The sequence below is a fragment of the Aliivibrio logei genome (assembly GCF_001691055.1).
Classification (GTDB): domain Bacteria; phylum Pseudomonadota; class Gammaproteobacteria; order Enterobacterales; family Vibrionaceae; genus Aliivibrio; species Aliivibrio salmonicida.
Map to the genome: position 1 here is coordinate 115344 of NZ_MAJU01000004.1, position 57671 is coordinate 173014.

Sequence of the window (57671 nt, forward strand, 5' to 3'; positions counted from 1 at the left end):
AACCAGTATGCCAATCATTGGCATGAATAACATCGGGTTTAATCTTTAATTTAGGCAGCATGTCTAAACAAGCGGCACTAAAAAAAGCAAAACGCTCACCATTATCAGCATAAGCTTGATTGTTTTCAGCATACATTTCTGCACGATCAAAATAATCAGCACATTCGATGCCTAATACCGTGATCCCTTCAACACTCAATGATCTCACTTGGTATGGTGTATGAGGCCAATGCTCTAATGTCGTGCTCAACAATACTTCAGCATCATCACGCTCTGGGATTGCACTATAAGCAGGCATAGCAATATGTATTTCATGACCTAAGTCTTTTAATGATTTAGGCAGAGCCTTGGCAACATCTGCCAAGCCCCCACTTTTGATCAATCCTTCGACTTCAGATGCAGCAAATAAAATCGAAAGCGTTTTAGTAGCCAATTCTTTCTCCTTTAGGGATAACAACGATACCCTGATCTGAAACATGATATTTCTTCTTATCTTCCTGAAGATTAACACCAATTTCTGTTCCAGGTGCAATATCTGCGCCTTTATCGATAATTACACGGCGTAATACACACCCTTCACCGATTTTCACATCACCTAAAAGAATACTTTCACTAATATCACACGCCGATGCAATATTACTTCGAAAACCGAGTACTGATTTTTCAATACGTGAGCCACGAACATAACTACCACCACAAACTAAGCTGTCGATGATTTGTACTCGGCCATTGGCAGAATCAGTAAATGTTGCAGGTGGCAATGGTGGGTAATATGTGTGCAGAGGCCATTTACGGTTATAAAGAGAGAACGGAGCATCTTTTTTCAGAAGATCCATGTGCGCTTCCCAATAAGAATCGATAGAACCTACATCACGCCAGTACACCTCTTCTTTCTCGCCCGTAATTTTATTTGTACTAAAATCATAAACGTACACATTCCCTACAGGGAACATTTTTGGAATGATATCTTTACCAAAGTCATGCGATGAAGCCGTATTTTCAGCATCTATCTCAAGCTCTCTACATAAGTTTTCAGCTTCAAAAATGTAATTACCCATTGAGACAAGAGCAATACCTGGTTGACCAGGAATACACTTAGGATTTGCAGGTTTTTCTTCAAAACCAATCATTTTCCCATGCTCGTCAACTTCAATAACACCAAATTCAGACGCATCTTTTGCTGGCATACGAAGTGCTGATACCGTTAATGCCGCTTCTTTCTCTTTATGGAAATCGAGCATTTGTCGAATATCCATTTTGTAAATGTGATCTGAACCAAAAATACAAACATGTTCAGGATCCGTTGATTCAATAAAACTGATATTTTGATAAATCGCATCCGCAGTACCTTCATACCAACGTTTACCTGTACGCATTTGAGCTGGCACAGGGTCAATAAAGCGATCGGTAATTCCATTTACATTCCAGCCTTTTTTCATATGTTGAAATAAAGACTGTGATTTAAACTGGGTTAATACATAAATACGCATTAAATCAGCATTTACGAAGTTATTTAACGCAAAATCGATTAAACGGTAACTGCCACCAAAAGGTACTGCAGGTTTAGTACGAGATTCAGTTAAAGGACGTAAACGCGATCCTTCACCACCAGCCAAAATCATTCCTAGTACACCAGCCATTTCTTCTCCCAAAGAATTATTATTTATAGTCACTATCAATAAATAGCGCTTAATATGTTTATTTTGAGATTAACTTAACACATTGTCGTTACAAAACTGTGAACCATGTAACTTCTATATATTTACAAAATAGATTCACTCGTTAATGTGCTTTAGGTCAATCTTTAATTGCTTCAAGTAACATTTATTTTACACAATAAGAACCAAATGTACATACAATATGCTGTTCACTAAACATTTGTTTGCATATTAATTTAGTGAATGTAATTATCAAGGTAATTTTATGGTTTAGAGGTTCTTATGTCATTGTCTCTTTTTACTCAATTACAACGCATTTGGGATTATCATTTACTTAACCAACCGATAAAAAAAAGTGATGCCATTTTTGTTCTTTGTAGTTATGACTTACGTGTAGCTGAACATGCCGCTCAACTTTACTTAGATGGATTTGCTCCTTTAGTCATTTTTTCTGGTGCTCAAGGCCGTGCAACTGAAGGCTTATTTACGTTGAGTGAAGCAGAAACATTTGCTAATGTCGCTAAAGATATGGGAGTCCCCTCTTCCGCTATATTACTCGAAACAAAAGCCACTAATACTGGTGAAAATATATTCTTCACTCAAGACTTACTCAAAGAAAAAAATATTACTCTTAATTCATTATTACTTGTACAAAAACCTTATATGGAAAGACGCTTATTAGCCACCTTTCTAAAAAATTGGAACGATATAGAATTTTGTATAAGTTCGCCTAATATTAGATTTGTAGATTACCCAACAGATGAGGTTACTTTTGATCATGTCGCGAGTATTATTTTAGGTGAATTACATCGACTAAAAATTTACCCTACACTTGGGTATCAAGAACAACAAACGATTCCTGATGATGTATGGAAAGCATTTGAAAACTTAACCAAACTAGGGTTTGATGAATATTTACTCACTGAATAATTATTCAAACTATCAATAAAGTATGTTCTTCATAAAAAAGCCCTAAAGATCAAAATCTTTAGGGCTTTTTTATTGTTCAATCCATTATTTTAAACGATAGAAAACCGTAGATAATGGCGGTAGGTTTACGACTAAAGACTGCGCTAGCCCTTGAGATTCCACCGATTCTGTCTGTACATTACTAACGACGTCATAACTGCTGCCACCGTAATAATCAGCATCCGTATTTAAAACCAGTTCATACTCACCTGAAACTGGCATTCCTAAACGGAAGTCATTTCTTGGTGCAGGAGTAAAGTTACTGATCACTAATATACGCTCACCGTTATCGCCTAAACGCTCATGGGCTAACACACTTTGCTCAGCGTCATTTTGTAAACGCCATTCAAACCCACAAGGTTCACAGTCATTAATATAAAGTGCTTCTTCATTACGATATAACTGATTCAAATCTTTAACCAGATGCTGCATACCAGAATGACGATCGAATTGTGTTAAGAACCATTGTAATTGATCATCATGATCCCATTCTGCACTTTGAGCAATCTCTGCTCCCATAAAGTTCAGTTTCTTACCAGGTTGTCCATACATGTAACCCATGTACGCACGCATATTCGCTGTTTTCTGCCATTCATCGCCTGGCATTTTATCCAGAATAGACCCTTTTCCATACACCACTTCATCATGAGACAACGATAATATGAAATTCTCACTGAACGCATAGACTAATGGAAAAGTAATCGTATCATGATGATAACGACGATGAATTGGATCTTCTTGAATGTAATTTAAGCTGTCATGCATCCAACCCATATTCCATTTAAACCCAAAACCTAGACCGCCATCAAACGTTGGTGCTGACACCCCAGGATACGCCGTAGATTCTTCTGCTATCGTCATTGCGTTAGGGAAATGAGAATACACTTCTTCATTCATCCATTTAAGCAGAGCAATGGCACCATGGTTATGATTACCCCCATCCCAGTTAGGGATCCATTCGCCATCTTCACGTGAATAATCAAGATAGAGCATTGATGCAACGGCATCGACACGTAAACCATCGATATGAAAATGCTCAAACCAGTACAAGGCATTAGAGACTAAAAACTCACGAACATGCAATTGGTCATAATTATAAATATAACTCTGCCAATCATTATGCCAACCACGACGCGGATCCGGATCGTTAAACAATGAGGTTCCATCAAAATTAGCTAAACCATGAGAATCCGATGGAAAGTGAGCTGGAACCCAATCCAATACCACACCGACACTGGCTTTATGACATTCATCAACAAAGAATTTAAAATCATCTGGTGAACCAAAGCGGCTTGTTGGTGAGAATAAACCAATCGGTTGATAACCCCATGAACCATAGAATGGATGCTCAGAAACTGGCATTAACTCTATGTGTGTATAGCCCATTTCAACGATGTAGGGGATTAATTCTTCAGCAAGTTCACGATACGTTAGAAATTCACCTTTCTCATTTCGTTTCCACGACCCAATATGCAATTCATAAAAAGATAACGCCTCTTTTTGCTTTGCTGTTACGGAACGGTTCTGCCATTTCGTATCATGCCACTCGTAGCTTGATTGATCATAAACCACAGAAGAAAATGAAGGATATTGTTCGTTATGCGCACCAAAAGGATCCATTTTATGAGGAAGAATTTCCCCATGCGGTCCTTTTAGTTCAAATTTATATTTCGTTCCGACAGCATGCTCAGGAATAAATAACGCCCAAAGTCCATTATCAATACGCTGCATAGGATGACGACGACCATCCCATTGGTTAAAGTCACCAATGACACTTGCAGAAGATGAATTTGGTGCAAAGACAATATATCGCACACCTTTAATTAATTTACCATCACGCTCAACAGTGAAAACATGCGCACCTAAATGGTGATACATTTCTTTTGGTGTATGGACATTACTTTCCGTTGGGGCAATAGAATGATACTGGTATGGATCATCTATAATCTGTTCCGTTCCACTCCAATCAACAACAAGTTGATAATGCTTGTCCGTCAAATCAATCGGACTAGAAAGAAAGAAACCACCCGAATTGCGAGAATGAGGTTCAGGGCTTAAAGGGTACTCAAGATCAGCAGAAATTCTTACTTTTACGTTCGTTGCATCAGGCAACCAAACACGTAGAGCGATATCTTGAGATTGGTACTGTGGACCTAAAAAAGAAAATGGATCACAAAATGCAGCTCGATTGAGCTGCATGTAGACATCCTTTTCTTTACGTTCAACAAGTAAGTTCAACGTAAACACTCCTATTATTTTTTACTAGCTTGGGCACGAATGTCAGTTAACTGTTTAGTTAATTCATTCACTTCGGGACGATTGAAAATATCATCTAAAGTAACAGACAATTTACGACGCCAGTTTGGATATTCATCAACCGTACCCGGTATGTTAACTGGTTTATCCATTTCAAGCCAATCTTCAAGTTGTAAACTGAGAAGTACGCTCGATCCTGCAGCTAAGTGAAGTTGCAATGCATCACTTAAATATCTATCCATTGGCACAAACGTAGCATCACGCCCTACACCTTCTGGAAGAAAACCATGAAAATCAACACTATTTAAGATCTCTTGTTTTGATTTTGCTCGGCTAAGAAAGAGTTCTTTTAACTGTTCTGCATCAGGATATAAGCCAATTTCTTCGCCCATTTTTAAATCATCACAGTGCCAAAAACCACGTAATGTCGGCATATCATGAGTACATAATGCAGACATAGATTGCTCTTGATAATGCGTTGGTGAGTAATACCCGCCATCTTCTGCCGTTTCAAAGAAGAACACTTTATAAGAATGAATGCCGGCATCTGCAAGTAAATCGACAATCTCATCAGGCACTGTCCCTAGATCTTCACCAATAACTGAGCACGAATTACGATGACTTTCTAAAGCAAGAATAGATAACATGTCTTCTACTGGGTAGTACATGTATGCGCCTTTCGTTGCATCTTCCCCTTTTGGGATCCACCACAAACGAAGTAAGCCTAAAACATGATCAATTCGCAATGCACCACAAGCACGCATATTCGCACGAAGTAATTCAATATAAGCATCATAAGCAGTTGCTTTTAAAACTTGAGGGTTTAATGGAGGTAATCCCCAATTTTGACCAAGTGGACCCAATACATCTGGTGGAGCACCAATGCTGGCATCAAGACATAAACTGCCATGATCTGCCCACGTTTCAGAGCCACTATCAGCAACACCAACCGCCAGATCTCGGTACAGACCAATGTCCATTCCTTTATCTTCAGCGAATTGTTGAACATCATTAATTTGGGTAAAAGCTAACCACTGTAAGTACATGTACAAATCAACTTGATCGCTATTATCTGCAATAAATTGCTGCACTTGTTTATTATCAAACTGTTGAAGTTCTTGAGGAAAAACAGGCCATCCCCATACATTTTGGTCTTCTGAGTATAAGGTATTATGTAACGCATCAAATGCCGCTTGCTGTAATAAGCTATCGCCCCCCTCTTCAACAAACGTTAAAAAAGCCTTCGCACGAGCACTATTCTTATCAAGATGACGCGTTTTAAACTCTGCGAATAAAAAAGGTAATACACCCATTTTAAGTGAAGAGACTTCAGTATAATTTACCCAATGAGATTGACGCACCTCATTCAAACGTTGTTGAAATTCAGCACTGCCGACAACTTCTTGAGCTTGATTCGATAATGCAAACTCAGGCACTGAGCACACGTCAATATAAAGAATATTTAACCAACGACGAGACGATGGACTATAAGGACTCGCCCCTTCTGGATTCGCAGGGAACAAAGAATGAATTGGATTTAAACCGACAAAATCTCCACCTCTATTTGCTATCTCACCGACAAGTTGCTTAAGATCGCCAAAATCACCGATTCCCCAATTATGAGCGGTTCTTAGCGTATAAAGTTGAACACTCGGTCCCCATAGCTTTTTACCGTCATTAATTGCGTCTTGTTTGTAACACGCCTGAGGCGTCACAATTAGAGTCATTACATACGGCGCTTTACGACGCTTGCGTATGATTTCTAATGAATGATACCCCCATTTCAATGTAGGTAACGAAAATAATAACGCCCCTCCATCGACACGGTCATCTGAAATAACTTGAGACTGTAAGTAGCCTTCAAGTACCTCACCCTCTTCCGTCGTTAATTTCCAACTAAACTCACTAATACGTGCACTTTTTCCAAGATGAAGTTCAACGTGAAGCGGTTCGTTATCACGAACAACCTTAACCGCCTCAAGCACTTCTTTCTTATGTTTTTTTTCAGCCGAACTTAATAACGTTTTATCGTTTTTAGTATCATAACCTAAAGCGGCTAATAAACGAGTTAGAGTGTCATCACTGACTTTTTCTTCATCACCCCATGCACTGATATAGCTATTTGCTAACCCGACCATTTCTGCGACTTGATAGAGCGCATTGTTATTATTTGTCATCACTTAATCTCCGAGGGCAGCCTTATACTGCCCTCTGTATTTATAGTCTAAATAGGATTAACGGTTTATCGCTTCCAATTTCCAGATATTATTGACGTAATCACGAATACTACGGTCAGAACTAAACTTACCGACTAAAGCCGTGTTCAAAATAGCCATTTTTGCCCACTGTTTTTGGTCTCGGTATGCCGCATCAATATCATTCTGAGCACGAACATAATCTGCGAAATCAGCCAAGACTAAGTATTGATCGCCATCGTAAAGCAAGTTGTCACGGATGGCCGACAATTGACCAATTTGACCTGGGGTAAATTCATCTCCATCCAATAAATCTAGTGACGCTTGTAATAATGGATCGGCCTCATAGTATTTATATGGGTTGTAGCCTGACGCAACAAGCGCTTCAACTTCGTCAACTTCTAAGCCAAAGATAAAGATGTTTTCATCACCCACTTCCTCACGGATCTCAACATTTGCCCCATCCATCGTACCAACGGTAATCGCCCCGTTAAGTGCCATTTTCATGTTACCAGTACCCGATGCCTCTTTACCCGCCGTCGAAATTTGCTCAGAAACGTCTGCCGCTGGAATAATAATTTCAGCCATGCTCACACGGTAATCAGGAATAAAGACGACTTTAATGAAATCAGACACTCGAGGGTCATTATTCACTTTGTCTGCCACTTTATTGATAGCAAAAATAATTTCTTTTGCTAAGTGATAACCCGGAGCCGCTTTTGCAGCAAAGAAGAACACACGAGGGTGCATATCAAAACCAGGTTCATTCAATATACGATGGTACAAAGAAAGTATGTTTAACAAATCCAAATGCTGACGCTTGTACTCATGCAAACGCTTAATTTGAACATCAAAAATGGCGTCTGTATTTAGCTCAATGTCCATATTCTCTTGAACCCAATCAGCAAGGCGTTGTTTATTTTTCTTTTTAACTGCCATGAATTCTTTTTGGAATGCCACGTCATCCGCAAATTTTGCGATATTAGACAATTGGTCTAATTTTGCTGGCCATTCATTGCCAATTTTTTCAGAGATAAGCGCAGATAAATCAGGATTACAGAATTTCAACCAACGACGAGGGGTCACACCATTGGTAACATTTGTTAATTTACCAGGGAAATATTCATTAAACTCTGGGAATAAATCACGTTTAACTAACGCCGAGTGTAATGCGGCCACCCCATTAACTGCATAAGCGGTAACTACACATAAATTCGCCATTCGCACCATACGGTGAGTGCCTTCTTGAATAATAGAAAGCTTACGCAGCTTAGATACATCTCCAGGCCATTTTTGTTTTACACCTTCAAGGAATAAATAGTTAATCTTAAAAATGATTTCCATATGACGAGGAAGTAGGCGTGAAATTAAAGACTCACTCCATGTTTCTAATGCTTCAGGTAATAATGTATGGTTTGTATAAGCAAACGTTTTAGAACAAATTGCCCATGCAGAATCCCAACTTAATCCACGATCATCCATCAGTATTCTCATTAATTCAGGAATACCAATTGTTGGGTGTGTATCATTTAATTGAATCGTTTCGTATTTAGGCAGATCTTCAATTTTATGACCCGCAGCATCATGTCTACGTAAAATATCCGCAATTGAACAAGCACAATGAAAGTACTGTTGCATTAAACGCAGTGTTTTCCCTTTCTCATGATTATCATTAGGGTACAAGACTTTCGTTACATTACCCGCATCAATCAAAGCATGTTGAGCTTCAAAATAATCACCATTATTAAAGCTCGCAAGGCTGAACGGAGCTTTAGCTCGACATTCCCACAAACGCAATGGATAAACGGTATCACTTTGATAACCGACAATCGGTAAATCCCAAGGCATCCCTTCCACAGACATACTAGGAGTCCAGCGACGTTTCTCTGCGCCATTTTCTTCATATACTTCAACTTTGCCGTAAAAACCAACTTGCTGTGCATAATCAGGACGAGCCACTTCCCATGGGTAACCTTCAATACCACGCCATGCATCTGGCGCTTCTTGTTGGCGACAATCATCAAATGATTGACGGAATAAACCGTATTCGTAATGCAGACCATAACCAATCGCAGGAAATTCTTGTGCTGCAAGTGAATCCATAAAACACGCAGCAAGGCGACCAAGACCACCATTACCTAATGCGGGATCACGCTCTTCTTCTAGCAAGTCAGTTAAATTATGACCAAGTTCACCCATTGCATCCGTAATATCTTCATATAAACCCATGCTAATAAGGTTATTACCTGTTAAACGACCAATTAAGAACTCAAGAGATAAGTAGTTCACACTTCGTGCATTCTTAATTCTTTCATCGTTTTCAGTATTAACTAAATCAAATGTTGTTAATTCAGCAAGGGCCTTACCCATCGCTAAATACCATACTTTAGACGTCGCTGTTTTTTCATCAGCGGCAAAAGTGGACACTAAGTGTTGTTTTACAGACGCTTGAAACGCGGCTTTATCAAATTTTTTGATGCTATTCGTTTTCATAATAAGAACTCTCACGAAGGTTTATAATCACTGTGTATATCGTGCACTGTTCAAATTAACGTCGCATCCTCCTACCTAGGGGGAGGAGATAAAAAAGCGTTAAGGCGTAGGTATAATTACCAAATCTAAGTGTGACCATAATCATGATTTGTAGGGCTATCTATTATTCTGGCGTGATAATAAACACATTTCTTCAGCATTAAACACAAAATGATAACAAGATCACATTTTTAGACATTCGGTAAATAAAACGATTTCTCTGTATTTTTTAATTTGAATTTATAAATTGATCCAGAAAGAAAAGGAGTAATAGATCACAATTATAGGGCGTAGCTGATTCATTCATTCTCATTATTGAGGATAATAAACTCAGTATTTTTAAGAAGAATGAAAATTATGTTAATACCATCAAAATTACATTTTCCAAGACGTCTACATAATGCCATCTTACGATCTCGTGTTCTTGACTCTCTAGTCGATGCTGCCCACTACAAACTTGTTTTGTTTCGCTCCCCTGCTGGTTACGGTAAAACAACGATGGCTGCGCAATGGCTATCAGAAAAAGACGACACTGGTTGGTATAGTCTTGATGAAGGAGACAACGATGAATTCAAATTCGCAAAATATTTTGTCCAAGCCATTGCTAATGCGACAAGCCTTGAGCTTTCTCACTCTAAAGCGTTAACCGAAAAACGTCAGTTTGCCTCTTTATCTAGTTTATTTTCTCAAGTTTTTAGCGAACTGCTCCCTTTTCAAAAAGACGCTTACATTGTATTAGACGATTATCACCTCATTACTAATGAGGCTATTCATTTAGGATTGAAATTTTTCTTAAAGCACTTACCTGATAACCTCACATTGGTGATCACCAGTCGTTCTCAACCTCCCTTAAATACGGCGAATCTACGAGTGAGAGATTTCCTTATTGAGATCGATAATCAAAGCTTGGCATTCGACCAATCAGAAACGTCCCTCTTTTTTAGCCAACGTTTAAATGATGACATTGACCAAGATGCGATTACCCACGTACGCGAGCATGTCGAAGGTTGGCCTTCTGCTCTTCAATTAATTGCATTGCACAGTATTCAAAACAAACAATCATTAATGAATTCAGCAGAAGCAATGACCAACTTAAATCAAGCGCATTTGTGGGACTACCTTGCCGAAGAAGTGTTTGACCACTTAGACAGTGAAACACAACATTTTTTAATGCGCAGTGCCGTCTTTGAACATTTTGATGCCGCATTGGTGAGTGATTTAACCCAACGAAGTGACTCTCAACTTATCATCGAAAATCTAAACCGTTTTGGTTTATTCATTAATAGCGATGGAGAGCACGGCGAATGGTACAAATATCATAATTTATTTGCAGAGTTTCTTTCTCACCAACGCCAGAACCACTTAGCTCATGAAGAAAGCGAATTACAATTTAAAGCCGCTCATGCCTGGTTAGCTCACAAGAATATTTATCAAGCCTTACGTCATGCAAAGAAAGCAAAAAATGACACTCTGATTGCTGAAATACTGACAGAACATGGTTGGCATTTGTTTAATAATGGAGAGCTTGTACTATTAGAGTCAACGATTGATCAATTAGACAAAGACACCCTATTCGCCTCTCCTCGTTTAGCCATTATTCGTGCATGGTTGGCTCAAAGCCAACACAACTATTTACATGTTGACGATTTACTGTCTGAAGCTCAACAAGAGATGTCAGCACGTAATATTATATTAGATCGCCATGTTCAAGGTGAGTTAGATGCATTGAGAGCGCAAGTCGCTATCAACAAAAACGAACCAGAGAATGCATTGCTTCTCGCAGAGAAAGCTCTCGAACAATTAGAAATGAATAAATACCGTAGTCGTATTGTCGCTACCTCCGTAATTGGTGAATATCATCATGTTTCGGGAAATCTGGCGCAAGCACTCGCGTTAATGCAACAAACTGAAAAAATGGCGATGACCTATGGCATTTATCATCAAGCACTCTGGGCTATTTTGCAACAAAGTGAAATTCTAATGGCACAAGGCTTCATGCAAGCCGCGTTTGATCTGCAAGATAACGGATTCAAGCTGATTGAAGAACAAGATTTATATCAATTACCACTTCATGAATTCTTATTGCGTTCTCGTGCTCAAATCTATTGGTTCTGGTTCCGTTTTGATGAAGCAGAACAATGCACTTGGAAAGGCTTAGACGTACTTTCACCCTTTGATGAAACTAAACATCTGCGCGGCTATTCAATGCTTGCTCGTTTAGCAGTTGCCCGTGGAGAGTTTGATAAAGCAGAGCGTTACCTAGAAAAATGCCAACAATTACTTGGACAAGCCGATTATCATATCGATTGGAAAGCCAATGCTTCTTCTGCGCAACTTTTCTATTGGCAAGCGAAAGGCAATACTGAATCAATCAATTATTGGCTAGCTCATGCTGATCGCCCAGAAACTCGTTGCAATCACTTTACACAGCTTCAATGGCGCAACATAGCAAGGGCATACTTTCACCTTGGTGATATAGATACGGCAATTAATACCTTAAAAGACTCTCAGATCATTGCTCAAAAACATAAATTAATCACGGATATCAACCGTAATGCGATAATGGAAGCCGTTCTTCTTTTTGAAGATAAACAAGTCGATGCCGCGATTGAAGCAATGCATCTTGCGATCAAGCAATCGAACCAAACGGGTATAATCGGTAGCTTCTTAATGGCAGGACAAGCAGTGCTCAAACCTCTTGCTAAATTACAACAAAAAGGAAATTTAACCGAACTAGAAAAACATCGAGTAGACCAATTACAGAAAGCGCTATCAAACAATAAGCGATCTCGCTCTGCTCACTTTGATGAAGCTTTTATTGAAAAAGTGCTCAATACACCAGAAGTGCCCGAATTAATCCGAGCCAGCCCATTAACTCACAGAGAATGGCAGGTATTAGGGTTAATTTATTCCGGGTTTAGTAATGAACAAATCGCCGCTGAATTTGATGTTGCACCAACGACAATCAAAACTCATATTCGTAATTTATATCAAAAACTTAACCTTCCAAACCGTAAAGCAGCCATTGCAATGGCTGATGAGTTAGTAAGCATGATGAAATAATCACTCCTAGAGTCATTCTTACGACATTTTTTATACTTAACTTATGTATAATCATCCAACATAGATGCATTATGCATAGGTTTTCTTCTTTATATACAGAGCTAAAATGAACTACTTAACGACATTTTTTAAAGGTATGGCAATGGGCGCAGCAGATGTTGTTCCTGGGGTATCTGGCGGTACGATTGCTTTTATCACAGGTATTTACGATACGCTTTTAGAAAGTATCCGACGTATAAACCCTTCAATATTTGGTTTATGGAAACGCGACGGATTTAAAGCCGCATTTAATCACATTAACGGCTTCTTTCTTATTTCACTGTTTGGTGGCATTTTAACCAGCATTCTTTCGTTAGCAAAATTAATCACCTGGATGCTTCACACACATCCGATTCCATTGTGGTCTTTCTTCTTTGGCTTAATTATCATTTCGATTGTTCATATTTCAAAACAAATTGAAGAATGGTCAATTAGCCGAATTATCATGCTAGTGGCTGGGGCTGTGTTTGCTTATACCATCACAGTCCTTAATCCTGTTGCATTAACACCATCAACATTCACATTTATCTTGGCTGGCTCTATTGCTATTTGTGCCATGATTTTACCGGGGATCTCTGGTAGTTTTATTTTATTACTACTTGGTATGTACAGCCCAATTCTTGATGCCGTTAAATCTCTTGATCTGGTCACCATGGCGTTGTTTTCTACAGGCTGTCTAATTGGTTTATTGAGTTTCTCTCATGTTTTATCTTTTCTTTTAAAACGTTTCCGCGATTTAACTTTAATTTTCTTAACAGGATTAATGGCGGGTACATTAGGCAAGATTTGGCCTTGGAAAGAAGTTATTGAATGGCGTATTAATTCAAAAGGAGAGCAAGTGCCTCTCATTGAACATAACCTATCTCCATTTAACTACGAGCATGTGACTCAACAACCCGCATTAATTGGCTTCGCGGTTGTCGGTGTTCTTTTAGGCATTGGCTTAGTGCTCGGTCTTGAAGCTTACGCAAAGAAAACAGGTAAATAATATTTGTTTATTCTGTCAGTAACCGATGATAGCGGCACATAAATCATCCAGTTATAGATGCAAAAAAGGAGCGAATAATCGCTCCTTTTTTATTGTTCTCTATTTCGAAGTATCTACATCAACAAAAACTAAAACTTCGCGCTGCCATCCATCTTTGTTTGGCTAAAATTGACAGTATCAGGTTTCTTATCTTTTTCTATCTCAGCCGTTGTTGTACTTGGTTTTGACACGATACCTTTCTCGTTAGCATCCAATTTAGGCTCATCACCGACCATAAATTCATTTTCATCAGGAAAGTAACTTTGTCTTTGATACAGTTTATCTAAAGACTTAATAACCGCGTGCTTTCTCAGCTTTCCTCGTTTCATTTTATCATGAAGAGGTTTTGCCATTCCTTGTAAACCAATCACAGCATCCACACCGACTAAGTGTCCAACATGATCTCGTCGACTTGCTGCCGCTTCAATGCCATTTGCAGCCGCTAACCAAAACCAAATATACGCAACAGAATTGCCTTTTTCAGTCGTGTCTGCGCCCATTTCACCCGCAAAATATTGCGCTTTAGGATCACCACTTTCTGCTGCAAGTTCTAACCAATATGTCGCTTTTTTAGGATCGACGGCAACGCCTTTGCCTTCGGCATATTGTTTACCAATACGTATTTGAGCTTCGGTATTATCTAACATCGCTGCTCGTAAATTCCATTCCGCCGCCAATTTCGCATTAGGCTGAGGGTTTGCTTCTGCTACATACCAATCTGCAATAAATAGTTGAGCAGGAATATGTTCCATTTCTGCCGCTTCATCAATTAATGCAATGCCTTTTTCAATATTAGCATCAACGCCATTACCTTGTATAAAGGCGATACCTAACGCTAATTTTTCTTCGGCCCCACCTTCTTCTGCAGCCAGGACTTGCCCCCAAAATTTAGATTTACTTTTTAACTCAGAATCTTCACGACGACTATCACATAAGCGGATGACAGAACGGATGGCAATAGCGTTGTCGTGATTTGCAGCCATTTCATACCAATGCAATGCTTCTTCAAAATTATTCATTTCCGCTTCTTTGGCTAAAAAAAGCTGTGTCGAAATGTGCCCTGTTTGTGCTTTATATACTCGTTCTTGCCTTTCTGCTGCTCGAGCTTCCGAAAGCGCCCTACGGTAAGAGATCGCCTCTCTCTCTTTTCTTTCGTCGACCTTTCTTTGCTTACTGTTCGCAAAAAAGAAATTAATACACACCATTACTAATAAAACAACCAGTCCAGTGACTGCTACTTGTATCCAATCCATGCTACACCATTACTCTATATTTTTGATATCACTCCTATTATCGGCTTTTATAAGCAAAACATTAACAATAATTTAGTGATATAGATTCAATATTCACACTGACAAGTCATTATTTTATTAAATATTTTTCATTCATTGATATTTTGTTTGAATTATTTAGAAAGTAGGACTACTATCCGAGTCTTGGGGAGTAGTCACAAGGTTTAATACTTAATCTTGTTCAGATATCGTCATCCCGAAGTTTCGACTTCCGGTATCTGTAAGTGGGCAATGAATGCCAATCACTTTGACAAGACCAATACCATAACGTTAATTATTATTGTTAATGGTAGAAGGTCTGTGCTCTCAATTTTAGTGCCATAGTCCTTTTACCTATTTTAAGGAATTACTATGTCACCGTTAACTTGGGAACTATTTGGTTTCGTTGTTCTCGCTCTATTTGCTCTAGACCTATTTCAAACAAGAAAAAACACACCTAGCTTAAAACAAGCATTAGTATGGTCATTTTTTTGGTTTGTTCTTGCCTTTATTTTCTGCGCAATTATTTACGTATACTGGCCGTTAATGGCGCCAGAAAGTACTTACTCGCCTTCAGATGCAAGCATGGCCTTCATTACTGGTTATCTATTAGAAAAAATGCTGAGTGTCGATAATTTATTCGTCTTCGCGTTGATCTTTAGTCAGTTTATTGTGCCTGAACAAAGCCGTCCAAGGATCTTATTATGGGGTATCATCGGTGCGCTTGTTTTACGTGGCATCATGATCTTTGTTGGCGCAGAGTTATTGACTCAATACCATTGGATCCTCTACATCTTCGCCGTATTCTTGATTATCACAGGTATTAAATTGTGGTTTACGGATACTGAAGCAGAAAGTGATTTTTCATCATCAAAATTTGTCGTTTTCTTGAAAAAACACATCCCATTTGATGATAAGTATTACGGCCATCAATTGATTGCCAAAGTAAATGGGAAAATGATAGCAACCCCACTGTTACTTGTGGTTATTGTTATTATGTTTACCGATATCATGTTTGCATTAGATTCCATTCCTGCCATCTTTGCGATTACTCAAGAACCGTTCTTAGTGTTCTCAGCAAACGTATTCGCTTTACTTGGTTTGCGCTCTTTATACTTTGTATTGCAAGGCATGCTAAGCAAGTTCTGTTATTTACAACCTGCATTAGCATTCATCCTTGGTTTCATCGGGATTAAAATGTTCCTTGTTGATACGGCTTATGAAGTCCCGACTGCTTTCTCGTTATTAACGATTGTCGGTATTATCACTTTAGCGATTGTAGGCTCTATCTACAAAAATAAATCACAAGACGCATAACTAACCTTAAGCGGCCATCAACTCTGATGGCCGCTTCTTAAATCCTATTATCTCATTCCAATTAACATAAAATTATTTACATAAAAATGTCGTATTTTTTACATCAACTGAACTCATTCCATTAAATGGAGTCTATTCTTACTATTACATTATTCTCATCTTTATAAGGTTTTCATGAAAAAATTACTGTTATCTTTCAGCTTATTGCTTCTTTCATTTTCTAGTTTTGCTCACGAAGAATGCTCAAATAAAGAAATTGTTGGTCAAATTGAAACGATTCACATTAAAGAGCTCGACTCAAATTATAAAGCTCGGATAGATACAGGCGCTGCCACCACCTCTATTCATGCAACAGACATCAAAATCCTGAATAAAGAAGGTGAAAGTAAAAACATGCGTGATCACCTCGGTGATACCATTGAATTCACAACCTACAATGAAAAAAATGAAGCATCAAAGCACACCGGTCGTATCATCCGTGTCAGTAAGATTCGTAATGCTCAAGGGGTTGAACGTCGTTATGCCGTTCGTATGCATTTAGAATTCAATGGAAAAGAAAAGAAAGTCGCGGTTAATTTACGTGACCGAAGCAAGCTGGATTATAAATTATTGATAGGTCGTAACTGGCTTGAAGGTGATTATTTAGTCGATGTTGAAAGAAATGTCGAATAACGTTTATTTTTTAATCACTTAAACTGAATTATAGAAAAAACGCTTTACAAGAAAATCATCTCCCCCTATCATACGCGGCATTGGAGGGATGGCTGAGTGGTCGAAAGCACCGGTCTTGAAAACCGGCAACCGTTAATAGCGGTTCTAGGGTTCAAATCCCTATCCCTCCACCACATTCTAAAGCCCTAGCAGAAATGCTAGGGCTTTTTTGTTTTCGAACCACGTGATATAGAATTGATAATGATTACGTCACCTTTTTACGTAATTTAAAGGAATAATCAATAAACCAACAATAAGTAATGGTTCGATTAACAAGATAAAGGCCAAGTTGAATGTACTCAACTTGGCCTTTTTTATATTGTCTTTTTTGTATTATCACTTCCTCTTAACTGGGGGCTCATTCTTCATATTGAGTTACAATGCAAGCTTCCACCTTTGACTTAGCCTGTTTTTATCAAATACCTATATTTAATTTTATCTACATTTGTGATCTAAGGGTGCTTTTGTTTACCCTACCTATTTGCCCCTCTCTTCTGTCTCGTCCTACAGACTGTTATTACTCTCACGTTTTTAACCTATCAAAGATAATAAATACCCTAGATATCGTTGCGTTAGATAACATTTATCTATGTGATATGCATTTTATCTATGGCTTCCTAAGATAAATAGTATTTCACCCTGTCTCACCCGCGGCCTATGATAAATCCAATGACGTTAGCCTTATAAACAGGTCAACATGTATCGCAGGAAGCACTCTAGAGAGACCGCTTAATACTAAATATAAGCTGTTGATACCATTAAATTATACCAACGTGATTTTATCGGTTTAAAACTCTATCCCTTTTCAGGAGCAATAAAATGATTAAGAAAATATCGCTTGCCGTTTCAGCCGCCCTACTATTAAGCAATACCGCAATGGCAGCAGAAAACATTGTTATCGGTGTAGAAAAAAGCTACGTACCTTACTTCACCGAACTGGCAGAGCAATTTAACCAAGGTAAAGACTTTAAAGTTGAAGTTGCAGCAACAAGTATGTTTGATTTACTGGCTGCCCTACCGACTCAAAAAGGCAATATTGCTGATATTTTCATGATCCCAAATGACCGTATTGGTGAACTAGCTGACCAACACTTAATTGCCCCAACTAATTTTACCGTTAACGGTTATACCGATGCAGCAACTAACGCATCAACCTATAACGGCCAAACCTACATGCTTCCAATGTCTACCGATACAACCTTATTTCTATATAACAAAGACATGATAAAAGAAGCTCCACAAACACTGAAAGAAATCCCACCATCAGAGTGGGCTGCGAAATTTACTGATTTCTACTTCACTGGCGGTCTATTTATGTCTAATGGCGGTTATATCTTCAAAGACAATAACCCTGAAGATATTGGTTTAAATACACCTGACGCAATCAAAGCGGGTTTGGCAGCTCAAGGGTTATATAACAGCGGCGTGAGTCATTGGACACTAATGCAAGATGACACCGTTGCTTATGACATCATGATGAAATACTTCATGGAAGGTAAGCTAAAAGCAATTATCAACGGCCCATGGGCAATTGCTGATATTGAGAAAGCAGGTATTAACGTTGGTGCAGCACCAATTCCAAGTTGGGATGGCAGTCATCCATATAAAGCCCTAACAGGCACAAAAGGGATGACCGTAAATGGTTACAGTGATAATCAAGAAGGTGCACGTGAGTTTATCAAATTCCTAGCAACGCCTGAAAATGCAAACAAATGGTATGCAGACACACGTGAAGTGTCACCTAGCCTATCTGTCAATTACAAAGAAGGGTCTCTACATAAAGCCATCTTCGATGCGACTAACATCGGCCAACCGATGCCAAGCATTCCTGAGTTCATGAAGGTTTGGGGGCCAATGAAAACGGGTCTTGCTCAAATCGCACAAGGACAAGATGTGAAAGCGGTATTAGACGCAGCCGTTGATACGATCGAAATTGATATCGAAGACATGTAATCCGCATCCATTCGATTTCAATCTATCTGCACGATGCTAAATAACGGCATCGTGCAATACAAAGACATGACATATCTACACAACACTAATAAATAAGTAGGTTATTTACATGAGTCAACAGTTTGTATTCTGGCTCTCTATGCTGATTCCTGGTAGTGGGCACCTTGCACTACGTCGAATGCGAGAGGCTTTATTTGGGTTCTCTATATTGGCTTTAGAGATATTGGTTTTTATTCAATTCACCCTTCCTAACTTCCGTCTTTTAGCTGTCGAACAACCGAATGGAAAAATCACTATTGGCGCAGAGCGCTTTGTCGATGATTCTTTTCTTATCATGGTTGGTTCAACCGTTGGCGCAATGATGATCTTAGTCTTTTTCGCATTGCATTACGCTTTTGCTCGCGATGCAAAAGACGTGAAACGCCAAATAGATGAATCTGGTTTTGCAATTACCTTTACTGAGAAAGTACGCGGATTATCACACGAAATCGTACCGAATCTAATTACTGCTCCTAAATTCATCTTGCTGTTTGTGTTTGCTCTGCTGCCTGCGATCGTTTCCATTATCGTAGCCTTTACTAACTTCAAACGCCCTGTTTTACCACCTGCATTTTTAATTGAATGGAAAGGCTTCACTAACTTTGAACGTTTGTTCACGAACGAACGTACTGCTGCTGCATTCCAAGAAACCTTGTCATGGACACTCACTTGGACATTCTGCGCCTCAGCACTCACGATTGTATTAGGTACAGTCCTTGCCGTTGTCGCTAATAATAAACACATCAGAGGGAAAAAATTCTTCCGTACTGTGTATATTTTACCTTGGGCAGTTCCTGCTTTTTTAACCATTCTTGTTTTCCAACTTTTCTTCTCAAAGATTGGTGGAATGAACACTATGGTTATCCCGTTTTTCACAGGTAACGAATACGATGTAAGCACAGCAATTGGCTTCTTCCTAAACGCAGATTACGCCAAAATCACCATCATACTAATACAAGCATGGCTTGGTTTCCCTTACGTATTCATTCTGGTCACGGGCGTACTACAAACGATCCCTGATGATTTGTATGAAGCCAGTGCGATTGATGGCGGTAACGCGTGGACCAACTTCTTCGACATCACTCTACCCTTGATATTGATCAGTGTTGCTCCAGTGTTTATTACTCAATTTACCTTCAATTTTAATAACGTCACCATCGTTTACATGTTAGGTGAAGCAACAGTTCAAACGGTGGGCTCAATCTACAAACCACTCGATACGATTTCATCTCTTGGTTTCCGCTTAATGATGGATGCTAAATACAACGAAGCGGCGGTATATACCTTAATCACCAGTACTATTGTTGGTGCCGTCGTCTTGTATTCGTGGCTTAAAGCCGGTGCCTTTAAAAATGAGGAAGTGATGTAATGGACAAAACAATCCCTTTAACTCGCCAAATCAAAGCGAAACGTTTTAATCGTCATGTCATCACTAAGAACATGGGTATGGCTTTTTGTTATGCGTTTTTGATCTCGATGGCAGTGATCATTCTTTACCCAATATTAGTGACATTAATGAGTGCGTTTAATGTGAGTAATTCACTGTATTCAACCTCATTTTTCCCTGAAAACTTTAGTTTAACCGAGAACTTTGTTCAGCTTTTCAATAATACGCCTTATTTAAGTTGGTACCGAAATACCTTCTTAGTGTCAATAATCACCATGATCCTCTCTACGTTTATCGTAACTATTTCGGGGTTTGTTTACTCTCGTTATCGTTACCAATCTCGTAAGAGTGCATTAATGTCATTACTGATCATTCAAATTATCCCATCAGGCAGTGGCTTAATTGCTCTGTATGCGATTGCGAACTCTATCGGTATTTACAGCTCTGCCAACGCCACACTTTATACGTATATCTTTATGATCCTCATCTACACCACAGGTGGTATCACAATGAATACGATTTTAATGAAGGGCTACTACGATTCGATTCCTCGCGCATTAGATGAATCAGCAAAAATTGATGGCGCAACTCAAATGCAGATCTTCAAAGAGATACTGCTGCCGCTAGTCAAACCAATGATCATGGTTATCGCTATCTTCTGTTTCTTAGGTCCAATTGGCGACATCATCATGCCTAAGTTCCTGATTGCAAGTATGGATTCAGAAGCGAAAACACTGGCGGTTGGACTTATGGGTCTTATCAATAATATTAAAGAATCAAGCTACAACGTATTCGCAGCAGGCGCGGTCTTAGCAGCAATTCCGCCTGTTATCGTTTTCTATAAATTTCAAGATTATATCGTGGGCGGCTTAACGTCTGGTGGAGTAAAAGGCTAATGAGCAAAATTTCATTAAGAAACATCAACAAAAAATACCCGAATGCTGATACGTGCTCAGTACGTGATTTCAATCTAGACATTGAAGAAGGTGAATTCATTGTTCTTGTTGGTCCATCGGGTTGTGGGAAATCCACCACACTACGCATGATTGCAGGCTTAGAAGACATTACCGATGGCGAATTCATCATCGATGGCGAAGTCGTAAACGATGTTAGCTCAAAAGATCGTGATATTGCGATGGTATTCCAAAGCTATGCACTGTATCCACACATGTCAGTGCGTGACAACATTGGCTACGGCCTAAAGTTACGTAACTACCCTAGTGATGATATTAAAAGCTCGGTTGACAACATCTCTGAAGATCTATTTTTAACCGAGTACCTTGAGCGTAAACCAAAAGAGCTTTCAGGCGGTCAGCGTCAGCGTGTGGCTTTAGGCCGAGCAATGGTTCGTACCCCTAAATTGTATTTGATGGACGAACCACTAAGTAACTTGGATGCGAAATTACGTACCACAACCCGTACTGAAATATCTCGTATGCACAAAGACAAAGGTGCCATCACCATTTACGTTACCCATGACCAAGTTGAAGCAATGACCATGGCGGATCGCATCGTATTGATGTCGATGGGTGAAGTACAACAAATTGGATCACCAAAAGAGTTATTTACTAATCCTAAAAACTGTTTTGTGGCGACCTTTATGGGCATGCCATCAATGAACTTGATTGAAGGCATGTACGAAGGCGGCCAATTCATGTGCCACGCCTTTACTATTACCTTAAATGAAAGCGATCAAGAGATTTTAAATAACGCGGGTTATAACGGAAAATCCGTCACCTTAGGCGCACGTTCAAGTGCGATTCGTTCTGGTAAGAAATACCGCGATGCATTCCCTGATTGTTGCTTTGAAACCACCGCAATGAACAGTGAATACCTAGGCGATGCGATTAATGTGTTCTTCAATGCCGCACCAATGAATCTCTTTGTTGGCACATTAGGCACCGGTGAACCCGATGTTGAGATTGACGAAAAAATCACGCTTGTTATCGACAACACCAAACTGCATTTCTTTGATAGCGAGACTGAAGAATCAATCAAATACTTAATAAAATCAGCTGAATTTAATAAATAATCAGCCTAAGTATAAACCGACGAATAGACTCACTGCCCTCTACATTATTAAAGGGCAGTGAGGCTAATAACTAAGTTAGACAGATGATGTAAAAGGAGTCACATTTTGATTTTTCGCGGCCAACTTCAACGCATTCACGATTATATGTTTCATATTGCTGTCGCTGTCGTTATTTTCATTACTGGATTTATTATCGCTTATAGCAGTCTTCCTAAGCCAACGTTTGATTATGCAACGTTTACTGAACAACAACGTAATTTTACGCAATGCGTGAATAATGACGAGTTATTTCTTGTGGCTGAGCACTTTGAACAACGCTATTTAACGCTTCCATTAGAAACCATTAACAATGAATACAACACACTGCGTGATCAGATCCCAAGCAACTGTGGATCATTTCATGTAGAAAGCAGCTATGAACAATTGCAAGAGATGGCGCTGCCAGTATTAGCTTACGCACAGCACTTTTATGGCATTAAAGACGTCAAAGCCGTAAATGCCGTATACACCACCCCATCACAATACAATGCCTTACTTAAACAGCCTCAGCCTTACCTCTTTTTTATCTCAGATAATAAGCAAGAACGCATTGTCGCAATCAAAGTAATACCAACAGAAAATGACGTAAAAATTACGCCACTTTGGGGATATGAAGAGAGCCAAGATCTCGCGTATACCCAAGGCGAAGTGCAAAAACTATTGCTCGTTTATAACGAAATAAAAAGCTAACAATAAACTCCCCTGTCAATTTAAACCACCAACACAAGTGAGTAAAGGCGGGGGAATATTTAACATTAAATTGTAAGGTTCACATGAAAATATCTCTTTCTAAAGCCAATTTTCGCGATATGGATCGCCTTGAAGAATCAAACTACTTATTAACGAATGGATTAGGGGGTTATTCTTCTCTTACTCTTGCTGGTTCTTGTAGCCGTACCGATCACGCGTTGTTTATGGCAAGCCTTGTGGCACCAAATAATCGTTTTAGTTTTGTTCGTCATCTGGATGACCGCATTACCCTACCAAACGGGGAGTGTCACCCACTCTCTTCACAAGCAAATGTAAATCCTTATGACACCGTTGATTCAACGCTGTTGTTTGATAACTTCAGTCAAACTCACCTTCCTGAATTTACTTATCGTATTCGTGGTATTGAAATCACTAAAATGATTGTGATGGTTCAGGGTGTAAATCGTCTTGCCGTAAAATACCAAATATTCAATCCATTGGAACAAGCATTTACGTTGAATGTAACACCAAAATATCACTTCTGTGCAAAAGGACAGAATCTATCAAGACAACAAGAATTTACACATCAAGATGGCCACATCAGCAGTAATGACCAGAAACTAACCTATCGTCACAATGGTGCAGATTCAGCATTAGAGGCACCTCGCTATGAATCAGGTCTCTATTTTTCATATGATGCTCGAGATGGTCGCCCTGCGACAGATGCACAGATGGCGCTTCACACCATTGCTTTTGTTGGTACTGAAACCAATGAACAATTTTATGTCATCTTTGAAGCCGAAGAAGAGCGTGCAACATCGTTCCCACCACAATCTGTTGACGCCATGATTAACGCTGAAATTGAACGTCAACAAACCTACATTCAACACGCTAAAATAAAAAGTACTTTTGGACAGCAACTAGTGCGAGCCAGTGAGCAATTTGTGGTTGATCGTGACTCTACCGAATCAAAATCCATCATTGCCGGTTACCCATTCTTTGCTGATTGGGGACGCGATACCATGATTGCCTTATGGGGGTGTAATTTATCGACCAACCAATTTGAAGACGCAAGACAGATATTCCGCACCTTTATTCGTTATGAGCGTCGTGGCGTATTACCAAACCTCTTTCCAGAAGCTGGGGTTGAGCCAATGTATAACACCATTGATGCCTCTCTGTTGTTCATTGTGAGTCTTTATGAGTATTACCAAGCCAGTGGTGATGTAGAGTTCATTCGTGATGAAGCATATCAGTGCATGAGCAACATCTATCAGCACTATCGCAACGGTACTGACTTTGAGATTAAGATGCTAGATAACGGCTTGATCAGCGGCGGCAGCGGTTTTGATCAGCTTACTTGGATGGACATTCGTTACGGAGATATCGTACCGACACCAAGACATGGTTGCGCTGTAGAAATCAATGCGCTTTGGTTTAATGCGTTGTCTATTTTGGATTTCTTTAACCAAAAACTGAACACACCAATGCCAGAATTACCAGCACTGGTAGATCAAGTAAAAACTACCTTTAACGACGAGTTTTACAATGATGCGGGTTACTTAAATGATTGGATTAAAGACGGAGAAGTAAACCAACAAATTCGCCCAAATCAAGCTTATGCCGTTGGCCTTCCTTTCCCAATATTAAGTCAAGAAAGAGCACGTTCGGTCATTCTTACCATCTATAAAGAGCTATATTCACCATTGGGTTTACGCTCGCTTGCAATGAGTGATCCTGAATTTAAAGCCGTGTGTACAGGTTCTCATTTCGATCGTGATATGGCATACCACCAAGGTACCGTTTGGGGCTTTATGATTGGTCAATTCTTAATGGGGATCTTACGTCAATTCCCACAAGATAAAGACTTAGTTCGTATTGTGGAGCAGTTTATTGAGCATAACCAAGATGGCCTATATGAAGGTTGTATTGGTCAATTGGCTGAAATCTATGATGGTTATGCACCAAGTCAATCTCGTGGTTGTTTTGCTCAAGCGTGGAGCGTCAGTGAAGTATTGCGTGTCGTGAAGTATTACGAAGAAACACACCAAAAATAGAATTTCATATTTAAATAATTATACCAACCTGAGTAGCTATTACGTCAGATAGTTATTCTGGTTGGTACTTTCATTAAACGGTATTAATCATGATTACAAAAGCAGCGATTTATCATAGATCTCACTCAAGTTATTCTTATACTTATGATAAGGATACCCTCCACTTACGCATTCGCACCGCAAAAGGCGAAGTCAATAACGCCACACTAAGAATTGGAGACCCATACGATTGGACATCCGGTGGCGGTGGCGGCAACCTAAATGCAGAAGATGCAATGGGTTGGAGTGGCGGCGAAAACTTTGTCATGCAAAAAGAGTGTGAGACAGAACTGTTTGATTACTGGTTCTGCGAAGCACAGCCTCGATTTTTACGTGCTCGTTATGCTTTTATACTGGAAGGTAAAGAGAGCGAAACACTGCTCGTTACTGAAAAACAAATTTTCATTATTACTGATGATGCCGATCCAGTATTAAGCCAATTACTCAATTTTTACTGCTTCCCATACATGAACCCTATCGACGTATTTAGCCCACCACATTGGGTAAAAGAAACGGTTTGGTATCAAATTTTCCCTGAACGCTTTGCCAATGGTGATCCATCAATTTCACCTAAAAATGCACTGCCTTGGGGATCTGAAGATCCAAAAACAAACAGCTTCTTTGGTGGCGATTTACAAGGCGTCATTGATCACCTTGATTACTTGCAAGATCTCGGTATTACCGGCTTATATTTCACTCCAATTACGCAAGGCAAGACTAACCACAAATACGACACCGTTGATTATCTAAACGTTGACCCCGCTTTTGGTGACAACGACACTGTAAAAACGTTAATTTCGGAAGCCCATAAACGTGGGATGAAGGTAATGTTAGATGCCGTATTCAATCACATTGGTGCCGATTCTATTCAATGGCAAGATGTCATCAAAAACGGCAAGAACTCCAAATACATTGATTGGTTCTATGTTGAACAATTCCCTCTTGTGGACGAGTCTAAAAAAGATCAACACAGCAAGGAGTATCTCAACTATCGCGCCTTTGCCTTTGCGGAGAACATGCCAAAGTTGAATACCGAAAACCCAGAAGTCATGGAATATTTACTTGAAGTCGGTCGATACTGGGTACGTGATTTTGATATTGATGCGTGGCGCTTAGACGTTGCAAACGAAGTAGACCAACGTTTTTGGCGACGATTCAGAGATGAGTTAAAAGCTATCAAACCTGAGATCTATATTTTAGGTGAAGCATGGCATGACTCAATGAATTGGCTTGCTGGTGACCAATTTGATGCCGTAATGAATTACCCATTATCCGATGCCATGATAGGATTTTTTGCTAACGGAAATCTAAGTGCTAATCAGTTCAAATATGCCGTCAATGATGTCAATACCAGCTACCCTATTGCGGTTAATGAAGTGGCATTTTCATTATTAGATAGCCATGATACGGCTCGTATTCTTCATCGCTGTTCTGGTAATAAAGACAAAGTAAAACTGGCGTACTTATTCCAATTTACTCACAGCGGTACACCGTGTATTTATTATGGTAGTGAAATTGGCTTAGATGGCGGGGCTGATCCATTAAATCGTAAATGCATGATTTGGGATGAAACTCAGCATGATATGAACATGAAACATCACATCATGCAGATCATTAAATTACGCAAAAAACATCCCGTATTAAGCACTAATGGTATTAAATGGTTAATGGCGGACGATACTCAACAATCTCTGGTTTATCAAAAAGAAAATGGCACTGACTGCATTACCATTTTTATGAATAACAGTGAAAAATCAGTAGACATCATATTACCAAGCCTACTTTCCGAACAAAATGTTATTGATATTTATAACGAAATACCTTGCACATTGATGAAAGCAATAACATTGCCTCCATTTGGCTTCGCCATGTATCAAAACGAGTAGCAATCAGTAGAAATCCAATTATAAGCAACATAAAATAGCTCTTTCTTATCAAAGCAAAGAGCTATTATGTTTAAGTTAATGATTCAATTCATTCAAGTAGCTAAAACACAAAATGTCACTCAGGCAGCCAATAACCTCTGTTTAAGCCAGCCGACGTTAAGTCATAACATGCAAAAGCTAGAAGAGAAACTTGGCAGTAAGCTGTTTGATCGTAACTCAAAAGGGATCACTCTCACATCAAGTGGCGAGTTACTTTATGAGCAAGCAAAAATGATGCAAAATCTGTATGAAAACACGCTCAATAAACTAGAAAAAAATAAACTGAGACACCAGACTGAACTCAAAATTGGGTGCGGTGACGCGTGGTGGCATTTATTTATTCGTGATTACGTACAAGAATTTAAAGACACTTATCCTCACAGTAATATCTCAATTGATGTAGGTAATCACCTTCAATTAATGAATCTTCTTTTAAGTGATGAAATCAGTATTTTCGTTGGTCATGAGATATTAGGCTTAGCGCAATATGAAGACATCTTATTCCACCCTCTTTTTCAATGCAGTGAAGAAGTTTACGTAAGAAAGGGACATCCTTTACTTGAAATCACGTGCAGTAATGAAGACATTGCTCGCTTCCCATCCGTTGATTTAGGGGCAACAAAAAAACGCTTTTTGCATTTAGTTCAAAAACAAAATGAAGCGTTAAACTCCTTTCAAAAGCGTCATTATTTACAAGAAAAGGTTATCTACAATACCAACTCACTGTTAACCGCCATTGATTTACTGCAAAACAGTGATGCTATTTTGCCTTATCCAATTACAATGAGAGATTATTTTGATGGGTTTGATCTCGTTCCTTTACAGATGAAAGAGTGTTTTAGTAAAGCAACGATTGGCGCATATCTACACAAAGATAAATTACAAAATAAACAAAGCGTCGCACTATTAGAACAACTCAAAGAATTAATTAAAAAAAACCCAAAAATCAATGGGCCATTTTGATTTTTCTCGTCATTTTTTGAATCTAAAAAAGGAGAACATACGGTCTCCTTTTTTATATTTAGCTATTATAACCACATAGAATCTCGGTAAATATTACTTAAATAAACTCACTAGGTATTCCATATTTTCAGACAGTACTTCAGTATTTGAATAAATTCCGACTACGCCTTGTTTATTCTCTTTCATTGGTAAGGTGACAATGTTTTGCTGTGTCATTTTTTCTTTGATCTTATCGGTATAAGGCATAATGGCATCGCTCATTTTAAGCATATCAATACTGGCTTTTAGTGAGTCCAATTCATAAACCACTTTGGCTTGCTGCGCTTTGATTGCAAAGGTTTCAGCCCCTTTATCATTAAGTACTTTCCCGTCTCGACTATGATCTGGCGTTACTTTTATCTGTGGGTAATCATGCACGTTTAGTTCTCCTCTACTTAATAAAGGGTGCCCTTCTCGAACATATAAGGCTTCGCATTCAGTAAATAATGGAATAAACCGCACTCGGTTACGAGAATCAATATTTTCTATTTCATGACCGATAAATAGATCTATATCACCATTAAGCAAATGACTTAACATTGATAAGCCATTACCAAATTCAATATAAAGCGAATTATTGGGATGTGTCTCTATAAACTGTTTAATTACATCCGCAGCAAAACATTCCCACCACGCTTCACCAATACCGATTTTAATTTTACCTTGGCTGCGGGCTTTCATGTCTGAAAGTTGATGCATCATTTGGCCATGTTTTTCATAAATATCTTGTACATAGCGGTAGTAAACCCAGCCAGCACTGGTAAGTTCAACCCCTTTAGATTTACGATGAAACAATAACGTATCCAATAACGCTTCTAATTTTTGAATGGCCGTCGTTAACGTTGGTTGGCTAATGCACAATTTATCTGCCGCGGCTTTAATGCTTCCTTGGCGAGCCACTTCATAAAAGTAGCGATACTGCTTTTCCATCATTACTATCCATATCATAAGTTCAACTCTACCATACTCGTGATATAAATTTTTTCTATATCAGAGTTCAAATTATCAATTATTCATGCCGACTTAATTTCGCTATATTAACGTTACTTTCTTTAATGAATATTGGATATCAAGATGGAAAAACGTTGGTGGCATAACAGTGTGGTTTATCAAATTTACCCACGCAGCTTTTATGATTCAAATAATGATGGCATTGGTGATTTACAAGGCATTATCAGTAAACTCGATTACTTAACCACGCTTGGTATCGACGTTATTTGGCTCTCTCCTGTTTATCAGTCTCCAATGGATGATAACGGCTATGATATCTCTGATTATCAAGCCATTGCCGCTGAATTTGGTACAATGAATGACATGCGTGAGTTAATGCAAAAAGCAGAGCAACGTGGCATTAAAATCGTAATGGATTTAGTCGTTAACCATACCTCCGATGAGCACCCTTGGTTTGTTGAAGCAAAAAACAACAAAGACAGTGAATACCGTGATTTCTATATCTGGCGTGATGCTGGTGAAAACGGTGAAGCCCCAAGTGAGTTAGGCTCTATCTTTGGTGGGACTGCATGGGAATGGGATGAAGAGAATCAACAATACTATTTCCACTTATTTTCAAAACGTCAGCCAGATTTAAACTGGGAGAACCCAGCCGTTCATCAAAAAGTGTTTGATATGATGAACTGGTGGATAGACCAAGGTATTGGTGGTTTCCGTCTGGATGTGATTGATTTGATCGGTAAAGAAATCGACAAAAAGATCACGGGGAACGGGGAACGTCTTCACCCGCTTCTTCAACAAATGAACCAAGCCACTTTTGGTAATAAAGATCTCTTAACCGTGGGTGAAACATGGGATGCCACGCCAGAAACCGCGCAGCTTTATAGCAATCCTGCTCGTAACGAACTATCAATGGTGTTTCAGTTTGAACACATTACTCTGTTATGGGAAGACGGCGATAAGTGGAAACCAAAACCGTTAGATCTTAATGCCTTTAAGCAAGTGATGATTAAATGGCAGCTTGAGTTAAGCAATAATGGCTGGAACTCACTGTTTTGGAATAATCACGATTTGCCTCGTGTTGTTTCTAAGTATGGTTGTGATGGTCAATATCGTGTTGAATCCGCGAAGATGCTAGCAACAACCCTACATTTATTGAAAGGAACACCGTATATCTTCCAAGGTGAAGAGATTGGCATGACTAACGTGGCATTTGATACGTTAGAAGAATACAAAGATATTGAAACACTGAACTTCTATAAAATGAAAACTGAATCAGGCGTCAGTCATGAGACCATGATGAAAGGCATTCATGCCAATAGCCGTGATAATGCACGTACACCAATGCATTGGGATAATTCTGCGCACGCAGGTTTCACTCACGGATCGCCTTGGATCTCATTGAACCCGAATTTCCCTGAGATAAACGTTGCTGCGGCTTTGGAAGATAAAGATTCTATTTTCTATCATTACCAAAAACTGATCGCACTGAGAAAACAGAATCCTGTAATTGTGTATGGTGATTTCATTCCACTGTTTGAAGATCACCCTGCGGTATTTGCTTATGAACGTAAAGATGCAGATCAACATTTGGTTGTGCTAAATAACTTTACTGCCAAGCCTCAGACGTTAACTCTGCCTGAGCATTTAACGGGCAAAGAAGCAGAGTGTTTAATTGCAAATCTAGAACCAGTAATTCATTTTGGAGAGCAACTAGCACTCGCACCATATCAAAGTATTGTTGTAAGGATGTAAGCTAGATATCCACTTAATCGATACCCCCTCCCACTATAGCGCTCTATTACTTTACGAGTAAAATAGGGCGTTATTTTCTAAACTATCCACTCCAAATTAAATTTATTTATCGCTCTTCAAACCTCTCTCTTTAAATACATTTAAAGTACTGCCACTTACTGGTTTTTTCTTTCTAAAACATGTTAAATATATGTACCACACTAGATCTTAACGTATTATTTATTAATAACGTTGATGATTATTAATCTCCTTAAACACTCAATCGAATGACCGTCCCTAATATTTAGAAAAAGTGAACGAATACCCTCTTACTGATTATCGCCATGTAATAGTGCAGGTGTTTTTTATTATGCATAAAATGTAGAGTACGTATTATTTATCACTCTAATATATATTGTAGCAAACAAGAAAAAGAGTACGCTACTAACGCTTACTCATTCACTCTATTCCAAAAAACAGTCTAGAACATGAGTTCATATCGGAAGATTAAACGATTAATAACCTAAACAATGGCATCCTTAAAACCAGTTAGAATCAGAGATTAAAATATATTAGCAACAACGAAGAAAAAGCTAAAATATTATAAAGTATAATATGTAAAAAATACTCACCATCGATAGGTTCTTGATTTTTCATCACCATAAACTAGACAAAACAACACGTTAATTAAAAGTAATTATAAATAAAACACAGCGCTACATCATCAAAGAAAATGAGGGTACCGTCTAGAATCCAACGCCAAAAAGACGTAAACCAATCATGGTTTCTCTGTGTAAATAAACAATACAAACTGAACTATTTATCGTCAGTGAAGTCTACTATTAGCTAGATCACATTTTTGATTATTTCCAATTTTTTTATTTTCGCTATTTCAGCATTATTTTCAATTTTTAAATATCTCCTCACGTGACTCTTCTCTCATAAATAAATCCAATATCTACACCAAGTGTGATTTTTATCAACAGAAGACCTCCTGCCTCGTTTTCTCATCCCTAAGCCTACGCCCTCTCTTTTATAAAAGGAGGAGGAGTTAAACATTCTCATTTATTTTTAATCTGTATCTCGTTCAATAACGACGACGATGTTTACTTGCTTCCCTACACAGCTTTAGTTAAGTAAACATTTTCAAATCAAAATATCCTTTAAAAAGGAAATAGGATTTTAAGATGAAAATGAATAAATACACTTTGCTTGCTGCCGCTGTTTCTACAGCGTTATTTTCAGGCGCTGCTCTAGCAGAAACAGACATTGCTTTAGATGTGATTACGGGAGACGAAGCCGCTCCTCAAGTTGAAAAAGTAAATGGAACTGATGTATTAACAGATGGTTGGGAAATACACGGTTACGGGTCTATGAACTTCCGTATGGTCGATGGCGAAACAATAGATACTGAATTTGGTAAACCTGATTACCTAACGGCTGGTACTCACGGAAAAAGTACTAACCAAGTTGAATTTGTAATCAAAAAACACACCGAGCATGCGAATGGTGTTTGGTCTGACTTTGTTGTTCGTTCTGAATACGGTAACGGAAACTCTTATGCTTACTCATCTCCTGGTAGCCAAAAAGACAACACAACAGCCCAGTTTGAAATTAAAGAAACCTTTGTTGAGATTGGTGGCTTATCTTACCTAGGCGAAGATACCTCTATCTGGGGTGGCCAACGTTACCTAAACCGTGCTGCAGGACTTCTTTCTGGTGAATTTTGGAAACAATCATCAGGAGTTGGCGCAGGTATTCAAACTAAAATTGCTGGCAATACTGCAGGTTTTGCTATTGTAGCTGCGGATACTGATGGTGATATAAATAACGGTCCAGGTACTGATGGTCGACAAACGTTAACATCGCATGATTTATACTATTACGGTGTTGATGTTGGTTTTGGTAGCTTAGATTTTGATTTCAAATACATAACTCAAGCTAACGCTGAACATGATGATGGTATCGGTGCTTCTATCACATTAAACTCTAGCTACTACGGCTTAGATGGTTGGTCACAAACCGCTATCGCTTACGGTAAAGGTGCGGCTCAAAACCGAGGCGTAAACTTTGGTAGCTGGTCTGGTGGTGATGACAATGCAGAATCTTTATTCTTAACTTCTTATGGTGTCGTAAACATCTCTGAAAACTGGCAAATGGGTTCTGAAATCACTTATTTTGCAGCTCTAGATGAACTATTTGGTGCCAAAGATTTAAAGCGCTACCTAATTGCTGCTCGTCCATCATATAAAGTGAATGACAACCTACGTATCGAAATGACGGGTTCTTATGGTCACGAAGAAGGTGAAAACGGTTATTGGGGACGCACTGGAGACGCGGTAAAAAATACCTATTTAAATGCTGAATTAGCCGCTGCATTTACCGTTAATGCAGATTACTTTGGTCGACCACAAATCAAACCATACGTAAGCTACATTTCAGCTGATGATGAGGCAAGTGCAAGCCGTATTGGCATTAAAGATGGTAAATCAGAAACAATTATCGGTGTTCACACTGAAATTTGGTTCTAATTACTTTAAAATTAAAGGCAGCCAAGTCGGCTGCCTTTTTGCGTTTATTTATCTGATCATGGAGAATCTTGATGAACACCAAAAAATTATTACTTAGCTTATTTGTCGGCCTTTCTTTAACCGCATGTTCTTCGACAGAAATCATTCAAGAACCCATTGTTCCTATTACCTCTTCTGAAGTTTGTTGCAGTAACTTTTCTCAATTTCCATGGATCTCATTAAATACAACTGAAAATATCGATTTTCAACTCGATTCAGATTCACCCATCGGTCATTTCTCTGATGGTAATAGTTATTTTAATGCCTTCAAATTATCTGAACGTTCAGGAAAAGTGCAATTACGTCTTTCTAGTTTAATGATTAATGACTCGGTCGTTGCTCCTAAACTGATCGCGCTTGACGACCAGTTCAAAATTATCAGCACCACAAATTTAGAACAATTTAATATTAAAACGTCTGACGCTTTTACCCGTACTCAATTTCAATTAAATTTCAATCTTGATGCGACAAAAACCCCTTATTTTATTATTTACTCGTCAGAGGCTTATTTAGGTCAATCAATAAAAGTAAAACACCCAGCAAGAATCAGAGCTGAAGAATTAGGTGAAGCCATGCCAATGGTCACAGACCCGACTTATACCTATAAGCGTTTTGGAAAGCTAACCTTGTCAGTAAAAACACTGTCATTACATGCGCATAAAGCACCAAAACAGCAAATGACACCTCTCACTGTATCAGCTCAACCTGAGACTCAATCGTTTTACCATAATGCGATTATTGAAGCGGTGAAAACAAATGATATAACGAAAGCACTCGCCTTATTAGAAGAAGCAAAAGCATTAGGGATTAAAGATGCCAAAACGGTTTTTGTTAACGCGTTAGAAAGTAAAAAATAAAATAAAATAAACAGAACACAAAAAAGCCTTTAAGGATCATCTTTAAGGGCTTTTCCTGTTAGTAAAAACAAACAGAATGATATTTTTTAAAAATAAATAACTTCTGGTTAAGTCGATCACAATATGTACTTAGTAAATAATATTATTCTTCACTTAATTTATAACCTCTACTAATAAATATATGGGAATAATTAACCGTGAATAATATTAATACAATATTTAAACATTCTTATTTGGCTAAATCTATTTTAACAATAATAACATCCTCACTACTTTTTGGCTGCAATTCACCGTCTGAAGAGACCGAGCTTCCGGTTGAACAAAACAACACAATTAAAGTTTATTTTAAATCAATATCTGATCACTACGATAATGCCAGTTTATATGTTTGGAATGATGAAAACTGTGGTGCTTATGTTAATAAAACCCCAAATGCCAATGATTGGAATACAGGGTTAAAACCCGATGGTAAAGATTCGAAATTTGGAGTGTATTGGTCACTCAACGTAGATAAAACACACGCTTCTCAGTGTGTGAATTTTATTCCACGAATCGGCGAGAATAACGACAAACCTTTAGATGATTTCAACGGTAGAGTCGATTTATCCCAAACAAATGCTGAAGGGGAAGTATTCACACAAGAAGGAGTTGCTGCCGTTTACCCTGAGCTTATTCCAACTGGTGAGATTCCAGTGAATCATGCTCGTGTTTATATGAATACTCCTGATGGGGATACCAATGCATTCCGTCTTCATGTATGGAATGAAGGCTCGTGTACTAACCTTAACGGCATTAACTCAGCGTGGCCGGGAATTGAATCTTCAGGGGTTAGTGATACTTATGGTGTGTATTGGGATATTCCTATTAATGGTACTGATAATTGTTTAAATATTATCCCAAATACAAGACAAGACGGTGACTATCAAACCGCAAATTTAAAAATTGAATTTGATAAAACGACCGCAATAGGTAACGCCGCTTTCATTTTCAAAGGTACCGATAAAGTCTATTACGACCCGATGGCAAATAAACCCGTTAATTCAATCGAATTATTAGGAGCCAGTGCTATTTTCGCTAACGACAACACCCTACTCATAAACAGTAAAGAAGCGACTAAAATAGAGTTATATTATGCAAAAAATGCAGGGATGAGTTTTGATAGCAGAACCAGAAAAGTGCTTGGTTCCGATGGTGTGATTAACAGCAGTACATTAAGTCAATCTGAAGAATGGAAAGGTGCCGAAAAAAAACCACACCTAGCCTCTGATTTTATCGCTTTTGATATCGATTTTTCTCAATCAACCCTCTCTCTAAAAGAGGCATTAAAAGGGCAATTATTACTTGTTGCTTCTGATGATAACGGTGCAATTAAAGCGACCGAAGTTCAAATAGCCAGCGCCCTAGATTCACTGTATGCATCTCAAGCAACCAGCGAAAAATTTGGTGCCATTATTAATTTAAATAACAGCACAACATTCCGCCTATGGGCGCCAACGTCTCAGTCAGTTTCTTTGGTCTCTTATGACAACAACAAGCAAGAAAATAAAAAGATCCCAATGGTCTTTAACCAAACAACCGGCAGTTGGGTCGCTGAAGAGACAGAATTAACACACGGTGATTTCTATAAATACGAAGTCACTGTTTATCATCCTGCTACAGATAAAATTGAAACCTATCAAGTCACTGATCCTTATTCACTGAGTCTTTCAACCAATTCAGAATTAAGCCAGGTGATTGATTTAAATAATGCTGAAGTGGTGCCTACTGGTTGGAACAAACTCACCTCTCCTCATGCACAAAATAACCCTGCTGAATTTATTTTATATGAAGCTCACATACGTGATTTTTCAGCATTAGATCAATCAACCCCTACCAGTAACAGAGGAAAATATTCAGCGTTCAGTCAAGCTGATTCAGCACCCGTTAAGCACTTAAAGTCACTCTCTGACTCTGGCGTTTCACACTTACATTTATTACCAACTTTTGATATCGCGACCATTAATGAAGACACGACACAAGTCGCTAATATTGACGAATCATTCGTAAAATTATGCGGTTTAAAACCAACAATAAAAAATGACAATGATTTTGGTAGTTACTGCAATACAAACGACAGCATTGCCTCTGTATTTACGGCCATGCTAGTAAAAGATTCTCCAGAAAATGCAGTCATACAACGCTTAAATAGTTATGTACGTGATGTTGATGGTTTTAATTGGGGTTACGACCCATACCACTACACCGTCCCTGAAGGTTCTTACTCAAGTAACCCTGATGGTATGACTCGAATTAAAGAGTTCCGTGAAATGGTTATGGCCATAAAAAATGACATAGGAATGAATGTGGTCATGGATATTGTCTATAACCACACCAATGAAGCCGGTGTAAGCAATAAATCGGTTTTAGATCGCATTGTTCCTTGGTATTACCAACGCTTGAATGAAGTGACGGGTAGCGTCGAAAATTCAACCTGTTGTTCAAATACAGCACCAGAAAATGCCATGATGGGAAAATTAATCTCTGATTCATTAGTCGTTTGGGCCCAAGATTATAAAATCGATGCTTTCCGTTGGGATTTAATGGGACATCATCCAAAAACTCAAATTATGGACACACTTTCAGCGGTTCAAAAAGTAGACCCTAACACCTATTTCTACGGGGAAGGTTGGAATTTTGGTGAAGTAGAAAATGATCGTCAATTTACTCAAGCGACTCAATCAAATATGTACGGCACAGGCATAGGTACTTTTTCCGATCGCTTACGTGATTCCGTTCGTGGCGGTGGTCCATTCGATTCAGAAATGGGATTGCGTGAAAACCAAGGCTTTGGTAATGGTGCGTTTGTATTACCTAACGAACAGGATAAAACAAGCAAAGAAACAGCACTACACCTCGCTGATTTAACTCGTCTAGGTATGGCGGGCAACTTATCTGACTTCCTTTTTATTGACAGTAAAAATAACAGTATTAAAGGCTCAGAATTAGATTACAACGGTCAACCGGCTGGTTACGCAAAAGACGCATGGGAAATACAAAATTACGTCTCAAAGCATGACAACCAAACCTTATGGGACAACAACCAATATAAAATTGGTTACAGTGTTTCTGCGGAAATTAGAACTCGTATGCAAGCCGTTTCATTAGCAACTGCGATGCTCGGTCAGGGGATTCCATTTACCCATATGGGCAGTGAATTATTGCGTTCTAAATCAATGCAGCGCGATTCTTATGACTCAGGTGATTGGTACAACCGTGTCGATTTTACAGCACAAAATAATAACTGGGATGTGGGTTTACCCCGTGAAGATAAAGACGGAAGTAACTGGACGGTGATTCAAGATGTCATCGATAACTCTGCGGAGAATACCGTACCAACAGCCGAAAATATCGAAGCAATGAAAGCCTTCTATGAGGAGTTTGCATCATTGCGAGCCTCTTCAGGTTTACTTACCTTAGGCCATGGCAATGAAATTATTAAACGTGTGAAATTCCACAATACAGGCAACAGTCAAACCGTTGGTGTCATTGTAATGAGCATCGATAACAGCGGCAGTAACTACGACATCACTATTGACCAACAACGTGATGGTCTACTCATTGTGGTAAACGCAGCCCCAACAGCCATCCGTGAATTTGCTAACGTTGATGCAACTGGCTACACCCTTCACTCAATTCAAGCAACGAAAGGAAATAAATCAATTTCACAAAATAAGTTGGCCGTATCAAGTATTACTAACAATAAAATAAATACCCCTGCATGGTCTGTGGCCGTTTTTGAAAAACCTCATAATTAACACCACAATCTTCAGTAATAAAAGGGCTTCTTCATGATGATGTAGAAGCCTTTTCTCAGGTTACTCATAATCCTCAACCTCAACTTACTGAACAACGTAAATCCACGAGAAAAAGTAAGTGTGATCACTCTCTATCTATTAAAAATAATTAATTTAGCGATCGTTATTTGAACGATATGGTTAAAAACAAACAATAACGTTTGTTTTTCAGGCGGTTGAACTAAATTTCAGAGAAAATACTTTACAAGAAAACCAACTCACACTATGATACGCGGCATTGGAGGGATGGCTGAGTGGTCGAAAGCACCGGTCTTGAAAACCGGCAACCGTTAATAGCGGTTCTAGGGTTCAAATCCCTATCCCTCCACCAAATTAAAAGATTAAACCGCTGTTTTTACAGCGGTTTTTTTGTATCTGTACTATCGAAAATCACCTTGCACAGAAAGGTGGCACAGATGTACTTATTAAGACTCCCAAACAGCGTGTACTATACTCGCATCGCTACTCCAGTTTCACTCCGTGAAAGTGGTTATCCTAACGAACTAAAATTCTCCCTACTTACTCGTGAGCGTAAAACCGCTTATCGTCGAAACGTTGAGCAAGTTCAATTACTTCATGCATTGTTCGAGAAAGCCATTGCGTTCTCTTTAACGATTGTCGAGTTTAAAACTGAACTGGCTGAGTCGATTAACACCCTACGAGCCACTTATAACGCACAACCTGAAACGCAAACCAAAGCCCCTAAGCTTGTGGTAGATCCTTCACCAAAAATAAAAATTGCTACTCCCTTACTTGTTATTACCTCAGCTACGCTCACTGATTTTATTCAATCTAAAAAATTAGAAGGTGTCACACAACTCACCCTTACTCAGTTAGAGCAACGATGTAATGATTTTCTAGGCTATCTAAATGAATTAAATGCAGATAAGCCCACCAATAGTATTGCAATGCACTATCGAGACCGATTACTCAAACGCAAATTAAGCAGTAAGACCTTAAAAGATTATATTGCGGCAAATAGACAGTTTTTTAATTGGTGTTTAGCTCATGAACTTATTACGGCTAATCCATTTGCTGTCGTCAAAACATCCTCTAAAAATGCAAAGAGTGCTCAAGAGCAACGACAACGGTGGAAAACTGAGGATTTACAGAAATTATTCTCAAGCGACGCTTATCGCAAACAAAACACAGACTTTAAGTGGATAACCTTATTGATGCTTTATCAAGGTTGCAGGCCGTCAGAAGCTTGTCAGCTTCAAGTTCGGGATATCAAGCAAGGCGAACTGCCTTGCATCCAATTTTCGGATTCAGGTGATGAGCAGAAGCTGAAAAACCAGTTATCCAATAGAACCGTGCCCATTCATCAAACATTGTTAGATATGGGCTTCTTAGCCTTTGTGAAAGCTCTCCAGCGAGCAAAAGAAACACAGCTCTTTAATGTCAAACCTCGCGGTGCAGATAATGATTGGTCAAAGGATTACAGAAAGACATTCGGCAACATTCTTAATGACGTGGGCTTTAAAGCAGGACAGCGAGCAACCGCCTATTCATTCCGTCATACCTTTATTGATGAGTTAAAACGAGCGAATATCGAAGAGCATGTGGTTTCTGAAATTGTAGGCCATAAGCATCAAAACATGACCTATGGAAGATACGGTAAACGACTGGAGCCAGAGCAGCTTGTAGAGGCCGTAAATCTATTTCGTTTAGACGACATAGATATCACCTTAAGTGCATAGACAAGTATTGAGGACAACCTCGAAATAGGCGTTCACTGAAAGTGTGACGACAATGCAACCCGCTGCACGATAGCTGCGGGCAAGAGGAAATCCTCTTGACTCCTAGCCCACTAGCGCGGCAAGTAGCGTTGTTTAGAGCAAAAGGTCTTCATCTGGTGGTCTAACAGTTATGTCATTTTTACTCTCATTGCAAATTCTGATTATATTCTTATTTCAATGCTGACTTTTCATTCATGTGCAATCGCTTTTTCGAATATTCTCTTTAAAGTATTGTTAATCAATATTTTGCTTGAAGATAGATGATACACGCTATACAAAGTAGAGATAAAGCTTAAAATAGAATCGATTAAATTAATGGCAAAAGGCGAAAATTGGTTTGAATTTAAATAATGCACATGAAGGCTATGATTACCAAGATTTGATAACAAGCTACTTCATTTTAAAAGAAATTTTAGATGGTAATCTCGATAGTGTCTTTTCAATAGATAAAAAGAACACTACTGGTAGTATCCCTGATAGGTTTGATGACTTAGTCATTACTAATGGTGCCGAAATACAGCGGAAGCAGATTAAGTACAGTAATGACACAGTATCAAAAGTACTAATAAAAGATTATCTTTCAGGTGATTCTCATTACAAAATAGCAATCCATAAATTATTTGAAACGTGGCAAAACCTTAAAACGCCGAACACTGAATTTAGATTATGTTTAGCTTGGGACGAGCCAATTGCCGAAAATATTACAAAGGTTTTAGAGTTACAACCTGGCAGGTCATCATTTAACGATTTTCCAACAAAGGTTTTTAAAATTAACCTTGATCGTCTGTGGGACGAAAATCCAAAGAACTTTAATGGTTGGAGTAGTCTAAGCAACTATGTAAATGCCAATAATACAGATAGAAGTGAATTTAATACTTTTTGTAATGATTTACTTATTGAAGTTAACTTACCTAAAGCAAGTTTAGAGTTTAATAGGCCAAGTCAATTAGAAGAAATCTTAATAGAACAAGCTCGAAAATTAGGGATTGAACAATACCCTAATGATGATATTTATATCTCTGATTTTTTAGAAAGGTTAGCTAAAATATCTGGAGCGTATAGAACTCGCTCTGCTCAAATTTCAGCTAAAGATATACTTAGTGAACTACGAGTAAGAACTGATTTTGGCCGAATAGAGCAAAAATTCGAAATTGACCAAAATAAAAACATTACATCTGATAAAAAAAACAGCTTATTTATTGAAGATGTTATTGCAAACAATAAAACGTTATTGATCGGTGAACCTGGTTCAGGAAAATCATGGTTCTTAACAAACTTAATTGAGTATTTGACGAGGAAGGAGCATGTTGTAATAAGACATTATTGCTTTACTAGTACCAATGATTCATCTTTTGAGAAGAGGGTTAGCTCAGATGTTTTTTTTGGTAACTTAATAAGTGAGATCGGGGGGATTTTCCCTGAAATAATGTACAAAAAAAATAATGCACTAACGGCTAATTTAGAAGAATTAAATCTATTACTTTCTGCTATTGAGGTACCATTAATAATCATAGTTGACGGTTTAGATCATATTGATAGGGCTTTAAAAACCTCTGTTACTTTGTCTAAAGAAAAAACTAGGATTATTGGGCACATATCAGAGATCGAACTACCCGCTAACGTCAGTATTTTATTAGGCTCCCAGCCTACGGTCCAATTGGACACTTTAACAGAAAGTAATGATTTTATAAGAGTACAGTTACCTAAGTGGGATATTGAAAATACTAAGGAGCTGATGGAGAGGTTTGAATGTGAAGATATCCTAATTAATGGTCAAAATCTATCGACTCTACTTAATGAAAAAAGTGAAGGAAGCCCACTTTATCTGACTTATATACTAAAGACTCTTAATGATTATCAAGCTATTACTGAAGAGCTTATTGATAACCTGCCTAAATATGATTTTAACCTAAAAAACTATTATGAATATCTAACAAGTCAAATCGGCAATAATACAACGTCTGAAATATTATCTTGCTTAGAGTTCGCTGTTAGTAAAAAAGAACTCAAAGAAATAATACCGATGAAGCGTCATTTTACTTCTGACATGAAAGTGTTATCTCCTGTTATATCGGAAAATAGCTCTAGGGGGGGCTTAAAATTATATCATGATAGCTTTAGGAGGTTTAACATTGAGAAATTGTCTTCTATAGAAGACATTAAAGAGATATATGAATACATAGCAAATTGGTTAATTAATAATGACTTTTATGAAAATGATAAGTCTTACAGACATTTATTAAACTACTTAATCCTTTCAGAACGGTATGAAGATGCGAGTGCGTATGCAGAGAACAGTTTTTTATCCAAAAGTCTGTATCACGGTCATTCAGAGTCATTAATAAAGAGTAATTATAAAAATTTTTTACATGTGGCCGAGAAATCACAAGACTGGCCTCTTTTCATTTATGCTAGTGAGTTGCATAGAGCTATTTCAACAACTAACTCAGAGGAGCATCATAGTCAGTTTTTAGAAAATTTCGAGTTGTATTTTGAAGCAATTTGCTCTATCTACGGGACAGAAAAAGCTAATGCACTTTTATTTTTTAATGACGGAAAAAACTTTAGTGACAGAATTACAGCTAAAGGTTTTATGATTTTACAAAAATATGGCTATTCCCCACAGTGGGAAAAAGTCAAAAAGTTGTTTGAAAAGAGTATTGCACCAAATAACTTCAAATACTTTGTGAATTATTTGATACAAGAAAATAAAGATCTAAGTAGTTATTTTACTAAAGCAGTATCAATAGATAATACTGATTACCTGAAAATTTTCACTGTTGAGGTCTTTAAGCATAAAGGTTTTGAAGAGATACATAATCATTATCAACATATTGATAATGATGAAAATGAAACGATTGCCCTTATAATTAATGATGCTTTAGAGGGAACAAGTTGCAAGGAAAGGCTTCCTGTTAATATTGAGCAAACATATAAATTAGAACCTTTAGACTTAAGCTTCATTGATGGCTACATTAAGGAAAATGAACTAGATAGGTTTTATTTTAATGTAAAGCAACATGCACACTCTGCGATAGATACATTAACAGAATTCGAAAAAGGAATACCTTCAAGCAATTTTTTTCACAATTGGATAAAGTATTTTATTAGGTTATTGCTTATCGAAGCTAAGCCTTCCAATTTAGATAAAGAAAATGCAATTGTCGAAAATATTGATTTTTTAGCGAGTGATACAGCTCCCTATAAAGGTACGCCAAGAGCGATAGATTTTACTCATAGTAATGGCGGTTTGATTGATCGTACTATTATAAAAAGTCTAAGGTACATCGAGTCGAAAGATGCATGGGAACAGGTTGTTACAGCATTAAATAAAATTCCTTATCCAACTCTCTCTATAATAGAAAATAATTTTTTAAATGAAAATAACATCCATTTTATTCTTGGTACCTATAAATCTTTTGGGCAATCGGATAATGAATATTATAGTCAATATGCAGACTATTCATTCAAGAAATCTATTTACTATGGGAAAATAAATGAGCTAGATGAAGCAAAAAAGGAATTAGAAAAAGCACTCCAATTAATTACTAGTTATACCTTTCGTAAAGATACAACCCTCACAGAGGTCATCGAACCATTATCAGCTATTAACAACATTAATCCAGATTTCGCAAAGGACTATTCTAAAAGACTAAAGTACCTAACTGATGCCGTAATGAAGCATACGGAAGAAGGTAAAGGCATTAGATGGCTGACTATAGAGTGGTTTGAGCAATTTTTGAATATTGATTATGAGTTAGCCACTACGTACTTAGTTAATGAGTTTTTAACGAACGAGTATTTCTGGAAGCTAGATTACATGTTTGTTGCATACCTGAAAAAAAGTTATTCTGTTAACCCTTTAATTCTTAATTTTCTTTACAAATTGTCCCCAACAAATAATAGAGATGATTATCTCGACGGTTTTTTGAGTGTAATTACTCAGTTAGTAGATATAGATGAAAGGCAAGCGGGACTATCTTTAATCAACTTATCAGCAAGAGATTGGAATGATTCATCTCATACATTAACTGATAAAGTTGAAGCTAATTTTCATGAATTAATGACTCAATTTGGAATAGTCACGCCAATATCCAATAAAAATTCAAAAAATCAAACTTTAATTAGTACATCTACAAATCAAGAACTAAGCGTAAGCTTAATAGAATCATTTTGCAAAGAAGTGTCATTGAGAGATAAAAATGAAACTGAATTACTAGAATATTATGATAAAAAAGACAAGCTATCTGATGAAGATTTAAATTATCTTTATTTTTATTTGGAAGAGATTTGCAACGACCAGCTTGCAACGGAACTATTAATTCCAATTATAACAAAAAAATTCCCAAGTGATAGCGAAGAGCATTCTAAAAAAATCAGGGGTTTAATTGAACAATTGTCTTTGTCAGACGATATTAAAATTTTTCTATTTATTAATAATTTCATTTATTCTAAGGATGGTTGGTTTTCGAGCTTTGTTGACAAAGAATCATTAAAAAATGCTGTTAAAATTGATAAAAATGAATCATTAAGAGTATTGGCAAAATCGCTGCGTAAAATATTTTCTAATTCTGATTTTTTATATAAATACGTTGCCAATCTAATTATTGCATTTGAACATGCAGGCTTAGAAGATGAATCGACTTTATCAATGTACAAAAAGAGTTTTGACTTTATTGAAAATAGATTACCAGATAAAAATGATTTCAAATGGGAAAGTGTAGAGAGCGTCGAATTATCAGATATGAATCATGATGAACTAGCTATAGTAGTAATTCTTAGTAAAACAAAAAACTTAGATGCCTTTGTACAAAAGGATATCATTGTAGCTATTAGCTATCTCATGAAGCACGATGATACATTATTAATAAAACCCTTTAAGTGGTTTTTTAATAATATAGAGCGTTTTCATCAATTGTCGGTTTCAGGTATATTAGAACTTTTTGTCGTCGAAATAGAAAGCCACTCTGTATTTTTTAATAAGGTTAAAATTGAATTAAAGAAGGCTTTTGTTATTGAAAATTTATATATCCACAACACTCTACAAGATATTTTAGACGGATTAGATAATGAATGAGCAAATTTTAGATAGCATAAGTCGGAACAAATACCTTGTTTATTTAGACAATGTTGGAATTGATATTGATGTAATAAAAGAGGAAATAATAAAAAATGTTAACGAAGATGAAATGGAATTATTTGTCAATCGTTCTCATCAACGATTGTCTCCTAATGTGTACCTAGATAGCTTAGTATTTAAATACGTATGCAAGCATTTACATGACGAATATAAAAGCTCTCTGATTTTTGAAAGTGAAATAAAACTAGATATAAAAACAATTATTGCCACTTCTAAGTCCTTAATCCAAAGACCCAGAATACGAAAACCTTCTGATGTAGTGATGGGCTTTAAAGAGCCTGATTATGAAGAGGGCTTTAGAGTGATCTCAAGATTTGAAAGAGAATTAAGTGAAAATAATTATGGAGAAAGAGGGGAAAGCAAAGGTAGTGTAATATTTGAAGGTTTACTTCCATATAAAATAAAAATGAACCCTTTAGTTGAGAAATATTCGTCTAACCATATTTGGGAAAACAGCTACTACCTTGGAGAGCCTTTTATACAGGGCTTTAATGTAAGTATTAATAGCATCGAATCTCAATACGTTTTATGGATGAATAGCGAATTATTGAACATGCTTGGACTAAAATTAGATAATTACAATGAAGGTCTAAGGGCATTAAATAGCAATGATGAAATCGTTTTACAATTTAGATGTTGGAGAGAACAATTAATTGGTAATGGCGCTTCATTTGTTGGGATGGACTCAAATATTGCAAAGCTTGAAGGTTGTGATTTGATATTAAGAGAGGATTATTTTAGTAAACTTAAGAAAATCATTCCTAATGTCGTGTTTTATACGGACGTATTGTAACGCTGAAGTATCGAATAATTAAACAATCGGTTTTATTGCAAAATCAGTTACTTTTTTGTATTCGAAAGTAATTTTTTTATTAAGATAGTAAGTGATTGATATGACGGAAAATAAAAGAGCTAAAATTCTCTATAAACTCTTTATAGGTACTTATCAAAAGTGATTGCTTCAGTCTACGTCATACTCATTGTAATGTAACTTGTAGTAATGAAAACTTAAGCACTAAATGATTTCTATCCAAAAATAAGTTAACGCCAGTTGATGGTAATCGTTTGTTAGTAATGTTTGTTCCGTACAAACATTACTAACAAACAAACTTACCTAACATTGACCGATGCATTCTCAAACATATAATGCGAATAAACTATATTTACCCATAAAGTTGTAAACATCAGATAAATAATCGGATTTCCTTGACGGTTAACGATTTAATCGCTATTAATATGTACCAGACATACGGTTAAATTGATTTTCGAGAAAGACAGGTAACCTATTGTAATTACAGCATTTTCAGTTGACAGGTGTAGAGTTCAAATCCCTATCCCTCCACCACATTCTAAGCCCTAGCAGAAATGCTGGGGCTTTTTTGTATCTACTGCATTATAAATCACAACAATAAGTATTAAGCGAGACGATGTCTCTTTTCGTCCCGCTCAGAAACCAATCACACTATCTGTTTCTTTTTAACCCGCCTTTCTAAATCAATACAGTTAATATCCCGTTGATTACACACGACAACCCATTATTTATACTGTCGGTTTTGAAGTGGATGACCGGTTCGCATTCGAGAGACCAAGAGTGACTGCATCGTACCCTCCAAACACTTGGAAAGGACGTAAATCAAACAATGGCATAATCGAGTAAATATGATCGAAAATATCTGCCTGTACCCCTTCATAAAAGACCCAGTCAGTATTATTAGTGAACGCATAGATTTGCAATGGCAGACCTTCAGCCGTCGGCTCTAGCTGGCGAACCATAAACATCATGTATGGATGTATGTCTTTATGGGTACGTAAATAAGCAGCTAAATAGGCACGAAAGATCCCCATATTAGTCATTTGACGGATATTGCCCAAATGCGGAATATCATCTAACTCTTCGTTAAATGTTTTTATCTCTTTTGTTTTTTCAAATAGATATTCTCTAAGAATTCGAATGTCTTTCAGTGATTCAACCTCTTCATCTGTCATAAAGCGGATAGAATTAACATCAATATTAACCGCGCGCTTAATACGTCGGCCACCAGAATCTGACATTCCTTGCCAGTTTACAAACGCATTTTGAACAAGTGCATAAGCCGGTAACATACTTACCGTATTATCAAAATTTCGCACTTTAACCGTGGTTAATGAAATTTCTTCCACCGTACCGTTTGCTTTATAGGCATCCATTTCGATCCAATCATTTAAGCTAATCATTCGGTTAGCTGAAAGCTGTATCCCTGCCACAAATCCTAAGATGGTATCTTTGAATACCAACATAACAAAACCCGTTGCCACACCTAACCCACTTAAAAATATCACGGGTGATTCACTAGCAAGAATGGACATTGAGACCACAATACCGACAAAAAAAGCAAACAGTTTAGTCAGCTGAACAAAGCTCTTTATCGGCATACGACGCGTAATGCCTTTAGAAGTCGCAAAATCATTAAGTGCATCAAGTAATGCAAACAACATAGCGAGAAATATAACAAGAATCGAAATACTCAGCAGCTTATCAGCAATCGCAGAAAGTAAGTTGTAATGCCCTAGCGCCAGAGGAATAAGTAAATCGAGAATAGTAATAGGCACAAGAAGAGTCAACTTTTCGAACACTTTATTATTTGAAAAACTCTCTAATAAAGGTTTGTTTGCTCGATGAAGAACATTCGTTATCGTTCGAACAATAATATGGCGAGTAATGAGATAACTAATCGTTGCAACACCAATAACAACGAGGACAAATACCGCAGTAAGCTCTAAACCGTAAGGGTCACTATTAATACCGAAGGAACTCAGTTTATCTGAAATATAATTACGTACATGATGCTCTAGCAAGTTACTGTCCTTATTTTTCTTATATCACAGAGATAAAGAAGAATGCAGTATGCGTATACCACTTTGAAATGATAATAATTTTAGGCTCTTGAATTGTTTGCTACAAGCGCTATTTTCAGTATAGCTCTCACAAACCAAAAGAGTTCCGTAGAGTCGACGTAATCATTACCAGTCTGCACTTTTCTTGTACGATAAGAATAAAACGTGAGCGTAATCACAAAATTTGGAAACTTAGTTTGCTTATCAGTTAATTAGCATTTTATCCACTACACTACCTAGGTCCCTTACATTTAACTCAGAGGTTAAAATGGAAACTCAAACGCCAAGTCAGGCATTAATTTCAAAAAGCTGGAAATACTTTATTACTGTTGGTGTCATTGCCGCAGTGGCAGGGTTAGGAGCAACAAGCCTACCTGTAATGGCTGGTGTGACGATTTCAACGATTATCGGGGTCGTATTACTCATTACTGGTTTAGTTCAGGCTTACCATACGTTCCGCATTCATTCGTGGAAAGAAAAGCTATGGTACGTTGTTAGTGCCCTGCTTTATATTATTGGTGGTTTATCTATTCTTTTTAAACCGTTAGAAGGTTTGATGACAATCACAACCATCATGGTCGTGGTAATGATCTTTAATGGTCTATCCCGTATGATTTTTGGGTTCACAAACAAAAACCTTCCTGGTAGCAATATGGTGGTTCTAAGTGGTTTGCTCTCTGTTGTTATTGGTGGATATTTCTTCTTCCTTTTAAATAATCCTGAGTTTTCATTATCACTACTAGGTACATTTGTTGGTGTTTCATTATTAATCGAAGGGATCAGCTTTATCTTCCTTGGTTTCAATATGAAAAAACTGCTTAACAATACTAACTAGAGCAACACGCACCCAATAATATACCTAGCCCACGATGCTTCTTTCTAAGAATAAGTATGGTGGGCTTTGTTGTTTAAATGACTCTCAGTAACCCGCTCTCTGGTTATAAACACATCGATTTGATTAGACAAAAAAGCCTCTTAGGAACATTAAGAGGCTTTATATTGAATCAAAAAAATCGTTTGACTACATTAACGAGAACCTACAGGAAGTTCACCCGCGTGTTTAAATTCACCGATACCTAAATCAGGTGGCGTATCCAAGTGAATGTTTGCACCCCAACGTTGATTGGGTTTATCACTCATCAAAAACTCAATATCACCACCCTGCATAATTTCTTTATGCGTCAAGTACGTTCTATTGAAATCTCGACCATTTAACGAAGCCGATTGAATAAAGATATTTTCACGGCTTACATTCTTAGCGGTTACCGTAAACGTCTGCCCGTTCTCTACCGCGATAGATGCCGTTTCAAACATAGGTGTACCTATTTCATAAATACCCGAAGAAGAGTTCACAGGGAAGAAACCTAACGCACGGAACACAAACCAAGAAGATAACGTCCCAAAGTCATCATTACCACAAATGCCATCAGCGGTATTGTCATAACAAATATTTGTTGCCGCGGTCACTGCCGCTTGTGTTTTCCATGGTTGAGCTACGTAATTGTAAAGGTAAGGAACATGAATATCGGGTTCATTACCTTGCACATGCTGCCCTACATTACCGGTGTTAAAGACAGGAAATTGGTTATCGCCCGCATTACGATCAGGGTAAGTACTAAAATACTCATCCAGACGTGCTGCAAATAAGCCACCACGGTCGGCAATTTCACCCGCCTCAAGCGTCGATTGTTCAAATTCAGTCATAAGATCAACAAGGCCATTAATGTCATGTTGAACACTGAATGAATACTGCCATCCATTAGATTCAGAGAACGCCCAGTTGAACATATCAGGTCGCCAATCTTTACCAATCGCTTTGCCTGTTATTGGATCGGTCCAATTTGAATCAATGAATTTACCGTCATAATCACGGGCTTTAAACCATCCTTGATATTTAGAGCCCCCAAAATCAAACTGTGCTTGCCAGTTATTCGATCGATCAGCAAACTCTTTGTAATCTGCAGAATTTTCACCCAAAACAAGTGCGATGGATTTTGCAATGTTCCAGTCATTCATTGAGTACTCTAAAGAGTATGAGGCTGTCCATGCATCTTTAAATGGTGAATGAGAACCGTATGAATCTGGTGGTGTATCATGCAATTGTGCAGGAACATAACCTTGTTTTTCATACTCGCCAATCCACGCGACACCTTGGCTCGATATTGCTCGCGCATCGGTGATCATGGCCGTCACTAAACGTTCTTTTATATCTTGACGCTCAGCACCAGTAAACCCTAAATCGATCATTCGAGTGTCTAAATACCCTTTAGACAAAGCATCATAAATAATTGGCGTGGAGTGCATTCCCATCATCATGCCCGTTTCATTGCCCTTAAATGTCCACTCAGGTAAGCGACCACGCTTAGTTTCACCTTTATCATTGGTCCATGTTTCTTCGGCATAAGACAACATAGACAGCACCATATCTGCGATACGAGCTGGCTCTGTAATAGAGGCTAACGGTTGAACGGCACGATACGTATCCCAAAGTGAGAACGTATCGTAACGAATATAATCGGCTTTACCATCTTTGTTCGCATCAGCGGTTCGAATCGATTCTTTCAGGGTATCAATTTTATCGCCCCACGGCGTATTTCCATCAGGGTAAGCATTGCGACCTTGATGTGTTTGACGGTAACGTCCGTCTAAATCTGATAACATCGTTTGGCCAGAGTAAGAACGGTACAATGCGGTATAAAAGGTTTGTTTATAATCTTCGTCACCTTCTACGCGGATCTTGCCTAATTCATCTTCCCATGTTTTCGTTGCGGCTTGACGAACTTGGTCAAAGTTCATGCCCGCAACTTCTGTCATGTTTAAAGAAGCCCCTTTCTTGCCGTCTTTGCCAATTTCAACGTTTGATAGGGCAAGTTTCGCTTCGACTGTTAGCCCTTTTTTCTCGGTATCAAATTCAACGTACGCACGAGCATATTGATATTTACCTAACGTGAGGCCACCAATTTCTGTCGTTTCAGCAGGCGCATCAGTGTACTGTTTTGTTAGTTTATCGTAATAAGCAAATCGAATATTTTTAATCGGTTGATCAAATTCCATAACAAAGAATTCTTTCTGATTGGGAGCCCAACCATCAGAGAAACGGTGACCTTCTAAACGGTTATTTTCTTTATCCCATTTAAGATAAGAATCAGAGGTGTAGTCCCAGTTAATCTTAAAACCAGTGTTTACAATGATCTCGGATTTATCATCACGAGGGAAGGTGTAACGGTGAACCCCTACGCGATCTGATGCCGTAAGTTCCGCGGTAATGTCATAATCAATAAGGTCAACTTTATAATAACCCGCCGTCGCTTGCTCGTCTTTATGCTGGAAACGAGACGCTTCAAGATTCAACGTTGGAGAACCTTCATTCAACATATAATCTGAACGGGTATTAATTGGCATCACTAAAATATCATTCAAATCGCCCGCCCCGGCGCCAGAAAGATGAGTATGTGAAAAGCCAGAAGTACGCGCATCGTGGTAATAATAACCCGAAATATACTCCCACCCATTTGAACCATTATTTGGAGAAAGTTGAACCATGCCATGAGGCGTTGTTGCCCCTGGATAGTTATTCCCTAAGTTCCCCGTTCCGATAAATGGATTAACATGACGAGTAATGTCCATGTCAGAGAAATCAACTGGAACATGAACTCCCATGTCAATGACCGGATTCTCTGTACTTGGTTTATCATCACAATCGTCATCTGTGGGTGGGCACACTGGTTTCTCACCATCAGGATCAATCGTTGGCGGGGCAACATCAGTATTCCCATCGTAATTATGATTCACCGTTTCTTCATTACAGCCAGCTAACCCAACCACGCCCATTACTACAGCAATTGATAATAAATTCCGTTTAAATTTCATTTTATGCCTTTATTGTTAGTAAAAAGGGGAACGATCCCCTTCATTTTTAGTGTGCAAATTAATTAGATTTCAAAGCTTGAGATTTATCATTTGTCATTACAAAGTGAAGAACACCGCCATCCTTAAGATCGCTATGATTGAACGATAGGTTTTCACCAAGTTCGTTGCCGTTGATCGTGGCGCTCTTAACGTAAATGTTTTCTTCAGAATTATTCGTTGATGTGATCGTAAAGGACCCATTATCCCCAACAGGAATGACAGCTTTATCGAAAATAGGTCGTCCAATCGTATACGTTGGATCGGCTGGTGTGACTTGATAGAAGCCTAATGCCGACATGATGTACCAAGCGGACATTTGTCCTACGTCTTCATTTCCTATCAAACCTTCTTGAGTTGGATGATAAAATTCGTTCATCGCTTGATTCACGTATTCTTGAGTTTTCCAAGGCTCAGATGTCCAGTTATAAAGATAAGGAACGTGATGATCTGGTTCATTACCCATAACAAACTGCCCAATGAAACCTGACATATCATGAGACTGAGTCGTGTCTGCGTTTGAATCGGCATTGAATAAAGCATTTAAGTTCGCTAAGAATGCCGCCTTCCCTTGCTCTGTTATTTGCTCAGGTAAGGTGTAATCCGTACGATCTATCACTTCACCCGCCATGACGTTCGCCAAACCATTTAAGTTTTGTGGGGCGAACCATGTCCACTGCCACGGATTACCCTCCGTAAAATCTTCGCCTCGATGTTCTGCACGATAAGGCCAAAAGCTATCACCCTGAATTAAATTTTTACGATCTTTACACCAGTCGTAATCTTTACCCTCAGGAATAGATAACGTCAGGTTCTCATCCAAACATTGGCTACTCATGTTATTTGCAAACACGGGGTCAACAGAACCAGATACTTGATACAGTGGACGCATAAACCCTGTTGCGCCTAGGCTTTGTTTATCTTTACCCAGCATTTTTCCGTAATAATTAGGGTTATAATCAAAATAATTTTTGAACGTTTCAGAGCGCTTCATATAACGATCAAACATTTCGTCATTGCCCGCTAATTGTGCGATTTGTGCAATCGTCCAATCGTAATACGCATTTTCTAAACCATACGCGACCGACTCATTCACCAACTCATCATATTTGTCTTGTTTTAAGCCTTCTACATAAGCGGGTTTATTGCCCTCACCGGTATTCCATTTAACGTTAGCAGGCACATACCCTAATTTTTCTGCGTATTCACCATGGCGAGTCATTACTGTAAATCGCTTATCTCCACTCCATGCATCTTTGTAAGGAACCCAACTATTAGTAATCGATTCATCAAAATTCGCAGAGACATCAGCCGCGTTCAACGCCAATTCAAATTCAGCCTGAGTAAAGGCTTCTGGATGCTTAACCATGATATCGGCAATGACCGACACCGCAGGGTACCCCACCATTTCTCCCGTATAATCAGAATGAAGTTCCCACTTAGGAAGCACTCCACCAGTTTTAAATTTATTGATCAAATCACGGGCATAATCAATTGAGCGATCTTTATCGATGATCGTTTTAAGTGGATGTGACGCACGGAAAGTATCCCACATAGAGTAGACAGATAGGTTCGTAAAACCGTCGTCTGCTTGATGTACTTTGCCATCCATTCCACGATATTTCCCATCAACATCTTGATACACAAAAGGAGCAACAAAAGTACGATACAGTGAGGTAAAGAACATGGTCTTATCCGCAATTTTACCGCCTTCTAATTCGAAATCACCCAGAACCTCTGACCATACTTTACGATTTTTCGTCACAACAGAATCAAAGTTAAAATCATTTTCATCGGCGTCTAAATTCTTAATTGCGCCTTCCACACTCGTACCAGAAATCGCCACTTTAACCGTGATTGGATCACTGCCTGAGCCGAAGTTAAGGTGTGTCATCACATCGTTTGCACGACGGGCTAAACGCGTGGCATCCGGTTCTGGCTCGTTTGGCATGACTTGATGCTCAGCATAGCCACGATAATCAGCAAGGCCTATTTCAGTTGCATCAACCGGAGTTAATTTACTTTCTGATGCCAGTTTTGCGTATAAATTTTCTTCCATAATAGGTTCTGAAAATTCAGCCACAAAGAACACGGTTTGCCATTGGCCCCATTCATTTGAGGTGCGAGCCCCTGCCACTGTTGTGTCATTAATTCGTTTATAATAAATACTGCGTGAATGGTTTCCGTATTGTTCTAATAACTCATGCTGTAAGTCGATACGAACTTTACGATCGCCGCCCTTATTAAAGGTAAAACGTTGAAACGCAACACGATCCGTTGCGGTTAATTCAGCTTTCACACTCGTTTCAACCAATTCAATCGAGTAGTAACCCACTTCCGCGGTTTCGGTTTCTTTGTTCATTGTTGGTGCGTCGGTATTGAATTCTGAATACGGTAAAAATGCGAAATCGTTCAAGTCCCCTTTTCCTGCACCTGAAATGTGCGTCATGGTAAAACCGGAAAGGTACTTATTAGAAGGGTCGTATTCAGACGGTGAGCCTTTGCCATTCCATCCGTTTGGATCATAATTATCTGGTGAAGGTTGAATCATTCCTTCTGGCATCACAGGGGATGGATTCACGTTACCAAGACCTTTTGTACCAATCAGTGTATTGACGTATTTCAATACACTATCGCTAGAGATACTAGGACCAATAGGCGTTGTTGGTATTGAGATATTAGGGTTGGTAACACTGACGTTCACTGTTTCTTCATTACAACCCGTTAAACCGACCATACCAATAAGTACGGCAATTGATAATAAATTCCGTTTAAATTTCATTTTCGATTTGTCTCTTTCATTAAAAGGGGTCGACACCCCTTAATTGATATGGATGGTTACTTAGGAAGGTTGGCTTTCATCGCTTGCGCTTTGTCACCAGTCATCACAAAACGTAATTCACCACCGGCCTTAATCTCTTCGTGCTCAAAAGTATTAAAGTCGTTCAGTGGCTTACCGTTAATTTTGACTGATTTCACATACATGTTTTCAGCACTGTTGTTTTCTGCCACCACAGTGAACAAACCAGAACCAAAGTTAATCGTCGCACGAGTAAAGATCGGTCGACCAATGGTGTACGTTGGATCGGTTGGTGATATCTGATAGAAACCTAACGCAGACATGATGTACCACGCCGACATCTGTCCAACATCTTCGTTTCCGATAATCCCATCAGGCGTTGGGGTATAAAATTCTTTGTACACTTTGTCTAAATATTCTTGCGTTTTGTATGACTCTTCTGTGCGTTGGTAAAGGTAAATAACATGGTGTGAAGGTTCATTACCATGAATATACTGCCCAATGTAACCCGTCATATCTTGATGCTGATCGCCACTACTTGAATCCGCCGCAAACAAATCATTCAATTGAGTATTCAGACCATCCGTCCCACCCATGATTTCCGTTAGCTTGTCCAAATCTTGCATGAACGACCACTTCCACTGCCACGCATTGCCCTCAGTAAAGTACAATGGGTCTGCTTTGTATGGATTAAATGTTTCTGTTGAATACTTAAAGACACACGGGTCCCCATCCTTCAATTCAGTCGGAACAAAGAACCCAACACTTGAATCCCAATGAGTTAACGAGTTATAAGAACGCGCTTTAAATTCGTTGTACGTTATTTTGTCTCCTGCGGCTTTCGCCATTTCCGCAATCGTCCAATCATAGAACGAAAACTCTAAAGAATAAGACACCGAGTTCCAATTGGGCGCGCGAACGCATTGCTCTTTTTCATGGTAGTTCAATTGTCCTGCCATTAAAGAACCTAAAATTCCATCATTAATTTGAGGGAAATCATGCGGACGATAACGAGCCGATTTGATTGAGGCGTCTAACGCCGTTTGAGCGTCCGCTAATCCTTTTGTTACCGCGTCACCCAAAATGGCGGTTGCTGGATAACCGATCATCGTTCCTGTTTCTGAACCATGCCCTTCCCATTTTGGAAGCATGCCAAACTCGTCATTTGATTTACGAATTAAATCGTTAACATACAAGGTCGCTTGTTTAGGATCGATGATTGTCCAGAGTGGGTGCACTGCACGGAAAGTATCCCATGTAGAGTAAATTGAGTAATTTGGAGTATCACCTTTCGCTAAAGTCCGAGTTGTCCCTAACATATCAACGTATTTACCATCGACATCGTAGAATTCGATAGGCGCGATCATCGTATGATATAGGCCGGTATAGAAATTCGTCTTCTCAGCGTTAGAGCCACCTTCTACTTTTACTTTCGATAATTTTTCTGCCCATGCGTACTCTGCACTCTCTTGTACTTTGGTAAAATCATAAACCATTGCTTCCGCTTCTAGGTTTTTTTGCGCGCCGTGCCAGTTAACTGGAGAGATACCAACACGAACTTCTATCTCTTTATCGCCAATACCAAAGTTAAGGTAAGCGGTAAGATCACTCTCTTTGTACACATAATTTTGGCGCATCTCACGAATAGGCTCATTATCACCAATACCTAGTAACGCGTTAGCAACTGGCTCATTGAATTTAGCGTAAAAGAAAATATCTTGGCCTTGATGATCTTGACCTTGGAACCAACCTGTCGATGTCTTACGCCCGCGAATCGTGTAATCATCAATAATTTCAATCTTACTGTTGAGCGTCTCGCCATTGTTATTTAACAACGTATGACCTAAATCGAATTTAATATTACGATCTGCGCCTTTTTCAAACGTATATTTATGCAAGCCAACACGCTTTGTCGTTGTTAACTCAACATCAATATTGCCTTTATTTAACGTTGTTTTGTAATAACCTGCCGTCGCCTCCTCATTTGATTTATCAAACGAGTTAATCATATTGTCTTTCATATCACTATAAGGAAGAACTAAGATATCCCCTAAATCAGTCGCCCCGGTTCCTGATAAATGAGTGTGTGAAAAACCGTAAATAGGCACATCTTTATCTACGACAATACCCATATCCGAGTAATCTGAAGAATCCCAATAACCCGATGCGGAATGCCATGGGTTTTGATCTACTTCATTATCTTTCCCTGAACCAATAAACGTATCAGGAGATAATTGAACCATACCGGCAGGAACGACCGCACCCGGAAACGTGTGACCACTGGCCGCAGTTCCAATCATAGGGTTTACATATTGAATTAAGGACATATCGACGACAATAGGCGTGACTGAGGTGCTTGGCTCTAGAGGCGTTGTTGGTGTTGTGGGCGTTGTAGGGATTGATATATTGGGTTCTACATTGGTAATGTTCGTTGTTTCTTCATTACAGCCTGTTAATCCTATTAAGCCAACAAATATAGCAAGCGAAAGTGCACTGCGTTTAAACTTCATTATTATACCTTTTATTCTAAAGTTTAAGAGGATGAGTAAACCCACCCCCTTTGATAATTTTGGTATTAACCTTAATCAAGATTAATAGCGAAACTGTCTTTAGAATGGGGACCTTTCGATCCCCACTTACTAGGCTGAAACTTAACCTTGAATAAGGCTTAACGCGTTTTTCATTGCTTGTTTAGTTGAACATTCAACTTGACGAATACTTGTGAAACGCTCACCTTCTTTGACTGGAATATCGTGAGCAAGGATGATGAACTTAGCGTTCGCAACATCTTTTGCCGTCAGTTTATTCATTAAGCCATTAGAACCTTGTGTCTCAACTTTAATCTTGATACCTGCTGCTGCACCCGCTTTCTCTAGCGCTTTTGCTGCCATGAATGTGTGCGCAACACCTGAAGGACAACAAGTAACCGCAAGAACATCGTACTCGCCTTCACCAGCAACTGGTGCCGCTGTTTGTGCTTGTACTGGAGTTGCTGCTGCAACGGCGTCATTTTCTTCGACATAAACTGGCTTCCAGAAGCCAACAATTAATGCCGTTGTTAGTGAG

Annotated in this window: 33 protein-coding genes and 2 tRNA genes (2 of these 35 cut by a window edge); 23 read left to right on the forward strand and 12 right to left on the reverse strand. The window is 38.4% G+C overall.

The window, feature by feature from the left end:
• Nucleotides 1-433, reverse strand: the 5' portion of a protein-coding gene (glgA, locus tag A6E04_RS00970) for a glycogen synthase GlgA (protein ID WP_017021374.1). The gene continues 1016 nt to the left of window position 1, outside the view; 433 of the gene's 1449 nt are visible here — the first part of the coding sequence; it begins with the start codon at nucleotides 431-433; the stop codon falls past the left edge of the window.
• On the reverse strand, nucleotides 423-1640 hold the full coding sequence (glgC, locus tag A6E04_RS00975) for a glucose-1-phosphate adenylyltransferase (protein ID WP_023604522.1): 1218 nt from the start codon (nucleotides 1638-1640) through the stop codon (nucleotides 423-425). Before glgC ends, glgA begins: the two co-directional genes overlap by 11 nt.
• Before the next feature lie 300 nt (nucleotides 1641-1940).
• Between glgC and A6E04_RS00980 the strand changes: the two genes are divergently transcribed.
• On the forward strand, nucleotides 1941-2588 hold the full coding sequence (locus tag A6E04_RS00980; protein WP_017021372.1) for a YdcF family protein: 648 nt from the start codon (nucleotides 1941-1943) through the stop codon (nucleotides 2586-2588).
• Between the two features lie 84 nt (nucleotides 2589-2672).
• On the opposite strand, the gene glgB is transcribed toward A6E04_RS00980, so the two are convergent.
• Genes glgB through A6E04_RS00995 form a run of 3 tightly spaced genes read right to left on the reverse strand, consistent with a single transcriptional unit; the run spans nucleotide 2673 to nucleotide 9571 of the window.
• On the reverse strand, nucleotides 2673-4865 hold the full coding sequence (gene glgB, locus A6E04_RS00985; protein WP_422614040.1) for a 1,4-alpha-glucan branching protein GlgB: 2193 nt from the start codon (nucleotides 4863-4865) through the stop codon (nucleotides 2673-2675).
• 14 nt (nucleotides 4866-4879) lie between these two features.
• Nucleotides 4880-7060 carry a 4-alpha-glucanotransferase gene (gene malQ / locus A6E04_RS00990; RefSeq protein WP_065609444.1) on the reverse strand — a complete coding sequence of 727 codons (2181 nt, stop codon included), beginning with the start codon at nucleotides 7058-7060 and terminating at the stop codon, nucleotides 4880-4882.
• Nucleotides 7061-7117: 57 nt separating this feature from the next.
• The gene (locus A6E04_RS00995; protein ID WP_065609446.1) at nucleotides 7118-9571 is read right to left on the reverse strand and encodes a glycogen/starch/alpha-glucan phosphorylase; all 2454 of its coding nucleotides are present in this window, start codon (nucleotides 9569-9571) and stop codon (nucleotides 7118-7120) included.
• Nucleotides 9572-9967: 396 nt separating this feature from the next.
• Here A6E04_RS00995 and malT point away from each other — a divergent pair, with 396 nt between their 5' ends.
• Complete coding sequence (gene malT, locus A6E04_RS01000) at nucleotides 9968-12673, forward strand: HTH-type transcriptional regulator MalT (RefSeq protein ID WP_065609945.1); 2706 nt, start codon at nucleotides 9968-9970, stop codon at nucleotides 12671-12673.
• 106 nt (nucleotides 12674-12779) lie between these two features.
• Entirely contained in the window at nucleotides 12780-13700 is a 921-nt protein-coding gene (locus A6E04_RS01005; protein ID WP_012551472.1) for a polyprenyl-phosphate transporter, read from the forward strand.
• A 128-nt stretch (nucleotides 13701-13828) separates the two neighbouring features.
• Here A6E04_RS01005 and A6E04_RS01010 read toward each other — a convergent pair whose 3' ends face one another.
• Nucleotides 13829-14992, reverse strand: coding sequence for a tetratricopeptide repeat protein (locus A6E04_RS01010; protein WP_065609448.1), 1164 nt, complete (start codon nucleotides 14990-14992; stop codon nucleotides 13829-13831).
• A gap of 390 nt (nucleotides 14993-15382) precedes the next feature.
• Here A6E04_RS01010 and A6E04_RS01015 point away from each other — a divergent pair, with 390 nt between their 5' ends.
• The 11 genes from A6E04_RS01015 to A6E04_RS01065 all read left to right on the forward strand — a co-directional run bounded on the left by A6E04_RS01015 (nucleotide 15383) and on the right by A6E04_RS01065 (nucleotide 28162).
• Nucleotides 15383-16327, forward strand: a complete 945-nt coding sequence (locus tag A6E04_RS01015; RefSeq protein ID WP_017021366.1) for a TerC/Alx family metal homeostasis membrane protein — start codon at nucleotides 15383-15385, stop codon at nucleotides 16325-16327.
• A 174-nt stretch (nucleotides 16328-16501) separates the two neighbouring features.
• A complete protein-coding gene (locus tag A6E04_RS01020) occupies nucleotides 16502-16999 on the forward strand; it encodes an ATP-dependent zinc protease family protein (RefSeq protein ID WP_017021365.1) in 498 nt (165 codons plus the stop codon).
• A gap of 82 nt (nucleotides 17000-17081) precedes the next feature.
• Nucleotides 17082-17172 (forward strand) — tRNA-Ser (locus A6E04_RS01025).
• A 685-nt stretch (nucleotides 17173-17857) separates the two neighbouring features.
• A complete protein-coding gene (locus A6E04_RS01030) occupies nucleotides 17858-18991 on the forward strand; it encodes a sugar ABC transporter substrate-binding protein (RefSeq protein WP_017020916.1) in 1134 nt (377 codons plus the stop codon).
• Between the two features lie 109 nt (nucleotides 18992-19100).
• Nucleotides 19101-20399, forward strand: a complete 1299-nt coding sequence (locus A6E04_RS01035) for an ABC transporter permease subunit (protein WP_065609450.1) — start codon at nucleotides 19101-19103, stop codon at nucleotides 20397-20399.
• Nucleotides 20399-21313 (forward strand): sugar ABC transporter permease, encoded by a 915-nt coding sequence (locus tag A6E04_RS01040; RefSeq protein ID WP_017020914.1) that lies wholly within the window; start codon nucleotides 20399-20401, stop codon nucleotides 21311-21313. The genes A6E04_RS01035 and A6E04_RS01040 overlap by 1 nt, the downstream gene beginning before the upstream one ends.
• Complete coding sequence (locus A6E04_RS01045) at nucleotides 21313-22449, forward strand: ABC transporter ATP-binding protein (protein WP_017020913.1); 1137 nt, start codon at nucleotides 21313-21315, stop codon at nucleotides 22447-22449. Before A6E04_RS01040 ends, A6E04_RS01045 begins: the two co-directional genes overlap by 1 nt.
• 105 nt (nucleotides 22450-22554) lie before the next feature.
• Entirely contained in the window at nucleotides 22555-23178 is a 624-nt protein-coding gene (locus tag A6E04_RS01050) for a hypothetical protein (protein WP_065609452.1), read from the forward strand.
• A gap of 83 nt (nucleotides 23179-23261) precedes the next feature.
• A complete protein-coding gene (locus A6E04_RS01055) occupies nucleotides 23262-25235 on the forward strand; it encodes an amylo-alpha-1,6-glucosidase (RefSeq protein WP_065609454.1) in 1974 nt (657 codons plus the stop codon).
• An 89-nt stretch (nucleotides 25236-25324) separates the two neighbouring features.
• Nucleotides 25325-27160 (forward strand): glycoside hydrolase family 13 protein, encoded by a 1836-nt coding sequence (locus tag A6E04_RS01060; RefSeq protein WP_065609456.1) that lies wholly within the window; start codon nucleotides 25325-25327, stop codon nucleotides 27158-27160.
• Nucleotides 27161-27226: 66 nt separating this feature from the next.
• Complete coding sequence (locus tag A6E04_RS01065) at nucleotides 27227-28162, forward strand: LysR family transcriptional regulator (protein WP_065609458.1); 936 nt, start codon at nucleotides 27227-27229, stop codon at nucleotides 28160-28162.
• 93 nt (nucleotides 28163-28255) lie between these two features.
• Here A6E04_RS01065 and A6E04_RS01070 read toward each other — a convergent pair whose 3' ends face one another.
• Nucleotides 28256-29131 carry a LysR family transcriptional regulator gene (locus tag A6E04_RS01070; RefSeq protein WP_065609460.1) on the reverse strand — a complete coding sequence of 292 codons (876 nt, stop codon included), beginning with the start codon at nucleotides 29129-29131 and terminating at the stop codon, nucleotides 28256-28258.
• 144 nt (nucleotides 29132-29275) lie between these two features.
• Between A6E04_RS01070 and A6E04_RS01075 the strand changes: the two genes are divergently transcribed.
• The 8 genes from A6E04_RS01075 (at nucleotide 29276) to A6E04_RS01110 (ending at nucleotide 45818) form a co-directional block, all read left to right on the forward strand.
• Entirely contained in the window at nucleotides 29276-30907 is a 1632-nt protein-coding gene (locus A6E04_RS01075) for a glycoside hydrolase family 13 protein (protein ID WP_065609462.1), read from the forward strand.
• 1166 nt (nucleotides 30908-32073) lie between these two features.
• Nucleotides 32074-33417, forward strand: a complete 1344-nt coding sequence (locus A6E04_RS01080) for a carbohydrate porin (RefSeq protein WP_065609464.1) — start codon at nucleotides 32074-32076, stop codon at nucleotides 33415-33417.
• Between the two features lie 71 nt (nucleotides 33418-33488).
• Nucleotides 33489-34313, forward strand: a complete 825-nt coding sequence (locus A6E04_RS01085) for a MalM family protein (RefSeq protein WP_065609466.1) — start codon at nucleotides 33489-33491, stop codon at nucleotides 34311-34313.
• A 197-nt stretch (nucleotides 34314-34510) separates the two neighbouring features.
• Nucleotides 34511-38107, forward strand: coding sequence for a pullulanase-type alpha-1,6-glucosidase (gene pulA / locus A6E04_RS01090; protein ID WP_083198863.1), 3597 nt, complete (start codon nucleotides 34511-34513; stop codon nucleotides 38105-38107).
• Between the two features lie 279 nt (nucleotides 38108-38386).
• A tRNA-Ser gene (locus A6E04_RS01095) sits at nucleotides 38387-38477 on the forward strand.
• 85 nt (nucleotides 38478-38562) lie between these two features.
• Nucleotides 38563-39846 (forward strand): tyrosine-type recombinase/integrase, encoded by a 1284-nt coding sequence (locus tag A6E04_RS01100; protein WP_065609468.1) that lies wholly within the window; start codon nucleotides 38563-38565, stop codon nucleotides 39844-39846.
• Nucleotides 39847-40222: 376 nt separating this feature from the next.
• Nucleotides 40223-44962 (forward strand): P-loop domain-containing protein, encoded by a 4740-nt coding sequence (locus A6E04_RS01105; protein WP_065609470.1) that lies wholly within the window; start codon nucleotides 40223-40225, stop codon nucleotides 44960-44962.
• Nucleotides 44955-45818 (forward strand): hypothetical protein, encoded by an 864-nt coding sequence (locus tag A6E04_RS01110; protein ID WP_065609472.1) that lies wholly within the window; start codon nucleotides 44955-44957, stop codon nucleotides 45816-45818. Before A6E04_RS01105 ends, A6E04_RS01110 begins: the two co-directional genes overlap by 8 nt.
• A 746-nt stretch (nucleotides 45819-46564) precedes the next feature.
• Here the strand turns inward: A6E04_RS01110 and A6E04_RS01115 are convergent.
• Nucleotides 46565-47860: a mechanosensitive ion channel family protein gene (locus A6E04_RS01115; protein ID WP_023604515.1), complete on the reverse strand. Its 1296-nt coding sequence runs from the start codon at nucleotides 47858-47860 to the stop codon at nucleotides 46565-46567.
• Between the two features lie 307 nt (nucleotides 47861-48167).
• On the opposite strand from A6E04_RS01115, the gene A6E04_RS01120 reads away from it, so the two are divergent.
• On the forward strand, nucleotides 48168-48734 hold the full coding sequence (locus A6E04_RS01120) for an HdeD family acid-resistance protein (RefSeq protein WP_017021795.1): 567 nt from the start codon (nucleotides 48168-48170) through the stop codon (nucleotides 48732-48734).
• A gap of 191 nt (nucleotides 48735-48925) precedes the next feature.
• On the opposite strand, the gene A6E04_RS01125 is transcribed toward A6E04_RS01120, so the two are convergent.
• The 4 genes from A6E04_RS01125 to A6E04_RS01140 form a co-directional block, all read right to left on the reverse strand.
• On the reverse strand, nucleotides 48926-51769 hold the full coding sequence (locus A6E04_RS01125) for a GH92 family glycosyl hydrolase (protein ID WP_065609474.1): 2844 nt from the start codon (nucleotides 51767-51769) through the stop codon (nucleotides 48926-48928).
• Nucleotides 51770-51827: 58 nt separating this feature from the next.
• Entirely contained in the window at nucleotides 51828-54587 is a 2760-nt protein-coding gene (locus A6E04_RS01130; protein WP_065609476.1) for a GH92 family glycosyl hydrolase, read from the reverse strand.
• 56 nt (nucleotides 54588-54643) lie between these two features.
• The gene (locus A6E04_RS01135) at nucleotides 54644-57115 is read right to left on the reverse strand and encodes a GH92 family glycosyl hydrolase (RefSeq protein WP_065609478.1); all 2472 of its coding nucleotides are present in this window, start codon (nucleotides 57113-57115) and stop codon (nucleotides 54644-54646) included.
• 141 nt (nucleotides 57116-57256) lie between these two features.
• Nucleotides 57257-57671: the final stretch of a PTS fructose transporter subunit IIBC gene (locus A6E04_RS01140; RefSeq protein WP_017021799.1), read on the reverse strand. The gene runs 983 nt beyond the window's last position; only the last 415 of its 1398 coding nucleotides appear in the window; its start codon lies off the right edge, out of view; the stop codon is at nucleotides 57257-57259.

Coding starts and splice junctions, on each gene's coding strand:
- glgC (WP_023604522.1), bottom strand. CDS start 1,640: ATGGCTGGTGTACTAGGAATGATTTTGGCTGGTGGTGAAGGATCGCGT.
- A6E04_RS00980 (WP_017021372.1), top strand. CDS start 1,941: ATGTCATTGTCTCTTTTTACTCAATTACAACGCATTTGGGATTATCAT.
- malQ (WP_065609444.1), bottom strand. CDS start 7,060: ATGACAAATAATAACAATGCGCTCTATCAAGTCGCAGAAATGGTCGGG.
- A6E04_RS00995 (WP_065609446.1), bottom strand. CDS start 9,571: ATGAAAACGAATAGCATCAAAAAATTTGATAAAGCCGCGTTTCAAGCG.
- malT (WP_065609945.1), top strand. CDS start 9,968: ATGTTAATACCATCAAAATTACATTTTCCAAGACGTCTACATAATGCC.
- A6E04_RS01005 (WP_012551472.1), top strand. CDS start 12,780: ATGAACTACTTAACGACATTTTTTAAAGGTATGGCAATGGGCGCAGCA.
- A6E04_RS01010 (WP_065609448.1), bottom strand. CDS start 14,992: ATGGATTGGATACAAGTAGCAGTCACTGGACTGGTTGTTTTATTAGTA.
- A6E04_RS01015 (WP_017021366.1), top strand. CDS start 15,383: ATGTCACCGTTAACTTGGGAACTATTTGGTTTCGTTGTTCTCGCTCTA.
- A6E04_RS01020 (WP_017021365.1), top strand. CDS start 16,502: ATGAAAAAATTACTGTTATCTTTCAGCTTATTGCTTCTTTCATTTTCT.
- A6E04_RS01030 (WP_017020916.1), top strand. CDS start 17,858: ATGATTAAGAAAATATCGCTTGCCGTTTCAGCCGCCCTACTATTAAGC.
- A6E04_RS01035 (WP_065609450.1), top strand. CDS start 19,101: ATGAGTCAACAGTTTGTATTCTGGCTCTCTATGCTGATTCCTGGTAGT.
- A6E04_RS01040 (WP_017020914.1), top strand. CDS start 20,399: ATGGACAAAACAATCCCTTTAACTCGCCAAATCAAAGCGAAACGTTTT.
- A6E04_RS01045 (WP_017020913.1), top strand. CDS start 21,313: ATGAGCAAAATTTCATTAAGAAACATCAACAAAAAATACCCGAATGCT.
- A6E04_RS01055 (WP_065609454.1), top strand. CDS start 23,262: ATGAAAATATCTCTTTCTAAAGCCAATTTTCGCGATATGGATCGCCTT.
- A6E04_RS01060 (WP_065609456.1), top strand. CDS start 25,325: ATGATTACAAAAGCAGCGATTTATCATAGATCTCACTCAAGTTATTCT.
- A6E04_RS01065 (WP_065609458.1), top strand. CDS start 27,227: ATGTTTAAGTTAATGATTCAATTCATTCAAGTAGCTAAAACACAAAAT.
- A6E04_RS01070 (WP_065609460.1), bottom strand. CDS start 29,131: ATGGAAAAGCAGTATCGCTACTTTTATGAAGTGGCTCGCCAAGGAAGC.
- A6E04_RS01075 (WP_065609462.1), top strand. CDS start 29,276: ATGGAAAAACGTTGGTGGCATAACAGTGTGGTTTATCAAATTTACCCA.
- A6E04_RS01080 (WP_065609464.1), top strand. CDS start 32,074: ATGAAAATGAATAAATACACTTTGCTTGCTGCCGCTGTTTCTACAGCG.
- A6E04_RS01085 (WP_065609466.1), top strand. CDS start 33,489: ATGAACACCAAAAAATTATTACTTAGCTTATTTGTCGGCCTTTCTTTA.
- A6E04_RS01100 (WP_065609468.1), top strand. CDS start 38,563: ATGTACTTATTAAGACTCCCAAACAGCGTGTACTATACTCGCATCGCT.
- A6E04_RS01110 (WP_065609472.1), top strand. CDS start 44,955: ATGAATGAGCAAATTTTAGATAGCATAAGTCGGAACAAATACCTTGTT.
- A6E04_RS01120 (WP_017021795.1), top strand. CDS start 48,168: ATGGAAACTCAAACGCCAAGTCAGGCATTAATTTCAAAAAGCTGGAAA.
- A6E04_RS01125 (WP_065609474.1), bottom strand. CDS start 51,769: ATGAAATTTAAACGGAATTTATTATCAATTGCTGTAGTAATGGGCGTG.
- A6E04_RS01130 (WP_065609476.1), bottom strand. CDS start 54,587: ATGAAATTTAAACGGAATTTATTATCAATTGCCGTACTTATTGGTATG.
- A6E04_RS01135 (WP_065609478.1), bottom strand. CDS start 57,115: ATGAAGTTTAAACGCAGTGCACTTTCGCTTGCTATATTTGTTGGCTTA.